Origin of the sequence: Diaphorobacter nitroreducens, assembly GCF_002214645.1 — a bacterium.
Lineage (GTDB): Bacteria > Pseudomonadota > Gammaproteobacteria > Burkholderiales > Burkholderiaceae_C > Diaphorobacter > Diaphorobacter nitroreducens.
On the sequence record NZ_CP016278.1, the window covers coordinates 2,540,186 to 2,597,856 of the forward strand.

The 57,671-nt window shown below is 59.4% G+C and carries 46 protein-coding genes, 3 pseudogenes and 1 other annotated feature (2 of these 50 running past the window's edge); of the genes and pseudogenes, 25 read left to right on the plus strand and 24 right to left on the minus strand.

What is annotated here, in order from left to right; genetic code table 11:
* The 8 genes and pseudogenes from BA022_RS19490 to BA022_RS11940 all read left to right on the plus strand — a co-directional run.
* Positions 1 to 2,148: the 3' portion of a hypothetical protein gene (locus tag BA022_RS19490; protein WP_228403579.1), read on the plus strand. 1,971 nt of this gene lie to the left of the window's left edge; only the last 2,148 of its 4,119 coding nucleotides appear in the window; the start codon falls outside the window, past its left edge; it ends in the stop codon at positions 2,146 to 2,148.
* Positions 2,148 to 4,331 carry a hypothetical protein gene (locus tag BA022_RS11915; RefSeq protein WP_088887614.1) on the plus strand — a complete coding sequence of 728 codons (2,184 nt, stop codon included), beginning with the start codon at positions 2,148 to 2,150 and terminating at the stop codon, positions 4,329 to 4,331. Before BA022_RS19490 ends, BA022_RS11915 begins: the two co-directional genes overlap by 1 nt.
* A gap of 440 nt (positions 4,332 to 4,771) precedes the next feature.
* Positions 4,772 to 5,161, plus strand: coding sequence for a toll/interleukin-1 receptor domain-containing protein (locus BA022_RS11920; RefSeq protein ID WP_228403581.1), 390 nt, complete (start codon positions 4,772 to 4,774; stop codon positions 5,159 to 5,161).
* A 490-nt stretch (positions 5,162 to 5,651) separates the two neighbouring features.
* Positions 5,652 to 7,535 (plus strand): formylglycine-generating enzyme family protein, encoded by a 1,884-nt coding sequence (locus BA022_RS19175; protein WP_148665172.1) that lies wholly within the window; start codon positions 5,652 to 5,654, stop codon positions 7,533 to 7,535.
* Between the two features lie 23 nt (positions 7,536 to 7,558).
* Positions 7,559 to 8,497: a viperin family antiviral radical SAM protein gene (locus tag BA022_RS11925; protein ID WP_088887615.1), complete on the plus strand. Its 939-nt coding sequence runs from the start codon at positions 7,559 to 7,561 to the stop codon at positions 8,495 to 8,497.
* 236 nt (positions 8,498 to 8,733) lie between these two features.
* Positions 8,734 to 9,039 (plus strand): annotated as a pseudogene (locus BA022_RS11930) (DNA/RNA non-specific endonuclease); the annotation flags it as partial.
* Positions 9,040 to 9,086: 47 nt separating this feature from the next.
* Positions 9,087 to 10,318, plus strand: a protein-coding gene (locus BA022_RS11935; RefSeq protein WP_418236086.1) for an IS3 family transposase whose coding sequence is annotated in 2 segments (ribosomal slippage) — positions 9,087 to 9,378 and positions 9,378 to 10,318 — 1,233 coding nt in all. Because the reading frame shifts where the segments join, the coding sequence is not laid out codon by codon here.
* Positions 9,365 to 9,481, plus strand: a sequence feature (AL1L pseudoknot). (Overlaps the previous gene by 117 nt.)
* Before the next feature lie 73 nt (positions 10,319 to 10,391).
* On the plus strand, positions 10,392 to 10,565 hold the full coding sequence (locus BA022_RS11940; RefSeq protein ID WP_148665173.1) for a hypothetical protein: 174 nt from the start codon (positions 10,392 to 10,394) through the stop codon (positions 10,563 to 10,565).
* 682 nt (positions 10,566 to 11,247) lie between these two features.
* On the opposite strand, the gene BA022_RS19180 is transcribed toward BA022_RS11940, so the two are convergent.
* Positions 11,248 to 12,273, minus strand: a complete 1,026-nt coding sequence (locus BA022_RS19180) for a hypothetical protein (RefSeq protein ID WP_148665174.1) — start codon at positions 12,271 to 12,273, stop codon at positions 11,248 to 11,250.
* Between the two features lie 190 nt (positions 12,274 to 12,463).
* On the opposite strand from BA022_RS19180, the gene BA022_RS11945 reads away from it, so the two are divergent.
* From BA022_RS11945 to BA022_RS11955, 3 genes and pseudogenes are all read left to right on the plus strand, one after another.
* Positions 12,464 to 12,811 carry an H-NS histone family protein gene (locus BA022_RS11945; RefSeq protein WP_088887618.1) on the plus strand — a complete coding sequence of 116 codons (348 nt, stop codon included), beginning with the start codon at positions 12,464 to 12,466 and terminating at the stop codon, positions 12,809 to 12,811.
* Between the two features lie 54 nt (positions 12,812 to 12,865).
* Positions 12,866 to 13,480: pseudogene (locus BA022_RS11950) on the plus strand (carboxymuconolactone decarboxylase family protein); the annotation flags it as partial.
* A gap of 375 nt (positions 13,481 to 13,855) precedes the next feature.
* A complete protein-coding gene (locus BA022_RS11955; RefSeq protein WP_088887620.1) occupies positions 13,856 to 14,776 on the plus strand; it encodes a hypothetical protein in 921 nt (306 codons plus the stop codon).
* A gap of 298 nt (positions 14,777 to 15,074) precedes the next feature.
* On the opposite strand, the gene BA022_RS11960 is transcribed toward BA022_RS11955, so the two are convergent.
* The 3 genes from BA022_RS11960 to BA022_RS11970 all read right to left on the minus strand — a co-directional run bounded on the left by BA022_RS11960 (position 15,075) and on the right by BA022_RS11970 (position 16,791).
* Positions 15,075 to 15,623, minus strand: a complete 549-nt coding sequence (locus BA022_RS11960; protein ID WP_088887621.1) for a DUF4926 domain-containing protein — start codon at positions 15,621 to 15,623, stop codon at positions 15,075 to 15,077.
* A gap of 86 nt (positions 15,624 to 15,709) precedes the next feature.
* On the minus strand, positions 15,710 to 15,958 hold the full coding sequence (locus BA022_RS11965; RefSeq protein ID WP_088887622.1) for a hypothetical protein: 249 nt from the start codon (positions 15,956 to 15,958) through the stop codon (positions 15,710 to 15,712).
* A 524-nt stretch (positions 15,959 to 16,482) separates the two neighbouring features.
* Positions 16,483 to 16,791 (minus strand): hypothetical protein, encoded by a 309-nt coding sequence (locus tag BA022_RS11970; RefSeq protein WP_088887623.1) that lies wholly within the window; start codon positions 16,789 to 16,791, stop codon positions 16,483 to 16,485.
* A gap of 89 nt (positions 16,792 to 16,880) precedes the next feature.
* Here BA022_RS11970 and BA022_RS11975 point away from each other — a divergent pair, with 89 nt between their 5' ends.
* From BA022_RS11975 to BA022_RS12000, 6 genes are all read left to right on the plus strand, one after another.
* On the plus strand, positions 16,881 to 17,804 hold the full coding sequence (locus tag BA022_RS11975; RefSeq protein ID WP_088887624.1) for a DUF72 domain-containing protein: 924 nt from the start codon (positions 16,881 to 16,883) through the stop codon (positions 17,802 to 17,804).
* Positions 17,805 to 18,078: 274 nt separating this feature from the next.
* Positions 18,079 to 18,894: a DNA/RNA non-specific endonuclease gene (locus BA022_RS11980; RefSeq protein ID WP_088887625.1), complete on the plus strand. Its 816-nt coding sequence runs from the start codon at positions 18,079 to 18,081 to the stop codon at positions 18,892 to 18,894.
* Positions 18,895 to 19,110: 216 nt separating this feature from the next.
* Entirely contained in the window at positions 19,111 to 19,539 is a 429-nt protein-coding gene (locus tag BA022_RS11985; protein ID WP_088887626.1) for a helix-turn-helix domain-containing protein, read from the plus strand.
* Between the two features lie 307 nt (positions 19,540 to 19,846).
* Positions 19,847 to 20,749, plus strand: a complete 903-nt coding sequence (locus BA022_RS11990) for a TnsA endonuclease N-terminal domain-containing protein (RefSeq protein WP_088887627.1) — start codon at positions 19,847 to 19,849, stop codon at positions 20,747 to 20,749.
* Positions 20,750 to 21,485: 736 nt separating this feature from the next.
* Entirely contained in the window at positions 21,486 to 23,003 is a 1,518-nt protein-coding gene (locus BA022_RS11995; RefSeq protein WP_228403583.1) for a hypothetical protein, read from the plus strand.
* Positions 22,996 to 24,282 (plus strand): ATP-binding protein, encoded by a 1,287-nt coding sequence (locus BA022_RS12000; RefSeq protein ID WP_228403585.1) that lies wholly within the window; start codon positions 22,996 to 22,998, stop codon positions 24,280 to 24,282. Before BA022_RS11995 ends, BA022_RS12000 begins: the two co-directional genes overlap by 8 nt.
* Here BA022_RS12000 and BA022_RS12005 read toward each other — a convergent pair.
* From BA022_RS12005 to BA022_RS12015, 3 genes are all read right to left on the minus strand, one after another.
* Positions 24,252 to 25,634, minus strand: a complete 1,383-nt coding sequence (locus BA022_RS12005) for a TniQ family protein (protein WP_088887629.1) — start codon at positions 25,632 to 25,634, stop codon at positions 24,252 to 24,254. The two genes, BA022_RS12000 and BA022_RS12005, sit on opposite strands and share 31 nt — an antisense overlap.
* A 19-nt stretch (positions 25,635 to 25,653) precedes the next feature.
* Positions 25,654 to 25,983 carry a helix-turn-helix transcriptional regulator gene (locus BA022_RS12010; RefSeq protein ID WP_088887630.1) on the minus strand — a complete coding sequence of 110 codons (330 nt, stop codon included), beginning with the start codon at positions 25,981 to 25,983 and terminating at the stop codon, positions 25,654 to 25,656.
* Between the two features lie 66 nt (positions 25,984 to 26,049).
* Positions 26,050 to 27,792 carry a TnsD family Tn7-like transposition protein gene (locus BA022_RS12015; RefSeq protein ID WP_088887631.1) on the minus strand — a complete coding sequence of 581 codons (1,743 nt, stop codon included), beginning with the start codon at positions 27,790 to 27,792 and terminating at the stop codon, positions 26,050 to 26,052.
* 294 nt (positions 27,793 to 28,086) lie between these two features.
* Here BA022_RS12015 and BA022_RS12020 point away from each other — a divergent pair, with 294 nt between their 5' ends.
* Positions 28,087 to 30,027, plus strand: coding sequence for a hypothetical protein (locus BA022_RS12020; RefSeq protein ID WP_088887632.1), 1,941 nt, complete (start codon positions 28,087 to 28,089; stop codon positions 30,025 to 30,027).
* Complete coding sequence (locus BA022_RS12025; RefSeq protein WP_148665176.1) at positions 30,024 to 31,793, plus strand: hypothetical protein; 1,770 nt, start codon at positions 30,024 to 30,026, stop codon at positions 31,791 to 31,793. The genes BA022_RS12020 and BA022_RS12025 overlap by 4 nt, the downstream gene beginning before the upstream one ends.
* 270 nt (positions 31,794 to 32,063) lie before the next feature.
* On the opposite strand, the gene BA022_RS12030 is transcribed toward BA022_RS12025, so the two are convergent.
* On the minus strand, positions 32,064 to 34,592 hold the full coding sequence (locus tag BA022_RS12030) for a tetratricopeptide repeat protein (protein ID WP_088887634.1): 2,529 nt from the start codon (positions 34,590 to 34,592) through the stop codon (positions 32,064 to 32,066).
* Between the two features lie 844 nt (positions 34,593 to 35,436).
* Positions 35,437 to 39,444 carry a LexA family protein gene (locus BA022_RS12035; RefSeq protein WP_088887635.1) on the minus strand — a complete coding sequence of 1,336 codons (4,008 nt, stop codon included), beginning with the start codon at positions 39,442 to 39,444 and terminating at the stop codon, positions 35,437 to 35,439.
* Positions 39,445 to 39,816: 372 nt separating this feature from the next.
* Here BA022_RS12035 and BA022_RS12040 point away from each other — a divergent pair, with 372 nt between their 5' ends.
* The gene (locus tag BA022_RS12040) at positions 39,817 to 40,440 is read left to right on the plus strand and encodes a tyrosine-type recombinase/integrase (RefSeq protein ID WP_088887636.1); all 624 of its coding nucleotides are present in this window, start codon (positions 39,817 to 39,819) and stop codon (positions 40,438 to 40,440) included.
* Between the two features lie 215 nt (positions 40,441 to 40,655).
* On the opposite strand, the gene BA022_RS12045 is transcribed toward BA022_RS12040, so the two are convergent.
* The 11 genes from BA022_RS12045 to BA022_RS12080 all read right to left on the minus strand — a co-directional run bounded on the left by BA022_RS12045 (position 40,656) and on the right by BA022_RS12080 (position 48,400).
* Positions 40,656 to 41,063, minus strand: a complete 408-nt coding sequence (locus BA022_RS12045; RefSeq protein WP_088887637.1) for a GNAT family N-acetyltransferase — start codon at positions 41,061 to 41,063, stop codon at positions 40,656 to 40,658.
* 23 nt (positions 41,064 to 41,086) lie between these two features.
* Positions 41,087 to 41,179 carry a DUF1010 domain-containing protein gene (locus BA022_RS19660; RefSeq protein WP_418236087.1) on the minus strand — a complete coding sequence of 31 codons (93 nt, stop codon included), beginning with the start codon at positions 41,177 to 41,179 and terminating at the stop codon, positions 41,087 to 41,089.
* Positions 41,169 to 41,447 carry a hypothetical protein gene (locus BA022_RS19185; protein ID WP_148665177.1) on the minus strand — a complete coding sequence of 93 codons (279 nt, stop codon included), beginning with the start codon at positions 41,445 to 41,447 and terminating at the stop codon, positions 41,169 to 41,171. Before BA022_RS19185 ends, BA022_RS19660 begins: the two co-directional genes overlap by 11 nt.
* A 259-nt stretch (positions 41,448 to 41,706) precedes the next feature.
* Positions 41,707 to 42,507, minus strand: coding sequence for a hypothetical protein (locus BA022_RS12050; protein WP_088887638.1), 801 nt, complete (start codon positions 42,505 to 42,507; stop codon positions 41,707 to 41,709).
* Positions 42,508 to 43,014: 507 nt separating this feature from the next.
* The gene (locus tag BA022_RS12055) at positions 43,015 to 43,554 is read right to left on the minus strand and encodes a hypothetical protein (protein WP_148665178.1); all 540 of its coding nucleotides are present in this window, start codon (positions 43,552 to 43,554) and stop codon (positions 43,015 to 43,017) included.
* Positions 43,555 to 43,566: 12 nt separating this feature from the next.
* Positions 43,567 to 43,989: a hypothetical protein gene (locus tag BA022_RS19190; RefSeq protein WP_148665179.1), complete on the minus strand. Its 423-nt coding sequence runs from the start codon at positions 43,987 to 43,989 to the stop codon at positions 43,567 to 43,569.
* Between the two features lie 521 nt (positions 43,990 to 44,510).
* Entirely contained in the window at positions 44,511 to 45,074 is a 564-nt protein-coding gene (locus BA022_RS19195; RefSeq protein ID WP_148665180.1) for a hypothetical protein, read from the minus strand.
* A gap of 118 nt (positions 45,075 to 45,192) precedes the next feature.
* Complete coding sequence (locus BA022_RS12060) at positions 45,193 to 45,840, minus strand: hypothetical protein (protein WP_088887640.1); 648 nt, start codon at positions 45,838 to 45,840, stop codon at positions 45,193 to 45,195.
* A 16-nt stretch (positions 45,841 to 45,856) separates the two neighbouring features.
* Positions 45,857 to 46,294: a DUF1010 domain-containing protein gene (locus tag BA022_RS12065; protein ID WP_335583070.1), complete on the minus strand. Its 438-nt coding sequence runs from the start codon at positions 46,292 to 46,294 to the stop codon at positions 45,857 to 45,859.
* Between the two features lie 699 nt (positions 46,295 to 46,993).
* A complete protein-coding gene (locus tag BA022_RS12075) occupies positions 46,994 to 47,890 on the minus strand; it encodes a hypothetical protein (protein WP_088887643.1) in 897 nt (298 codons plus the stop codon).
* A 75-nt stretch (positions 47,891 to 47,965) separates the two neighbouring features.
* Positions 47,966 to 48,400: a GFA family protein gene (locus tag BA022_RS12080; protein WP_088887644.1), complete on the minus strand. Its 435-nt coding sequence runs from the start codon at positions 48,398 to 48,400 to the stop codon at positions 47,966 to 47,968.
* Positions 48,401 to 48,954: 554 nt separating this feature from the next.
* On the opposite strand from BA022_RS12080, the pseudogene BA022_RS12085 reads away from it, so the two are divergent.
* Positions 48,955 to 49,962, plus strand: a pseudogene (locus BA022_RS12085) (integron integrase).
* Positions 49,963 to 50,477: 515 nt separating this feature from the next.
* Here the strand turns inward: BA022_RS12085 and glmS are convergent.
* A complete protein-coding gene (gene glmS, locus BA022_RS12090; protein ID WP_088887645.1) occupies positions 50,478 to 52,388 on the minus strand; it encodes a glutamine--fructose-6-phosphate transaminase (isomerizing) in 1,911 nt (636 codons plus the stop codon).
* 136 nt (positions 52,389 to 52,524) lie between these two features.
* Here glmS and BA022_RS12095 point away from each other — a divergent pair, with 136 nt between their 5' ends.
* The 3 genes from BA022_RS12095 to BA022_RS12105 all read left to right on the plus strand — a co-directional run bounded on the left by BA022_RS12095 (position 52,525) and on the right by BA022_RS12105 (position 54,481).
* The gene (locus tag BA022_RS12095) at positions 52,525 to 53,016 is read left to right on the plus strand and encodes an Lrp/AsnC family transcriptional regulator (RefSeq protein ID WP_088887646.1); all 492 of its coding nucleotides are present in this window, start codon (positions 52,525 to 52,527) and stop codon (positions 53,014 to 53,016) included.
* A 125-nt stretch (positions 53,017 to 53,141) separates the two neighbouring features.
* Positions 53,142 to 54,137, plus strand: a complete 996-nt coding sequence (locus BA022_RS12100; RefSeq protein ID WP_088887647.1) for a DnaJ C-terminal domain-containing protein — start codon at positions 53,142 to 53,144, stop codon at positions 54,135 to 54,137.
* A 2-nt stretch (positions 54,138 to 54,139) separates the two neighbouring features.
* Positions 54,140 to 54,481 carry a chaperone modulator CbpM gene (locus BA022_RS12105; protein WP_011804091.1) on the plus strand — a complete coding sequence of 114 codons (342 nt, stop codon included), beginning with the start codon at positions 54,140 to 54,142 and terminating at the stop codon, positions 54,479 to 54,481.
* 34 nt (positions 54,482 to 54,515) lie between these two features.
* Here the strand turns inward: BA022_RS12105 and BA022_RS12110 are convergent, their stop codons facing one another.
* The 3 genes from BA022_RS12110 to BA022_RS12120 form a co-directional block, all read right to left on the minus strand.
* Positions 54,516 to 55,286: a sensor histidine kinase gene (locus tag BA022_RS12110; protein WP_088887648.1), complete on the minus strand. Its 771-nt coding sequence runs from the start codon at positions 55,284 to 55,286 to the stop codon at positions 54,516 to 54,518.
* A gap of 4 nt (positions 55,287 to 55,290) precedes the next feature.
* Positions 55,291 to 56,721, minus strand: coding sequence for a bifunctional UDP-N-acetylglucosamine diphosphorylase/glucosamine-1-phosphate N-acetyltransferase GlmU (gene glmU, locus BA022_RS12115; RefSeq protein ID WP_088887649.1), 1,431 nt, complete (start codon positions 56,719 to 56,721; stop codon positions 55,291 to 55,293).
* Between the two features lie 191 nt (positions 56,722 to 56,912).
* Positions 56,913 to 57,281, minus strand: coding sequence for a DUF2917 domain-containing protein (locus BA022_RS12120; protein WP_228403587.1), 369 nt, complete (start codon positions 57,279 to 57,281; stop codon positions 56,913 to 56,915).
* Positions 57,282 to 57,505: 224 nt separating this feature from the next.
* Between BA022_RS12120 and BA022_RS12125 the strand changes: the two genes are divergently transcribed.
* A protein-coding gene (locus BA022_RS12125; protein WP_088887650.1) for a LysR substrate-binding domain-containing protein crosses the window boundary here: on the plus strand, positions 57,506 to 57,671 show its beginning. 845 nt of this gene lie beyond the right edge of the window; 166 of the gene's 1,011 nt are visible here — the first part of the coding sequence; its start codon is at positions 57,506 to 57,508; its stop codon lies off the right edge, out of view.

A 57,671-nucleotide genomic window follows, 5' to 3' on the forward strand; every position in this document is an offset into this window, starting at 1 on the left:
TCGCTGCGTGCTACCCCCGAAGAAGACATCGTTCACGCACTCGGCCGCACGAACGGCGTGTACTTGATGAGCGCCACCGGCGGCCTTCAGTCCGCGTCGTCTGGCGCCTTCAACACGCAGCACCTGAAGCGGTGCCTGGAATCCCGCGGCGGCCTGTTCGCCGAAATGGGAGAGGACGAGCTGGAGGTGGTGTCCGCTCATGCCGAGAAGCAGCTCAAACGGCGTGAGCGGAAAGTCGTCATCTTGGACGACCGCGACCCGGCACGAACTTTCGCCGTTTCTCGCAGCTTCAAGGGCCTGCTGCAGGTGTTCGAAGACGCAAGGCCGAAGAAGGATGAGCCCGGCTATGCGCAGATGAACAGCTACAAGCGCGACGAACTCACCGGCCTGGTGGCCAGCCTCGACAAGATGCTGTCCACGTCGATGCGCTCGGGCCTGGTCCTGTGCCAGACCACGCAGCACGTGCGCAAGTGCCTGATGCGCTTGGCCAACCAGCATACCGGGCTGGTGACCCAGAACGACACGACGGGTGAGCTCTTCACCATCCACCCGCGCGCGCTTCCCAGCTACCGTGATTTCGGGCCCACCGACGACATCACGGTCGTCCTGTACTCCGCCGCGCGCTTCCGCAAGCGTGACAAGACGAAGACGGGCGCGCTCGAGGAAGAGGATGACAAGGGCCTATTCAGCGAGGACCTCGAGAAGGCCCTGGACATCAGCAACAAGAAGCTGCTGCTGTGGACTGCCTACAAGTCAGCGTCGCGCGGCATCAACTTCCTGACCCGCCACCACGGCAAGAAGCAGGACTTTGAGCTGTTCTGCTTGCTGAACGACCCATACTACACCCGGCACACGCGCCCTGGGTCCGCAGGCTTCTCGATGGAGATGTTCCAGAGCTTCGCCCAGGTGATTCGGGACGAGAACGAGAACTGGGCGTCCATGTCGAAGGGCGACCTGCTGTTCGAGTACTCGCGCAACAAGTGGCGCCGGCTGCGCAAGGAGCACTTCATCGACATCACGCGAACCGTCTTTCAGGCGCTGGGGCGCGGCGAGCGCTCCAACGAGCAGATGCCGACGCAGCACCTGTACGTGAGCTCAGAAGCGGCACGCATGGTGCACCTGGGACTGCGGCATGCGCCGGAGCTGCGAAAGCGGGCGTCGCCCGCCCAGCGCGCGGTGCTGGAGCAGATTCGCGTGCACAACATCGAGACCGGCATCTTCCCCTCTGACGACAAGCGGCAGGCCGACCACCGGGACAGCCTCAAGAAGGCAGTCGCATTCCGGAAGTTCACCAGCCAGACGCCGGCGCGCTTCCGTTCCGACCCGGCAGCGCGCACGACCTGGGAGCGCATGTTCGATTCGCTGATGTTCAGCGACCCGCTGAAGTACCTGGAGAAGCTCGCAGCTGCCGGAATGCCCGCAGAGTACCGGGACGGCTGCTTCGTCGAGGTGCCAGCCATGGCAGACGCGTACACCGTCGACTTCGGTGCCGCGGGCATGGTGGAGCGGGTCATCACGGACGCTGCGGACGGTGCTGACGCCTACAACTGGATTGGCATGGTGGCGCCGGAAGGGCTCATCAGCCAGCTGTCGTCCAGCACGCAAGGCCTGCTGAAGGAGTGGCGCGGCTTCAAGCTCGCGGACAAGACCAAGCGCCTGCTGCCGCAGCCCTGGTTCGTGACTGAAATCATGAAGGGGTACGTCGCGGAGCTGGAGTTCGAGCAGTACATCGGAGCCCAGTTCAATGTGTGGCCGAAGAGCCTGCAGCTGGGTGGCGGCCCGGTCGAGTACCTGCCCCTTGCGGACCACCCGCTTTACGCGGAGCTCTACCAGCTGTTCGACTACTACCTCGTGCCGCAGCCCGGCGTGCTGGTGGCTGTGGACCTGAAGAACTGGGCGCGCAGCACCGACAGCTTCAAGAAGCAGCAGCTCCAGGAAGAAGCCGAGAAGAAGCACCAGCGCCTGCGCGATCTCCTTCCCGACCACAAAGTACATGCGCTGTACGTGAACCTCTTTGGCGCCCACAAGTTTGCGGTGACCAAGCCGCCGGCCGGAACCATTCGGTTCATGTCCCTGTACGTGCCGAACACCGGCACCGACCTGTGGATGCCAAACGCCAATCTCCGCGAAGCGGTTCTGGGGAAGTAATGCCGATTCGCCGTCTTGACCCCAACGAGGTTGCGCACGCCCGCCTGAGCGCGCTGCGGTTCACCGTGCCTGTCGCCGAGGCCGCCCGTGCACTTGCGAGGTGGCAGGCCACCCAGGGCAGCCTGCTGGTCCCGATTGCTATCCCGCTGCCAAGAGCGACGGAGGACTCGCCCAAGCGGGTGAGCTTCTTCCGGCACCGCGCGAAGCTCGTGCGAGTGCAGATTGCCAAGGAGCTGGGTCTTGACGGCGACGCAGCCCTGAAGCTGTCTTTCTCCATGTCCAGCAAGGACGCGTGGTACCTGGGACCGCGGCCGAGGCTCGACGCTCAGACGATGCTGGACGCCGTGGCAGGCAGCCCGGGCAAGTTCATCGAGCTGATGCTGCTGAAAGAGCTGATTGAATCGTCTGCCCTGGATGCGCAGGACACGTTCGTCGGTGGCGGGTTCGGACCCGGCGTGTATTTGGGAAGCGCCAGCCAGGCTTCGAAAAAATACCTGCAGCTGGCGGAGGCGGAGTACTCGGTCAACACGAAGCACGGACTCCTGCTTTGTGATGTCACCGCCAAGCGGTTTTCACGCAAAGCCACCGCGTCCGCCGAGACGGCGGCAGCTACCCGACTGGCCAGCGCCGGCGAGGGCTTCCTCGTTGGCGTGACCCGCATCGCTCCAGACGAATTCTTCGAGCAGGACGGTCGCAAGTCGCCGATGGAGGGGCTGAGCCTCGACACAGACAAGATTCGCCGGTCGCGCTTCTACTACCTGAACCTTCTGACCGAGTTCGCCATCCGGCTCTTCACCAAGGCTGGCGTCCCGTTCGCACGCGAGACCTTCGCCGCCACGCACTGCGTGGATGACGCCTACATCCCGCTAGAGCCGCTGGCCAGCCTGCAGCAGCCTCTGACCGTGGTGAACGCCACGGCTGAAGCGCTGGACGCCGACGCGCTGGCGCCGCTGGCGCGCTTCCCTGAGTACCTTCCGGGCTACCACATCGCCGGCGGCAAGAAGACTCACTTTCCTGCACCTGACCTGCAAGTGGCCGCCGCGGTTCCCGACGAGCTCCTGCCCAACGTCAACTACCTCTTCCTGAACGGCCAGGGTGACGAGGACCTGGGGAGCGTCCGGTTGGCCAAGGCACCGTCCACCGAGCTTCAGCCCGCGAAGACGTCAGCCGCCTATACGGCGCTGGCGAAAGGCGAAGGCAAGGCTGACCCCTACACGGAGGCCAAGTACCGGCACCTGCTCGCCCGTGACACCTTCGTGGTGGCGACACAAGGCCTTGACTACGGTCCCAAGGACCTGGCGTCCCTTCGGCCGGGCAAGGCTGACAACGCAGAAGGCCGACAGCTGCAGGAGGCCCTGAAGCGCTGCCTGGTGGAGCTGTCCCTGAAGGAAGTGCTCCTCGGTCGCAAGCCGGTCATGGTGCCTTCCATGCCGCCCGGTACGCCGGCGAGCCTCACGTTGCTGGCTACCCGTCGCACGCGCCTCCCCGGCCGCGCGGACCCTGAGCAAACCATTGCCGCGGTCGACGTGCGCGTGCTCGGCGACACCATCGAAGTTGTTCGCGTGCGCCGCACGCCCTGGGGCAACAGCGGCGCAGTGCTGGATCTGGTGTTCGAGTACGACTTCCTGCAGGAGCAAGGCAAGGACGCCGTCCGCGACGGCCAGTTCTGGGTGGTCGACCAAGCCACCAGGGAGCGCCTGACCGTCTGGGCTGGCGCCTTTGTTCCCAAAATCATCCTGAACGACGCCTACGAAGGCATCGAGCACGCCATTGCCGCTCAGGACGGCCACCTCGCCGAGCGGCGTGAGGAAGGAAGCAAGGCACGATTTCTGTCGAAGGGGCGCGAGTTCAACCTGCTCCCGTACTACATCTCCATGTTCAAACCCGAGCACGCAAAGCACGGCGAGCGGGTGGGCTTGCGCATGCCCGTGCAGGACTGCGGGACGTACGTGCGGGTGTTCGTACCCCCAGAGGGCGGTGTCAGCGGCTCGGGCGATGCGCTCTCCGGAATGCGAGACGTGATGCACTACGGTGCCGGTGGGGCGCTCACGATGGCCGGCCTCTTGGACCTGCCTCTGGTGCAGCTGTACCTGCACACCATGACCAACGGAGTCCTGGTCGGTGGCGACAATTCGAAGATGAGCGTGCTGGAGAAGCTCGCGAGGCTGGCGCTCGAGAACTAAGGGGAGCGTGTGGCGGCGGGGTACCCGGAGCGCCCCGTTGTTGCGCCCAGCCAACCTCGCAGAAAGCGCCAGGCGGAAATGTGAGATTTCGCGGCCGCCACCCGGCAAAGAATCCCGAATTCGACCCGCCTCCGACGCCAGCTTCTTGGCCGAAACTCCAGATTGCCCCGCCAATCGCGGAATTCCCGGTTCGCGAGCGCGGTCAGGGCAACGAAACCCAATCGCACCAACGGCTTCCGGTGGTTATGTTCTCTCACTGGCATTCCCCTGCCCGGTGGTTGGTTTAGTTCTCTCACTAATGCCGGTTCGACGCGGACACGCACCGGCAAGGCGCCGCAAGCCGTGCGCGGGAGCATACGTCTCACGGCGCCTTGCCGCTGCGTGCCGGTCAACTCCGACGTTAGACCTACAGTCCCCTACCGGCTTCTCGGAGGCATCTCTTGGCCTTGAAGGTATTCGTTAGCTACGCGAAGGAAGATAGGGGTCGCGCCCTGCAGTATTACGAGCTCCTCGCCCAAGAGGGAGCGGAGCCCTGGATGGACGTCAAAAAATTACTTCCCGGCCAAAACTGGGAGGCAGAAATTGAGCGTGCATTCAGTGAAGCCAATGTAGTTGTCTTGCTTCTGAGCAAGAGAAGCGTCGACAAACGAGGCTTTGTGCAGCGCGAGGCAAACGATGCCATCGAGCGTCTCAGATACAAGCAGCCAACCGACATATACGTCATCCCCCTATTGCTCGAACCCTGCGATGTTCCGGCTCACATCTCGGGCCGCCTGCAGTCTGCGAGCACGCCAATCGGCGGGATCACAAACACAGTCAGTTGGGTGTAGACCGTCACGCAAACGACCGCGACAACAGCCATGCCAATAAGGCGCTTTGCTTTCATACCTGGGTTCCAGCAGTTCCCACGCAGGCGCTCTGCCAAGTGGTGAGTAACAAACCAGCTGATCCTTGGTAGGTCCCAATGTAACTTGAATGAAACATCTTGAGTACCCAGCTCGGCGCCTTTTTCACTGGCTGGCATCTTTCCAGAAGATCACCGGACAGAAGTTTGTGGTTGACCTTGCCGTGGGCTCTGTGGTTAAGAGCATCTGGTTTCTGCAATTCAGACGAACTTGCTACAAGAGCTTCGTTTTGACGCTATGATCTCCGTAACGCGCATTGCGTGTGGTTCTGAGCAACCACGGCCGGGAAGTTGCCTCCCCGGTTGATCGGCTCAAAGGACCTACTTGGTCCTCCCTCTCCAAATCTTCACCGATAACCACCACCTGTGGCCTGAGGCAACACGGCGGCTCCGCCGTGGCTTGATTGGAGAGAAATATGTCCCCCGAAGAACTGCTTAGTTCGCAACGCACTGTTTACGTGCTGGCTGAAAAGCCTGGTATTGATCACACCACCGCCAAGCCTTATTGGTCTCTGAAGCTGGAGGGGCTGCATCCTGACCAGCTTAAATCCGCGGTAGCGCGGCTGCGTACGCAAAAGCGCAAAGTCGGCATGCCGAAATCAGAAGAGCGAACACTCAAGTCAACGGACCTGCAGCATTCCTTAGCCCGTGCACTAGGGGCCAAGTCTTATGACGACTGGCGGGAAAACGTGCACCCCACGATCATGACTCTGCTCTCAGAGCACGGCATGGTTGACCCGACCGATCTCGTCAAGTGGGCGCATCCACCTCGTTTGGTTGGTGCTCTGAAGGCGCGACAGGTCTCCGACCGAATTTTCAATGCTGGCCTTCCTATGCCGCGGAAGATCTTCACGGGCGCCGGGTCTCATCTGTTTGCACCCATCGGCTACGACCGTTTCGATATCCACCAGATTGCAGGACGTCGAATGATTGACGCTGTAGATTGGTACGAATTTGGTCGCGAATACTCAGACGATACTTTGGCGCGAGCAGTGAACATACGGGGATCGCATGACCCCGAATTCATCGATCTGACAGGTCGGTTCTTGATGCTCAACGCGATCAGTGAATACGTGGGCTGCATGTACAACATGCTTGGAGACAACCTGGTGATGCCAGCCGCAACACCGCCAGAGTTCACTCTCTATCAGACAACGGAAAAAGACATCGATCTCCAGCTGAAGATTTTTGAGCTGTTCCGCGAAGAGATCGAACTGACAGAAGCTGGTTGGGTAGATGTGATACCGGTTCCAGGAAACGAGAATTTGGTTTTTCTTAAAGGGGCAAATGGAGCCTTCGATTGGGTAGTCCGAGATCAGCGAGATATTGAGCTGACCTCAAACCCTCTTTACCCTTTCTTTGAGAAGCACGAGGTGCCCACGGCCATGGACATGAGCCAGATAGCAGCGCGGCGCTACTTCACGCGCGGCGACTGGCAAGAAAAGCTTGAACACGATGCAGAAAAGCGCCACTACGCTGATGGTGGAACTGCTGCCAACTGGCCTGGGTATGACAAGCTGATTGAGCGCGAGTTCTTGTCTCGTCCAGGATTTAAGGCTCCCAAAAGGAAGGCAGGGCCGGCCAACCATCGTTTCGTTTCACATCGGCTGAGGGACTACCGATTGATGGTTTCGGAACTGATCACGATCGATCAATACGCATCGTTCCTTGCAGAAACGGATTGGGGACGGAACCGATTGGAGAAAGCGCACGCGAGAAGATTGGACATCGAGCGAGACCTGATGTCGGTAAATTCCGGCGACTCGGGGGGGCTTCCAGTCAGTGTTACGTGGCTGGACGCCGTTGCGTATTGTCGCGACTTTGAGAGGCGACACGAACTCCCTGTCAGGCTGTTGGAGCCTGAAGAATGGGCTCAAATCGCTCCTGCACCGTCAGTGGATCGCAGTCGGGTAGATCCTGTTCGCAGCATTACCTGCAAGGCAGGTCAACGGCCCATTGACCCCGTTTATGAGCAGTTGGATTGGGCCGTGGTGGGAGGTGATGGGGAACTTGGAAAGAACTCCAGTGATTGCCATAGGCTAGACGGTACCTTCTCGTTTGGTCCAAACCTGCACTGGACCCACAACAGCGAGGGATTGCCCTTTCTCTCGGTAGCTGGCTTCTGTGAGTGGCTCTTGGGATATCAACAAGGCTCAGCGCCGTTCGCTGAGGCTGGTCGAGGCATTTTGGCAACAGGTTCTGGGGGCTTCGGCTCTCTCGAGCCGGCTCATTTGGCGATGCGACACGAAGGAGCGAAGGTCGGTTTCCGCCTTTGCTATGTCGCACTTCCCGACGCCTAACTACTCACCAAGGAGCACATCAAATGAAGAATCTCCATATGGGAGAGGCGTCCGCACGCCCACGTGTTCGCGAACTGGTCATTAACTGGCACATCACGGAGGCCTGCAATTTCTCCTGTCGCTATTGCTACGCGAAATGGGATGGCGCTGAAAAGGAGCTGATTCACGACTGGGGGCGAACCCAAAAGCTGCTGAATGAGATTGCCTCATTTTTTGCACCTAGCAACCTGTCGAATCCACTTCAGCAGGCACTCTCGTGGTCTGCTGTACGCCTGAACCTTGCAGGAGGCGAACCATTGCTGTATCCGGAGGCTGTGCTCCGTGTGCTTGCTGAAGCACACTCCCTTGGGATGAACACATCCATCATTACCAACGGGACACGTATTACAGAGGACTTCTTGGACCAGCTTGCACCACTGGTCTCGATGATCGGGGTCAGCATTGACGCTGCAAGTGATGCCACCAATGTTGGGATTGGCCGAGTCGACAGGCGTGGCTCCTTGTTGAACAACCAGGAACTGGCCAGATTGTTGGCCAAGGCAAGGACGATCAACCCAGGGTTACACGTCAAGTTGAACACCGTCGTCAATGCCCTGAATGCCGAAGGCGACATGGGTAACACCATCAACACTTTCCGCCCTGATCGCTGGAAGATTTTTCGTATGCTGCCGGTGGTCACCGGCGATCTGGCAGTTTCATCTGAAGTGTTTGAGGCGTTCATCGCCCGGCATGCGCGATACAAGGGTGTTATGTGCGTCGAAGACAACGACGTGATGAGCGAGTCTTACCTCATGCTCGATCCGCGGGGACGTTTCTTTCAGAACTCTAGGGGGCAGCAGGGCTATAGCTACAGCCAGCCAGTGGACGTTGTTGGTGCGACACAAGCGTTCACCGATTGGCGTTTTGCCGTCGGATCCTTTGCCTCACGGTATAGCCATTCGAGCAATGGAGCTGTCAGATGAAGCGATACAGCACATGCAAGGAGATTCAAAAGCTCGTTCGACGATTGCTCCACGAAGGATGGACGTATGAGCAAGGCAGACGCCATGGGCGCATACAGCTCAAACATTCATCTGGATTCGTTGCAGTCCCTGGAACCCCTAGCGATCGCAGATCGTTCGTGAACTTCGCAAAGGCTGTCCATCGCCTGCAAGCTGGTGGCGTTCCATAGTCGATTGGCGGGGCGTCAAGATCAACCACCCGCAAGTACGTATTGCGTGCAAGCGGGGATGTGTATGTGATCACGGGGCCAGTGTTTGAGCGAGGTGCCCCCACCATTGGTGACGGCCGGGTGCGTGTTCCCAGGTATCTGTTCAAACTGGTCTACGACGCCAGCACTGGCAAGTCATGAGCGCATTGGCAGGAGAACCGTGAAGGAGAGCGGGTATCGGCGCCTATCAGCTATGCGGAGTTGGTGCGACGTACGGGGTGGAGTTTCTTCCAGCTACCGCCCGATAGGCCCGCGGCTCAAGCTCAGTTTGTGAATTCTCTGACGCCTGCTTGAATCGCCCCGGGTTTTGAGGAGGCTCAACACTCTGAGAGGATTGAGCCATGAGCAAGCCGAACAAGTTCTCACCCGAGGTGCGTGAGCGGGCGGTGAGGATGGTGCAGGAGCACCGGGGGGAGTACCCGTCGCTGTGGGCGGCCATCGAGTCCATCGCGCCGAAGATTGGATGCGTGCCGCAGACGCTGTACGAATGGGTCAAACGCGTCGAGGTCGACACTGGCGTGCGTGAAGGCATCACGACCAGTGAGGCCCAGCGGATGAAGGAGCTGGAGCGCGAGGTCAAGGAGCTGCGCCGGGCCAACGAGATATTGAAGCTGGCCAGCGCGTTTTTCGCCCAGGCGGAGCTCGACCGCCGGCTCAAGTCCTGAAGGATTTCATCGACAAGCATCGCGATGCCTTCGGGGTCGAGCCGCTCTGCAAGGTCTTGCAGGTCGCCCCGTCGGCATATCGAAGGCATGCGGCGCTGCTGCGTGAGCCTCACAAACGCTGCATCCGGGCTCAGCGCGATGATGTGCTGGTCCCGGAGATTCAGCGCGTCTGGCAGGCCAACATGCAGGTCTACGGTGCCGACAAGGTGTGGCGGCAACTGACTCGCGAAGGCGTGACCGTGGCCCGCTGCACGGTCGAGCGATTGATGCGCCGCCTGGGCCTGCGCGGCGTGATGTGCGGCAAGGTCGTGCGCACCACGATTGGCGATGCCAGGGCGCCATGTCCGCTGGACCGAGTGAATCGGCAGTTCCATGCCGAGCGGCCGAACCAGTTGTGGGTCAGCGATTTCACGTACGTCTCGACCTGGCAGGGCTGGCTGTACGTGGCCTTCGTCATCGATGTGTTTGCCAGGCGCATCGTCGGCTGGCGAGTGAGCAGTTCGATGCGAACGGACTTCGTACTCGACGCGCTGGAGCAGGCTCTATATGCCCGGCAGCCGGAGCGCGATGGAAGCCTTGTTTGTCATTCGGACAGAGGGTCGCAGTACGTCAGCATTCGCTACACCGAACGACTGGCAGAAGCCGGCATCGAGCCGTCTGTGGGCAGCAAGGGCGACAGCTATGACAACGCCCTAGCCGAGACCATCAACGGCCTCTACAAGGCCGAGCTGATTCACCGCCGAGCGCCATGGAAAACCAAGGAGGCCGTGGAGTTCGCAACGCTCGAATGGGTGTCGTGGTTCAACCATCATCGCCTGCTCGAACCCATCGGGTATATCCCGCCTGCAGAGGCTGAGGCAAACTACTACCGGCAACTCGCCAGTCAGAACACCGAGGTGGTGGCCTGACTTAAACCAAACAGCCTCCGCGAATCCCGGGGCGATTCAGATCCGCCACGAGCGATTGCGCAAGAACCTGACCATGAAGGTCTTGGCCACGAAGGTTGGGATTTCAGAGCAAACCCTGCGCAAGCTAGAGGGAGGATCGTGCTCGCGTGTGGAAACGCTGATCCGGGTGGTTCGCGAAAATCTGTGGATGGCAAAAAAGCACAAGCTGCTGCAATGCATGGGACAGGTGCGTCTGCAAGGGGCTTAATGCACCGCCAAACCGGGCAATTGCCCTCGCACAGCGCCTGCTGAGCTTGAGCAATCCTCGAACGCAGGTGCCGTTTTAGTTTGGCATCGCTATGGTTCAGCCAGAACCGACTCGTGAAGAGCTTGCATAGCTCCGTTGCATGGCTCCCACAAGCCAGCACTCCTCCTCAGCTTTCAATTTAAGCTGGCGTAATCACACAAGAGCCTGCTACTAGGCGCAGTTGATTAGATCAAACGGTGGGCACCATGACTCGATGGGGCCAATAATCACAACACCTCCTGGACCACTGCCGCCAGTAGGGAAAGGATACGTAACCGGTGTCGGCGCGTCAGGCGGTAAGCCCACCCCTCCGACTGGCACACCTTCTCCGCTATATCCTCGCCCGGGATCAGGCCTCTTTTCGATTGGTGTCCAGGTGGTGGCGCCGGAGGTTGGCGTGAAGTACTTCACGCACTCGAGTCCATTGCATATGGTGACTGTGTCATTTGCTTGCCACATGGGTACACGTGGATTTACATAAACAGAAATAAAAAGCCGTGTGTCAATTGGATTCATCGGTGCTGCACATCCTCTACAAAGATATGAGCCGTAGTCAACCGCAAAACATAACAAAGCAATAAAAAATCCGATAGCACCCCATAATATAGACTTATTTTTTGCAAGCATTTTGCCCCCCATTTATTTACCTACTTAAATTCAACTGTATTTGAGCTGCTTTTTTCATACCCTCGCGCCGCTGATCCGGCGTGAATTTACTCACAATGTGGCTTAGATAGTTATTTAAACTCTCCCTTAACTCATTTGAAGTTTCTGGATTGTTTTGGACCGATGAAACCCAGAGTAGCTCATACGCATAGGAGGTACTCTCATTTGAAAGGCCACCTAAAATAGGGTCATCTCTACTAGCACCATACATGGATGCCAATGACTTGTAGGATCGGACGTCGCCTTCTTTGGCTGTTTGCTCCAAATATGTCACAGCCGCTTTATTCCAATTGGCTATTTCTTCTGAGCTTAATGGTATGTACTCGTTATTCGTCGGCCATCGGCCAAGTGGGCCAGCCTCGAAGAACATCATTTTTGCTTCTGCATGACCGCTCTCCGCTAGCTCTGCAAGAAGGTTCTTTCGAAGCGAAAAGGCTGAGTCGTCCAGCCCATTGCAATATTTAAGATAACTTTCATGAACATCTAAGAGACTGTTTGCCTCATCCACTGAACCGCGTGATCGTTGTTGGCCCGCAATTTGGCCCACTGTTCTACGGTTAGCACAATAACTAAGCCCACTAATCAACTCACCCTTTTCTGCGCTGGTATGAGTGCTCTTAGATTTATATCTAGAAACAATCTCATGCACGGGGAATTTCGGCACCTCCATACCACTCATCCATTCCCCAACATTGATTTCTTCAGTTGCGTTGGTCTGCATCTGCATAACAGACTCACGATTAGCATTGCTTGGTTGATCTGTGGACTGAACTCTATCCCAGGGAAATAATGCCCCTATTGATTTTTTTTGGGATGAGGCTACGGCCGCTCTATATTGGGCATCTTGATTTTCCGAAGCAAAATACATCACCACCCAACTAATGATGATGACCAACAACAAGACAAAGAGTCCTGCCAGAACGGAGCGCTTTTTATGCCGCATCTTCATCAAAGAATCTTCCTCCGTAGAAATTGTTAACCAAATATGAATAAACGTCAACAAGAATCATTCGTGTTTGCTTGCGCGAGGCAAGTGGAGCTTGCCGGACAGGCAGCGCGCAACAAACAGCCACTGATCGGAGCGCTCCCATTGCTAGTGAGGACCTATTGGATGGAAGATTTGATTTGCTGTGGCTGCAAGAGAAAAACATGGCGAAAGAGCGCAAGGAGGCAACTTTTACAATTCCGTCCTTATGACCACAGAAATCCGAGAGCTGGACCGCCAGATTGCCGAACTGCAAGCCCGCCGTGACAAGCTGGTGAAAGAACACAAAAGCCAAGCCATCCAGACCGCTCGCCAACTCGTTGAGCAGTTCGGCCTGACACCTGCTCAGGTAGGTCTTGGCTCCATCAGTCGCAAGCCGCTTCCTCCATCGACCAAACGGCCCACTACCTTCTACGATCCCAACCGTGGTCTCTCTTGGGATGGCTCCTTGACCAGCCGTGGACGCAAGCCTGCATGGATAGCGCAGGCCATTGCCGACAAAACGATTGAGTTCTTCCGGGTGAAGGTGCAGTCAGCGACTACCGAGAACGTTTGATCTCATCAGGATGAAAATAGAAGAGCCTCGGCTCATGCACACTGGCCAGCCTGAGCTTTTGCCGCCGACTTCCTACAGGTAGCTTGCGACATGACAAAGCTCAACGCCGCACTCAATCAGGGTTTGGCCGCGGGCATGACCGTGAGTGATGCCCGCGAAATCCTGGTGCAGCTTTATGCCTATGCAGGGTTTCCGCGCAGCCTCAACGCGCTAGGCGAACTCATGAAGGTTTTGGAGGCACGCAAGCAGCGCGGCGTTCAGGACGCGCCGGGCCGTGAGCCGAGCCGTGCAATACCCAAAGGCGACGCCCTGATGGCCGCAGGCACCGCCAACCAGACCAAGCTTTCGGGCGGGCCAGTGCAAGGGCCGCTGTTCGACTTCGCTCCTGTGGCGAACGAGTACCTGCGCAACCACCTATTCGGCGACATTTTCGAGCGCGATAACCTTGATTGGCAAAGCAGAGAAATCGCCACGGTGGGCATGTTGTCTGCATTGCCAGGCGCGGACTCTCAACTGCAGGCTCATATGCGCATCAGCATGAACGTAGGCCTGACAACTGGCCAATTGCGACAACTAGTACAGGTTCTCTCTACGCGCGTGGATGCCGACATCGCGGCCAGCGCGACCGGTGCCCTGGATCGTCACCTCGCGACTGTCCGGCGCAAGTGACGAGGAGTGCCACTCGTCAGTCAATGCATCGTATGCGCGCCCGCTTAAGCCACAGGCGTACAAGGCGGCCATCAGAGTTGGCGACCCCACCTACGCGCCAGACACGGAGTACGACGACTTAGTGGAGCTGCTGTTTGCAGAGGTGATCGCGGTGACCCTCTAGCGCAAGCGTTGCGGGAGACGCGCTGCGCTTGCATTCAGTCGGCCAGGTCGTTACATTTGAGGCCCAAGGCCTCGCCGCCGGAGCATTGAGCAGCTCATACCAGCGTCTCCCGTTTCTTCGTTCCGTACTACCAACCCCTCCCACGCAAATCTGCCTGGGCGTGGGCCTGTGTAATTTGCTCAACTGGTCCGCGCTGAATCAGGAGCTTTGCCATGGCTGTTGGTATTACTGGCCTCGCCCATTCCCTTCGCAAGAACTCTGCCGAGTCGACGGCGCCCATTCCATTGAGTCGCGGTCAGCAGCTGGTCTGCGCCGCCCTCGGGCACAAGTCCTTGGCGTCCTTCCAGGCTGCGCAGAACGCTGAACATGAGCCCCAGGCGCTCGATGCCGTCCCGCACGTGGTGGCAGACTACGGCCTGCTCATCGAACGAGCGGCAGAACTGAAGCTCGAACACTCGCATACCGAACTGCGCAAGCTGATGGCGGCAGCCTTCGCCGAGCGCCTGCCGCGTACTAAGCTGCACGGCAGCTCCGGCAACCTGGCTGCGGCGTTTCATGACATCGTCCAGTACGCTGTGTTCTCCGACGACCGCGTCAACGACGAGATGGCCAACGCCAATTACGATGGCGTCGATGAGGTTTACCTGGATAACGACCTCGAGCCGGACAAGGCGACCATCGAACAGCCGTACACCGAGACCATGCCGGTCCAGGTGACGCTCGGCCTCGACTTGGAGCGCCCGTACAGCGGACACCAAATCAAGTGCCAAGTAGCGGTGACGACGGTTCGCCTCGGCCGTCGCTGCTTTGAGTCGCCGGAAGTGGAGGTGTTGTCGGCAGCTCTCGACCGTGACTGGGGTAACGACGAAGGCTCCGCGCCGATGAAGTCCATGGCGGAGGCGCTGGCCGAAGAGCTGGAGATCTCGGTGCCCGAAGCTGAAGAGCTGGCTAACGCCGAACCGATGGAGCTGACCGGGCACTCCGGTGAAAGCTTCTCTGGCTATGAGTTCGACTTCACTCAGCACGCATCGCCAAAGCTGGCCGCCAAGCTGATGAATCAGCGGGGCTCGTTGCAGCTGCGTGTCGGCCCTTGGTTCTACGACGGCGTCCGCAACGCTGACTTCCCGAACTGAGCGGCGCCCGTGCCCGGGCAGGCAGGGGCAGTCTGGGCACTTTTCTGGCGTCCGGACTGTTGACGCATACAGCGCGGCCAGCCGGTGGAAAAGGTCGTCGAGATCATGGACACTACCTCGACAAATCGTGACCGTTGCAGGTATCGCCCGAACACCGGTATGCGCTAATGACGGGTCACACCGCGCCTAAAGCCGACCGACTGAGACCGCTGCAGAACTGACCGCCGGCATGTCAACTCCAGGCCGATCTCGGTCGCTCGACCATGGCGCTCTCAGTGACTGCTTTTGCAAGAAGCGGTCAAACAACCTGGAATGGCCTGGCTGGCAGCTCGCCCTTCCCCCCGGAACCGGCCGTTCGGCCTGGACTTCGTATTCGGACTGGTTGAGTGACCGTTATCGCGTCCCGCGACCGTCGCATGTCGAACCAACAGCGAAATCCAACTTCTCGACGTTGCGGCCCTGAAGCCGCAGGCCATTCAGCTCTCTTCCCTTTTTCAACAGCAGCAACGTGACGCACGGGCAGACTGGGTCCGACAAGAACCTTACCCACCTTCTTGACAGGCAGCCTCCTGATGCAGTCAGCAGGTAGCCGAGACTTCTTGCGACTTTCTTCGCTCTGAAGCATGTCCCGTCGTGCATCTTCACCCACGGCGGAAAGCGGTGCTGGAGCCAGATTCTCTAGTTGGAGCGTCTCGACGCAGACGGTATGCCCATCCTGCGTCAAGAACTCCACCTCATAATCAGCACCTTGCCCATGGACGTGAACCACCACACCCAATGCGCCTGAATCCAGCGCATGTTCGGGTAGAGGCCTTTTGAGGGCGACTGCGGTGTCCTCCTGCAGCATCTCCAATACCTCTGTCAGGTGTGCGCAGAGTTCTTCGACGGTTTCACCTTGGGTCTACGCACTTGGGATTCCTGGCACATTGCCCACTAGAAGTCCGTGTCCGGATCGCGTTCAATCTGAATGGACGGTACACCAAGGCCAGCGCTTTGCTGCTGCAGGAACTTTGCAATGTGGGGGTCGGAAGCCTGGATCGTCTGCACGCGGCCATCGACCAACCCGGTGAGGGGGATGCCGGCGCGTGCAGTCGATACGACAGCGTTGGCCACAGCTTCCCTGGCGAACTGAGTTACCTGATCAGCGTCCAATCCGCAAATAGTAGGCTTCGCGCGTTCCATGCGGGGAAGGCTACAGCCATTGAAGACCGGGGGCAAGGCCAAGGTCTTCAGGTGCACTAACGGAAGCCGCGTTGCTATTTGTCATGCGCTACCCATCGACTGGCGATTGGTTCAGATACCGGGAGCGATGAGTGTGTTCTTTTTTGTTTTGTTCAGATTCCGTGACATCGGAAAAAAACACTAGTGGCCACGGGTGTGGTGCGAGTGCGGCTCCGAGCCAGCCTCTCTTCAGGGATTGGGGATGAGCACCCGCAATCGCAGACGGTACAACAGTCACCGGAAAGTCTTCCGGCACCCCGAGATAGTTGGCACGGTCCATCGACATATCGACGCCCGGCTGGCTGATGCACCATACAACGGTAGCCGGGGCGGTGCAATCGAATCGCTTCAAAACGGCGCAGGTGACTCCACCAGCTCCACAGGCCCCGGCCCCCTCATGCGCTCTGCCAGGTGGCGTGCACATCAAGGTCGGGTAACTCCAGGGCGCGTTGATCGGCATGGCCTGTCCTCAGTGATCACCGCCCTCACACCAGTCGCACTTCAAAGTACGCCCCATCCCCTTCTCCCAGATCCCGGAACCCCGCCTGCTTGGCTGCCGCACTGGCCTTGCCCCAGGCCTTGAGCAACGTGAGATCACCAGGACACACCACCTCGGGCGGCGACTCTTCCAAGCTGTGCATGGTGTCCAGGGCTGCCGCCACCTGTTCGGGGCCACCTAGCTGCTTTTCCAGCGTTTGGGCGTACCGGGTTTCTGCGGCAATCCGCTCCTTGGCAGGGATCTCTTCGGGGTAGTCGCGTAGGGTGACGACATAGGTGGATTCGATGACTTGCATGGCGCTGCTTCTCCTGTGTTTGAATGCTGTATAAATATACAGCTTTTACCGCAAATGCGCATGTAGGATGAACCCAAGGAGGTCTCCCCATGGAGCACCCTTTCGCCCTCCACAGTCATGGCTTCAACCCCTTGGTCGGGACCGCATCCTGGTCGGAAAAGACCTTGCTTGATTGCGGCAAGTTCTATCCGCCCACGGCCAAGACACCCGAAGCGCGACTGCGCTTTTACGCCTCGCAGTTCAACCTGGTAGAGGTGGACACCAGCTACTACGCCATCCCTGCGGTCGCCACCGCCCAGCACTGGGCAGAACGCACTCCGCCAGGGTTTGTGTTCAATGTGAAGGCCTTCAGCCTGTTCACTGGACAGTGGACCAGCACCGATGTCTTGCCCAAAGACATCAAGGAGGCCTTGGGACCTGGGCGGCGCATGATCTACAAGGACATGGGGGTCGAGTTTCTGGAGGAACTGTGGAAGCGCTTTGTGGCCTGCCTGGTGCCCTTGCAGGTCAACGGCAAGCTGGGCCTGGTGCACTTCCAGTTCCCGCCGAAGGTAGTGCGCCACCCCGTCGCCATGGCCCATATCGAGCACTGTGTGGAGCATCTTCCCGGTCACACCTTGAGCATCGAGTTCCGGCATCCGAGTTGGTGGGAGAACGATGCGGTGACGGCAGACACCTTGGGCCAACTCAGGAGCCTAGGCCTGGTCCACACCATCGTGGATGGTCCACAGGGATCGCCGCACAGTGTTCCGGCGATCTGGGAGACCACCCACCCGGAGCATGCGCTGCTCAGGCTGCATGGGCGCAATGAAGTGGCGTACGGGATGCCTGCCAAGTCCGCAGCCGAGCGGTTTGACTATGCGTACACTTCCGCTGAGTTGCAGTGTCTGGCCCATAAGTACAGCCCGATTGCGCGCTCCGTGCGGTATCCGCATGCGGTGTTCAACAACTGCATGGAGGACAAGAGCCAGCTCAATGCGCGGGAGTTTTTGGCGGCCTTGAAGGCAAGCTGAAGGTCAGTAAGTGGTAGGCCAACTGCTTGACTCGGATTGAAGCAGTTGCGGGACTTCCCATGGTGGTGGAACTTTGCATTTGCGGGTGCTGCTGCCATGGGAAGTGTTAACTGAACCGCAGGGGCGGGCAGGCAGGAAGGGCTCCCTTTGGGAGCCCTTCCTGTTTGTGGCCCCCATCTCTGCTAGCAGCTGTACAACCCTGAGGGATCCGAGCATTCGGAGCAAAAGTGAGAGGTGATCGGTGCTCCAATCGGGCTCCGTTTTGTTCGACTCGATGTCTTGTACTGTGAATCGTTTGTTCTCTTGGCCAAGTCGCGTACGCCTGGCAGCTGTGCTGACCTTGTCTCTCGTCAGCGTTGCTCTCCCGAATCCTTCCTGGGCGCGGTTTCCGCAGTTCGACAGCGCGGCGCTCCTCACGCCCGAGCCCACCAGCTTTGCGCAGTGTCCGCAGTTCTTTGCGAATGGCACATCACCCGCCATCACGCCACGGCCGCAGCTGCGCGAGCTCTGCTATGAGGCATTTGCGGTGCTGCACTCTGGCACCACCAAAACACCGGTGTTCGTAGCCCAGAGGTTGAACCGCAGGCTCATCGAGGATGCTGACGAGAAGCGGGCGAAGCGGTTCTTTGCGGATGCGCGCTTGCCCAGTGGCGAGCGGGCGGAATTGGAGGACTACAAGAACTCAGGCTACTCCCGAGGGCATATGGCCCCTGCAGGAGATATGCCGACGCCTACAGCCATGGCGCAGAGCTTCAGTCTCGCGAACATGATTCCCCAGAATGCACAGCACAACGGGGGTGCCTGGAACAAGATCGAGCAGGACACGCGGCGCTATGTCAAGCGGGCCAAGGGGGATGTTTTCGTGATCACCGGACCGGTTTTCACGGATGCTGGGCCGCGCATTGGGGCCAATGGAGTGAAAGTACCAACCTACCTGTACAAGCTTGTGTATGACGCCACCACCCAGCGGGCCTGGGCGCACTGGCAGGAGAACCGCGAGGGGGAGACGGTAAGTCGGCCGATCAGCTATCAAGAGCTGGTGAAGCGCACGGGCGTGGAGTTTTTGCCAAGAAGTGCACTGCAGCATTGAGCCTGACTACGCGACGGGCGACCATCAGTACAGACTCCCCCGGCCCAGCGGGCATAGGTGACTCGCATTTTGACTGGAATACGAATCACAGAGGCGGCCAGAGTGTCGGCCTGCGCGCCGCGTCACACCAGCGTGACGCAATTACCAAGGTTCATTTTTTCCAGAAATTGCTGTCGACTTTTTCGTGGATCGAGGGTACTTTTACCGGTGGTTTTGATGGCCGCCTTTCGCCAGAACCATGAGACACCCTGCACCCATGACCTTTGGCAACACATCCACCACTTTTGGAGCGCTACTATTCAGTTGCGGGAAAGAGCCTTCGTGAGCCAGCGGCGACTGGCGACAGTAGTTGGTTTGCCGCCTTCAATGATCTCTGAAATAGAGAACGGTCGACGCCTTCCGCCACTTGAAAAATACGTGCTCAGCATCGGACATGCACTGAAGGCGTCGCCAAGCGAACAAACCGCCCTATCTGCTCTAGCGGCGCAGGAAAGACAGTCCTTGGGCCTGAAGGTAGGTAAGGCGACCCCTGAGCATGTGGCCTCGCTCTTGCGGGACATTGCTTATTTGAGTCATCAACTTTCGCCGGCGCAGGCGAGCAGCATCAGGGCAAAGCTCCTGGAAGGACACATAGCAATGAAATAAGAAACGGCAGGACCCCTTTTCAGAAGCCCCGCCGCCCGGGTGCTCAGACCTAAGTCTTCGCGAGTCGCACCGCTAGATTAGCAGATCTGACGCACGGGTGTTGGAAACGTTCGCTCCTCACAAGCGAATACCAGCATGTCAGATCTATGCAAACAATCACTTTTTGCAGCGCGTCCCTCACGCGCCGCCCGGCCACTTACTCCGCCCTGTACGCGCTACTTCGGCGAACGGGCCACTCAGTCTGTTTGACACAGGCAGCAACTCTGCTGCTGCCGCCCCTCCATCTCCATGGACTGGAGACTGGGCGATGAGGACCGAGAAGCACTTCACGCCCGGTCTCCTCGAACGCTTCCGCAGAGAAGGCCGGGGGACAGGCACCTACTCCGAGTACACGCCGTGGCACCGTGTGTCGCGGGGCGATCCATCCAGCAAGGGCCGGTCCCATCTCATCGTTTGGATGAATCGGCAGCGTGAGCTTCTCTCGGACCAGGAATGGGGAGGTCTGAATTTCGCCGGCTTAGTTCCAGGCCTGGTCGATCTTGCCGAGCAGTTTCCTATAAGCCAGGACTCCGCCTCGCATGATCTCTCTCGGTGGCAAATCGGCTGCGGCCTTACGCAATTCCCCGGAACATTGGAGATAGCCGGCAATCTGGGTATCAAGCACCCTGCACTGAAAGACGGCGACGAAACCCATGTCTGGACCAGCTCCACTGATTTGCTGCTCGTCATACGCACTCAACGCGGCGGGCTTGGGCTGCTCGCTGTCTCGTGCAAACCATCCAGCGCCCTCACGAAACGGGCCAAAGAGCTGCTCCGCCTGGAAAAAACCTATTGGAATCTCCGGGGCGTGGAGTGGCTGCTCATCACACCAGAACAGTACGAAAAGAGTGTTGGTCTTACCCTGCGCCGAAGCTCACCTTGGGGATTTGATGAGCCAGCAGAAATTTCAGAAATCCAGCTGGCTTGCAGGGTGGTGCGCTCTGCACCCTGGCATGCCTTCTCTGACATCGTCCAGCACCTGACTGATCTCTTGGGAGGAGCAACGCACCGCCATCAAGCGCAGCGGGCACTTTGGCAATCAATCTGGCGCGGTTTGCTACCTGTGGATTTGCGCCGCGGCTGGAGACCTCACCACCCCCTGAGCTTGATTTCGCAGGAAGAGTTCGTGTCCCTCAACCCAATTCTGGCGCGGAGGTCGGCATGCACCTGATGCACAACCAAGCGTTCAAGTTGACGACGGAGGCGCTGAGACTACCCGAAGGCATCTTTCGGATCATTGTGGATGATTCCTCCACAGACATCACCTACTGCGTCTTGATCAAGCAAGAGTCCCCGCGAACAAACGTACGAGGAGGCAGACCCCGCATCGAAGACCGAAAACTCAAGCGAAAAAAAAGAATCCCTCAGAAACCGCTAGTTGGTACCTTGTACGCAATTTGTCGGAAAGATCTCATTGAGCTCATGGAGTCACACGAAGCGATTTCCATTAGCCTTGAGCTTCCCGGTCTGTACTACACACCGATTGATCAACTAAGCGCAAAAAATGCTTTCGACAAGCGTTGCCGGGTTATGGAGCAGTTCCTTGACAGCGAGACTCTCAAGGAATCCATTCTGATTCACGGGAATTTGGGGCACTTAGTGCGCGAGGCGATTAAGCAACACAAAGTCAGCAAATCGTACGTATACAAACTCTGGTCCATTCTGTGCACTTTTGGACTCACGAGAAGAAGTCTCCGCACTCGTTTTGACAAGTGCGGTGCGCCCGGAGAACGACGCGACCTGTCGGCCAGCAGCACAAGAAAGAAGGCCGGCAGAAAGACATTTGCGCAGCGACTCTCCAAGCTAATTCACGGCTGCTGGGGTGAGCCTGTTCAGCCAGGAATGAGCACTGTCTGGCGGGCAAAAATCATGATGGCGGACAAAGGCATCGCAACGCCAAACCTTCGATGCCGGAGCGCCATAAACGCATCATCGCCAGCCAGTTCACCACGGCGATGCGCTATGACGACAATGGGAACATCGTCGCAATCGATCTTGAAAAAGGCCAGTACCCTAACTACCAACAGGTGAAGCGGGTTCTGACGGAAGATATCAAGGAGATCCACCGAATCCGCGAAAAGACCAGCAGCGGCCATTTCGAACGCGCGCTCCGCGGCTTGAAGGGCTACAGCTGGGAGGGTGCCGAGGGACCGGGGCTGATGTACGCCGTCGACTCCACCATCGGGGACGTGTACTTACGATCGTCCATTGATCCAAACTGGATCATCGGACGCCCGGTCGTGTATGTCATCGTGGACGTCTTCTCGACGGCTGTGGTGGGCTTCTATGTCTGTCTCACGGGGCCCAGCTGGGACACTGCACAAGTCGCTATTTTCAACACAGTAGCGTCGTCCAACCTGCTGAGCGACCTGTGGGGGTATGACATGCGGCAGTCTCTGTTTCCAGCCCCTACCCTTCCTGCAAGGCTGCTCTGCGATCGAGGTGAGTATCTGTCCAAGCGGGCCAAGGCCACGGGCATGAAACTGCTCACCACCCTCAGCTACACGGCGCCATTCCGCCCCGATCTGAAAGGCGTGGTGGAGGTTATGCACCGCATCATGAAGAACGTGCAGTACCACTTCATTCCGGGCGCGATGGATGCCCGACGCAAAGAGTACGACTTGCGCCGATCTAACCCAGCGGCAGCGACGATGTCCGTCCGTCAGTACATGCAGTTTCTCCACGAGTGCTTCTACATCTACAACCTGACTGCAGACCGAAGCAAGCGCTTGGATGCACACATGATCGCGCAAGGTGTGTTCCCCAGCCCAGCGGGGCTTTGGCGTTGGGGCCATGAGATGGGAATTGGCTTCTCTCGCGCGCAGTCGGATGCCGAATTAATCACACAGCTGCTCCCGACGGGGGATGCACGCGTCACTCGAAACGGTGTGGTCTTTCGCACGAATCGTTATAGCGCGCCGATCGTAGAAACTGAGCAATGGACAACTCGCGCACGATCAGTCCGGCGCAGTTGGGAAATCCCTGCCCAGTACTACCCAGGCTCCGTTTCACGCATCTGGACACCGTACGAAAGCGGTAAAGGCCTGATAGATCTCACCATCTCCGACCATTCCCGGGCCGATCCCGCGCTCACCCACGACGAGATGGTTGACGCATTTGCGTTCCAGAAGCTCAAGGCCGCAGACGTTGAACACCAACGTGTGCAAGAGGCGTTACTCGGCTATCACCGCATGGAACTCATCCGTAAACAGGCCACTGAGGAGACACGCGCTGCCCGTCAACGTGCACGTGGACTCACTCCCACGATCCGTGAAGCTCGTGCAATCGAAAACGAGTTCGCCGGTCAACTGGTGATAGGCGAAGTCCGAGGTACTGCCAAGGCACGAGCTGAGTCCAAAACCAACTATGACGCGATGATGTGTGATTTTTTCCAAGCAATGGATGCGGAGGTCATGCATGACTAAACGCGCGCCGGAAACTGTCGCAGTGCACGACCCTTACACAGGCAATTCACTCATCGCCCAGCTTGGACCAATACGTTCACGACCCGACGCACTCAAGGCATTGGTGGAGTTCCCAGTTCGTCCACCCAAAGACATCGCTTCTATTCCGCTCCACGTCCGCCTACACATGCTGATGAGTGTGCGCGATCTGCATGTACCCAGTTTGGAAGAGCTGCAGTTGTACGAAACGATGGACATGATGATCCGTCAGAACTACCACCACCTGCAACCCTCGTCATCAAGTACATGGAGCATGATCAGTGGCGAGGAGGCCCGCTTTAGGCCACCGGTAACGGCACCAAGCTACGGTGCAGCAGTTGTGGGTGTTTCCGGCTCTGGCAAGACACAAGCTATTCGCAGATGCCTCTCTACATTCCCTCAAACTATCCAGCACACTTCATTTTTCCGGATGGTCAATGGCTTGCAGCAAGTAGTTTGGCTCTCGCTGGATGTTCCTGCGGGGGGCAAAGCCACCGATCTGGCAGCGGCGCTGATGACGGCATGGAAGAAGGCGACAGACAGCACCCGCTTTGACAAGACGCTGGCTGGTGAATGGCGCAATGGGCCACAAATGCTGGACGAGTGGCGGCAAGTCGCATCCAGTCATTTTCTTGGCCTTCTGCACCTGGACGAGATTCAGAACCTGTTCAAGCTTCCTACTCTCAAGTCCAGAAGCAAAAGAAAGCTCGGTGAACCTCCGCCAGAGCTGCGCATCATTGACGATCAGTCCCTCAAGTGGATTTTGACGGCGTTGAACGAATGGCAGATACCGCTGCTGGTCTCTGGTACGCCGGACGGCTTCGGTGCGCTGACCAAGCGTTTGAGCAACACGGAACGCATCGTCACCTCTGGGTACCATGCCTTCAAGCATTTCTGGGGAGATCACGATGCGGCGTTCCGTCAGCACTTTCTGCCAAGACTCGGCCACTACCAGTACGTCGCTCGCCCAATAGCTATCACTGAAGAATTGGGTGATCTCGTCCTCGAAAAAACTGCCGGCGTTCAACGTTTGATCATTGCACTTTGGATTGCCGCGCACCGAGTGGCGTTCGAGCGCAATGACGACGATCTTCGTCTCGATGACTTCAAGGTGGCTGCAGATACCTATCTGGCTCCAGTGGCTCAGGCCGTTGCTGCGCTTCACAGCAATGACCCAGGACGGCTGTCAATGTACGAAGATCTATCTCCGGAGGATCACAGCTTTTGGGCTCAGTTCTGGAGCAACATTTCGCGGAACTGAGGGGTTGCCAGCACAGCCTCTTGCTCCAGTCTGACGGGGAGCCGGCCTTTCATTCGCCGGGTCCTTGTCTGGTTCCTGGTCTTCGGCGTCATCCTGTCAAGGGCAATAGCCATTTTGGGTCCGCACTGGCGCATCAGCGCATCAAAACGCGCTTCGGTCAAACCCGAGATTTCCCGGGATGAGAGGTAGGAGCGCTTGTTGAGGTAAAACGCCCTCAGAGCAGCTACTGCACCGATCTCCGATGTCACATCCCACTCAGGCAGGTTCGGCAAACCTATATTGCACAGAGTCTTGCGAACTACATAAACAGGTAGCTCAAGCATCCGGGCAACCTCTGCATGCCCTCCCCTTGCTGCTGCGTAATGTTCGAGGAGCTCATCCATGTCGGGAATGCTGCGTTTCGCCGATCTCTGACGCAATCCGGGCATCGCATCCCCACTACAGGCTCCCGATAGAGCATTGATGGCGTGGTCTGCGCTCTCAAACAGGACGGACAACACCAGCAAGTAGGCAATCACTGATGATGCGGATTTGCGAAGATAGAGCGCCCCATCCACCTGATGGAGATACGCGCCCATAGATTTTTTGACCACCTCGTGAAACACGGCGCTCAGCCACTGCTCAGGAAACAGTGCCTTAATGTGGTCGCTGATCAGCACCCCCTGCTTCGACGAAGCGTTGGCCTTGTAGCCCTGCGCGCTTCCCGTATCCCTGAGCAAAGGGGCAATGAGAGCGACGTCCAGAGGCTCCGCTCGATCGAACAGGGCAGCAGCCAGCTCAATAAATCGCTCGACATGCGGATTGCCAATGGCAGGCCTCACCCAATCTTCAGGGATCTGATCTGCGACCTCCATCGACATGGCCGGGGATGCAATGAAAGGATCCACTGATGTAGTGAAGTGCAAGGGCTTCATGTGCTTTGGACACCATATTTGGCCAGGTGTCTGCAGATCCCGGCGCCAGTAGCTCGCCCCATGAAAGCGAACATCTGCCTCAACGCATTCCTTGCAAAAGAACGCTGCCTGGCCTTTGCGCAGGCTGGCACTGTTATGAAGCAGAGACCTTCTTTCTTCGCTTCCATGGAGAAGGCCCGGAAAATAGGATGTGATCCCCCTGCGCAACGGAAGGGTCGTATGACGTTGTGCAAATTGCTCAGTAGTCATGCCGGCCATACGGCTGAGAAGTTCATGCGTTGTGACTTCACGGCGTGTCCGCCCTTCCTCGCCAAAATGCGCCGCCATCGCGTCGACCATATCCTTCGGCGAACGGTACCCATTGATCCGCATGATCCGCCCCAAGTAGCCCCGGTCCATCTCTTCTGGCAATGGCGCTGGCTGCACAAGCATGTTCATCAGCTGTCTCCGTATCAGATCAAGCGGGTTTGAGAATCGCCAGGGATCGAATCACGGCGGCCAATGCCTTGGCATGTGACGCCGACCCGTCCCAAGTGGTCTGAAGGGCCTCAATCAATTCCCGATTGCTGCGAACGGCATCGGCGCCAACGCCGCCTTCGAAGCGCTCCACAAAAAGGCACACCTCTTCAAACAGACGTGAGGCTCTGACGCCTTCCCCTTTGAGGATGCGGCTCACCTGAGATTGACTGGCCCCTACGTGGGCGGCGATGTCCGCTTGGGCTATTCCATGGGCCAAACAAATACGACGAGCGTTTGCTGCGCGTGCTTTGACTTCCGATTCAATCATGCACAAAGCATAACCTATTGCATATATGCATATCAAGCACGAAGCAAAATCGAAAATGGATGGGTCTTAGCGAAAAAGATCTTGGGACGGAAGATGGGCACTCAGAGCTGCCTTGATGGCTTCAAGAGTCCGCGGCAATCGGGGCAGTTGGGCCTGCTTTGCCCGCAGGTCAGGTATTTGCTGGCACAACTGCCAGAGGTGTATGCGCGATACGCCCTGCTCCTCCGTCAGGCGCAATGCTGCTTCACGAACCAGGACGCATAGTCGCTCATCTCGGGCTACCCAATCCACTGAGGGCGGTCGGGAGCGCTGGGATTCAGGAAGTGGATCCGGTTTGTGCGCGTCCAACCAGGCGCGGTCATTTCGATAGAGCCACGCATAGGTGCGTGGGTCCATGGTGCGCATCCACTTGACCCCGAGATCTCCTGAGGACTGCAACAGCTCAAGCCAAAGATTTCGAGCATGGGCCTTCGCTCTTTCGCTTCGCGCTTCAGACCAGTCTGCATGCAGCTTTGCTTCACTGAGCAGCAAACGGGTGATGGTTCCGACAGAGACTCCGGCTCGAGATGCCACTTGTTCTTTGTCAGCACCTTTGCGTAGCGCCCGAATGGCTTTAGCACGCACATCTGTGGACAGCTTCTGTGGTCGGCGTGAAATCGCTATCCCTGCCTTTGCAGCCCACATGAGCGCTGTTTGCGGGTCAACACCAACAAGGCTCGCTGCCTTGCGCACCGATTGCCCCTCTTCCTGAATGAGACGATGCAGGTGGACCATTTGCGGGTCAATGACGGGGAAGCCGGGTAGCACCGTGTTTGAGACGGTTGATTGGGTGTGCGCGCCCTTGGATTTCATTGCGAGTTCGAACCGTTGTGCAGTGCCGAACAGCCAGTGAATAAGGAGCAGGTGCCTGAGGGGATGGGTTCCCGAGCGAGGAGGTCTCAGCAACCGGCCCAATTGCGTCGCCATACCTTCCTCGTCTTGGGCGAGCGCCGCAAACTCCGGAATGCATCTGAGTGCCTCGCAGTAGCTGAGGAAGGCTGTCGCGATCTGTCCTGTGCGCAAGCTTGCGGCACCAGCAACCCATCCACGCGCCCGAAATTCTTCGCGGTAGACCTCGTACAGATCTCTCAACATTAGTGGCTTGAAGGCTCCCGACTGAACAAGATGTTCAATGAGCTCTGCGAGACTTAACAGCACAGAGCACGAAGCTGCTTCAGGGGACTGCGTGCTTGCGGAATGCAAGTCAGCCAAGCGCGGCAAGAGCCATTGGAAGCGCTCCACTCCATTGGCTTTAAGGGCTGATTGAAGCAACGGCTGCTGGTGTGCCGTACACATCCACACACCCGGGAGCTGGTGTTTCAAATGCCAATAGGCCCATCCAGTCTCCCGAAGATCTTGTTCCATACATTGCGGACAAGCCTTGAGGGGATGGTTGGCGCGAAATCGGCTTGTAAGGATGCCCAGGCGCAGCTTCAGATGGGCCACACTGGCACCGGACATACACGCGACAGCGTTTGCAGTCTCGTCTGGTGGGGCGAAAGCCGCGTAGAAATTGAGCAGTGTCCGCTCTCTCGCAATGGAATCGACCTCACCCAGCAGTGCATTCGTGCGCTGCGCGAAGGCACCAAGACTGTTGGGTAGATCATGGTGGACACCGGCACGTGCGCTGCCGAACATCAGTTGGCAGGTCTGCGCAGCTGTGATATGCCCCCAAAGCTGGTGATGACGGCTAACCAGGCTGAAGAATGTCTCGTCAGGCAGCCAGGACAGGAGCTGGTACTCGGGAAAGAGCTTGTCCGTTTCTGGCATCGCGGTAGGCTATGCCGAAGGAGGTCGCGGTGCAAGGTGTCTTGTCTTGCCGGGTTGCGAATCATCGCTGCTGGTCACCGAGGTTCAAGTATCGGCTCGGAGTCTGCAATGCAGCGGTTGCTGACCTTCGCTTGAGTGTGCGCGCTGACGGCTCTGTAGCGGATTCCTGCCCTTCGGCCCAGCTCAAACGATGAGCGATGTTTCAGAAGTCGGTTTGGCTCGAGGAGAATTCACTTCTTGCGCGGTGCGGTAACCTAACGGGCTCCCATCGCCACTACCTCGCGACCCGTACCCATGCTCACAACGCAACAGCCCGTGACCGTAGGACAACTTGCGCGCCAACTGCAGGCAGCCGATCGCGGAGAGCTCGAAATCGAGATCCCCGCCGGAGCGCAGCTCGATCTCTCTACCACTCCCGGTGCGTCGGTCGATGGCGACAAGTTGCGTTTCGCTCGCCTTGAGGACCGGAACTCGGTAGCGGCGTTGGAGGTCTTCGCTGGGTTGGGCGATCCTCCCTTTGACGAGCAGGTGGTGTGGGCTGCAGCCTATGACCTGTGGCGGTGCGAGATTGGCAACGCCGATATGGCTAGCGGAAGGTTTCTGGCTGCCGTCCACCCGTGGGTCAGTGTCCTGCGCCTGGCGACGACCCGAATTACTCGCCCGGCCGACGTCTTCGACGCCCTGCACCTCGTTGAGGCCACCCTGCCTTACCTTGAAGCGGTCGAACTACCCGATGTGGTGGCGCTTTGCGACGCCGAGCAGCCGCACACGGTGAACGACCTCGCTGGCGGGGCCTTCTATCACGCGCTGTCGCGTTGGTTCAGCAGCAAGCCAGCGGCCGCACGCGACATGGTCGAGATGCTGCTGGCACAGCAGTGCAAAACGCGTGGCAACCTGCTGGGCGCGGCCTGGATGGCGTGGTTCGCATCGGACCCGCAGGCCTCGGTCTCACGCCTCTTGGACGCAGACATACGCTTCGACTTGACCGAGCTTCACGAGGTCACCTGCTGGATCGCCGGCCGCATGCTTGCAGAACCCACCCTGTCGGCCGAGCTGGCGCCGGCGCTAGAAGCACGCATCCTGCTCCGGATTACCAACGAGGATGTCGTTCAGCGCCAGGCCGGACTGCGCGCCGCCGGCGCAGTCCTCCACCTGCGACGCACCTTCGATGAAGCCTTGCGTGCACGCATCGCCGCAGGCGACCAAGACGCGGTCGGGTGCTTAGCGCAGGCATTGTCACGCAACCACGGGGACTTGCTGCAGGAAGGCATCTTCTTCGAGTGGCTCCCGCTGTGTGTTGGGCTAGGCGATGGATTCGACTGGGCATTGGACGGGCTGGACTACAGTCTCTCTCAGCTATTGCGCCCCGAGTCGGCACACGTCGAACCAGTGATCGAGTTCCTCGAAGCCTGGGTCCGAGCCCATCTTGGCTCGACGGTAGGCAAGCGCGAGTTCGCGGACCGCTTCGATGCGTGCACGCAGGCTCTGCGGTCCCATCCCCCGTTGCTGGCCCGCGTGTTCACCAGCTGGATGCTCGCTGATGGCCAGGCTACTGCGAATGCTGCGGCGCACATGGTCTCAGATATTCGATCCGATGGCCGTATGGCTATCGAGTTTGATCGAGCGGTGCTCGACACTGCCACGGAGGCCGACCTGTTGTATGTGGTCAGGCGGATGCTTGGCTTCCTGATTGAGCCCAAGCAGATGATCACGTTAGCTTTGTCCTTGCTGGATTTGCGCAACGCAAAGGAGCGCGTATTGCCCTTTCTTCGGTGGGTTCTCTACGAAGAAATCGGCTATGACTACCCAGGAACAACGAGCGACGCATTAAAGCAACGGGCCGCACAGGAAAAGGACGCTGACGTGAAAGAACAGCTGGGCAGCATCGCAGCGCAGTTGGAGGCTGACATGTCTGCGCTGGAGGCGCTACCGCGCCTGCGCGAACTCAAAGTTCCAATGGCCCTGCGTCGAGATCTCGCTAAAGCCCGTGCCAAGGCGATGCAGAGTTCTATTCGCGAGACGCAAAAGCAATCAGTCTTTGCGCAACTCGTCACGCAGGTGCACATCAAGGCCGGCGAGACTAGCTTTCAACACTATGGCGAATCGTGGACCGAGCCCATGCACTTTGCATCTCACTCCGTGTCGTTCGAGATGCCTCGGCGCGAGGTCCTCGATCCCGTTGGCAATGCCTACCGGAGACTGCAACTGCGTACAACCAAGCGGGATCTCACGTGAATGCCGGTAACCCAATGCGCCTGGCGCTCTCGCACTACCTACGGACGCTGCGAGAACGCGACGAGTTCGACCGGCTGCTGCCCGAGTTGTTGACACAGATGGGCTATGTACCACTGGTCAAGCCCAAGGCTGGGGTGCGCCAGTTCGGTGTCGACTTCCCGGCGGCAGGCCGATCTCTGACGGATGGCGTCGATGAGTTGCTGCTGTTCGTCATTAAACAGGGGGACATTGGCCGACGCACCTGGACAGGTGATCCCAACGCCGTGCGTGAGAGCATGGACGAGATCATCGATGTCTGGCTCGCCAGCCATGTACCGCCCGAGTACAAAGACCACCGCAAAGTGATCGTGGTTGCAACCACAGGCGACCTTGGCCAGGAAGTGCAGCCTAACTGGGTGGGCTTTGCCACACGCCATCCCCAGCTCCACTTCGAGTTTTGGGGCGCGGACGAGGTATCCGACTTGGTCGAGGCGCACCTGCTGAACGAACACCTCTTTGACGGTCAGGACCGAGCCGACCTGCGCAAGGCGCTGGTGATGGGCGCCGACAGCGACTACCGTTTTGAGCACCTCTGCAAACTCATGCTTCGCCAACTGGGCATCGCGCCCGATGGCCAGTTGGATGAGAAAGGAGCACAGCAAACCGTCCCGGCACTACTCAAGGCACTGCGCCGGGTACATCTGGCTGCATTGGTTTGCTCGCACTGGGCCGACGGCGAGAGCGAGCGCCGCCAGGCGCTCTGGGTGATGGAGCGCACGCTGCTGTGGTGCTTCCATCGTGTCGTCCTGCAATCGCTGCAAGAGCGGCAGGACGTCCGTGAGGTGATACGAGATATCTGGGGCTCCTACCTGCAAGCGGCCAGCCGCTACTACGACGCCGTGGCTGCACACATCCGCTTAAAGGACGGCCTGTCGGGGTATACGCGAGAAGGCGCTGAGTATTCGGTGCTGCTGCTCGAACAGGTTGGCCTCCTCGCTTCAATCGGACTCTCGGCTGCCTTGGTGGAGCCGGGCCAGGATGACGCGTGGCGGGCGCGCTCCAGCGAATTCGCGACTGCGCTTGCCGCCATGCTGCGTAACCACGAAGCGGCAGCCTCTCCGCGACTGGATGCACAAGTGATCGACATTTGTCTGGCTCTGGTGCTGTTCATCCAAACGGGGCAGCACGACCTAGCGCGCTGGTGGACTGCCGAGATCACGGGGCGCCTGAATTTCGTGTTCAGGATCGGCCGTATGTTCCCGGTGGGCTCCGACTCCCTCGACGATCTGGTCGAGCTTGAGGTGCATGGCACCGACGAGTTCAAAGGCCTTATGCGCCGCCACTCGTGGCTACTGGCCACCATGGGGTCCTGGTGTGCGATGCAGGGCCAGGACAACGTATACCAGGGTCTCGCCGAGAGCCATGCCAAGGAATATCCTGATTTAGGCAGTCAGCTCTGGCATCCAACGGCCGACTGGGCATCAAGCTGGTATTTTGGGCCAGCGCACCAGGAAAGCGGTAGCACCGAAGCTCCCTATACCTTGCCAGCATCGGCGCAAACTCTGCGCGACCGCATAGCGCAATTCAACGCGACTGGCCGCCTTCGATGGGAGGAAAACTCGCCGGCCTTGGCAATGGGCTTGTGGCCGTTGGACTTCATCGCGTGCCGGCATTTCAGAACACCCGTGCCAGCATCGATGTGGTACTACTTAGACTGCAAACCGCCGAACGGCGATGAAGAGGTCACAGTGCCTCCCACGCTGTCTCTTTCAGTTCCCGTGCGTTGAAACACGCCGGGCCCTATTCGACCTCACCCGTCGCGCAAGCAGTGCCCAAGCCCTACAGGATCTTCGGCATGAGGTTCAATCGCGCGTGAATCCTCTTCACATCCAGAACGTACAGAAGAAGGGCTGCTCCAGACAGGACGTCTATCAGGTCATCTGCAGCCTGTACTCTTCCGGTTTCGCTGGTGCTTTGATGGTTGCTCAAACTAGGTTCCTTGAAAAATAAACCTGCAACCGAGGCCGACTCGGCGATCACGAAGGTGCCCGGGCGGCCTACAGCAGGGTATAGGTTTGGTACGCCCCATAGCAGAACGGCTGTTGCCTCAGGTTATCCATCTGCGTCAGTAAATCCGGCGAGATCGTCGTGCCCGCAGGGAATGCCCGAAGCAGCAAAGCCGAAAGCTCTTCGACGGGGAGTTCGACCAACTTGGCAAGCGCCGTGCTCGCGGCCTGCGATGGATGAACGTCGCGCAGACCCGGGGCGAAGAGCGAGGTGAATACCAGGTTGAATCGGTCCAGGATTGCCCACGACGCGGCCAGGACTTCCGAGCGGCCGTTCAGGAGAAAAACGACGGGAAACCCCATCAATTCGTGCGCACGAAACTGCTGCTGATGGTTACGGTTGACGAGCCCCCCGCTGTGGCAGGTGCCCAGAACCGCGAGGCGATGCGGCCACCGGAAGGTCGCACCCTGGAGATGCATCAGGCTCATGACGCTCCTTGTGCCATGCCCTGCCATGTCAGCCATGAACGGATCCTTGTACAGGCCGACAGAGACGCCGTGATGGGACAGGACAAGTGTATCGGTCGACGCCATCCGCTCCTCGAACACATCCCATTCCGGGTTCTCCAGCACGGTCCCGACCCTACCGACTCCTCGGAAGAATCCCTCGACGTCCGCCCGGTCATATCGAAGGTCAGATTCGCTTTCGACGATGCCCAGACAGGCATCGGGCGCACCGGCTACGCGCTGGGCCGGATATAGCGCGATGCAGGTGCGCACGTCGAACCCACCGGCAGCCATGCGGGCGCGAATCCCGGGATGTCCCACCATCACCAGATTGATCGGCGTCAAGTCCATCCCATCAGGAAGGAAGATGACGCCCTTGCAGCTGGCCTCCGCCAGTTCGTCCAACACGGGGGCGAGTGCGTGTAACAGCGCCGTCTGGTAATCGCAGACGGCCCGGCCGAGCGCCTTCGTGGCGGCCTTGCCCGGGTCCTGGCGATGCTGTGCCAAGGCCCCGTAGAACGCAAGAGTCTGTGCCTCCGGCAAGGTGCACAGGACATACCGGTCCCCAAGCAGCAGCAACAGCTTGTGGTCGGCGGTAAGCAGGTTCACAAGTAGTGCGTAGCCTTCGTCAAGCCTCTGCAGAATGACCGCTGCGCTGCGGTCGGATGTGGCGTTCTGAAAGGGTCGGCCGACGCCGTGCCGGGCGCTCGCCCTGTCCGCGTACTCGGCGATGTCGCGCCAGGGATCGGGTTTCGCAATCGCAGACATGGGATCGTCGTACTTCTCGTGATAACCGAACAGGTGCGGCGACCCGTGGTGTGCGAGGTGGCTGACCAAGCGCTCGAGTTCGTCCCGCTCTTGCGGGGCGAGCTCCGAGGCCAGCGCCCCCGCCCATTTCAGGAAGTGCAGCCAGTCCGACACGCGGTTGGCGCGCGTGGCGGCAATCACGCCGACCACGTCCGTGGCGCGGCCGGCGACGGGAAGGTCGGAGAGGAGCCGCTCCATTCGTCGGATATAGCGATCGCGAAATCCGCGGCGGTAATGCAGCTTCTCGACTAGGGCAACCCCTGCCTCCAGATGTACTGCGGCGCGCTGCAGGCAAGCAACCGCCTCGACGGGATCGCCCATGGCGATGGCATTCCGCGAAGCAATCAACTCCAACTCCAGACGATGCTCGGAATCAACGTCTTCGAGCGACGACATCAGCGCGCGTGCATCAGACAACCGCTCTCTGGCAGGACCGGGCTCGCCCAGCTCGCGAAGGCATGCCGACAGGTTCATGAGCACCACGGGCCGCGCGGCATCGCGTGGTATCAGCGTCGCGAGGATATCCTCATAGGCGGTCCGGGCTGCGGCATGGTTTCCGGTTTGGAACAGCGCCGTCGCGCGATTGACGGCCAGATGCGCGGGTACGGGCGTTTCCAGTTCGGCGTACTTTTGCATCAGCGTGGGCCAGACCTCTTCGGCGTAAGCGTGGTCCTCCTCCTGAAGGCAGATCGCATGAAGCGCGCCGATGGTGTCCGCATACGGCTGCAGCAAGCTGTGATCGCGGGCCAGCTCTTCCGCCTGTGCCAGGGATTGGTAGGCCGGCTGGAATGCACCGAAATCGGCAAAAAGGTTCGCCGCGGCAATTAAGGTCTTGATAGCCTTTTCGATTTGTCCTAGTTGCTCATACAACCGAACCACCTCGTAGAGAACGTGCGGCACGTGGTCGGCCTTGGCGTTGCCCGGCAACAGGCGGCTGACATTCTCTGCCGCAGACAGCGCCGCCAGGTCAATGCCGCCCGTGCTCGTCAAGTCGACGAGCTGTTCGAGGTATCGCCTGACGCGCTCGGTGTCTCCGGATAAGCAGCTTGCGCACACCGCAGTGTTCAAGGCGTAGGCAAAGGTCACTGGACGGTTTTCGCTCGAGAGCACTTCGACGGCGATATACGCACAGGCCCTCGCATCCTCGGATTCGGCCACGGTCTGCTGGAGCGCATCGTCGAGCATGTCCAGTTCGAAATCCGAGTCGGGATCAGCAATGAGAGCCCGAAAGTGGCGTTCGAAGGTCGCGGGATTGAAATCGATCATCGGCGGTGAGCAGTGGCAGAGTACCGGGCAATCTCCAGCTCGGCGTGGAAAATTGCGCGTTGATTGTCTTCCCTTCTGCGACCGGCGACAGCAAGCATGAGCGCAAGCTTCGCCGAACAGCGGATGGTCGTTTGATGCAATTTTCGCCGTGCAGACATGAGTCGCCATAGGCAGCGAGGGCGTCCAGCCGTTGGAGCTGCTGAACTTACCCAGTGCTGCAGAATTTATAAGAAGACTAGCCTAAAGCGATGACTAAAAGGCAACTCAATTGGCGGCCTTGAAGTTCTTCCGGTCGATGCTGGCATCAATCGCGATCTTCCTGGACCGCTTTAAGTATGTCGTCCTTCCATATAAGGTTCTCCGGCTCCAACAGCCGCTCACGGGCGCTGCTGCCGTTCACGCCCGCCATTTGAGTGACTCAGATCAGCCTGAAGCTGCCGAAGTGCGGTCAAGTCAGCTCCGCAGCGGGAGCGGCCGGTTGCGTACGGCCAGCGTACTCACGGTCTGCGCCGTCAACCCGACATTCAGTTCAGCGGCCGGCGTTGGTCGTAGTGGCAGCTTTGCGACGTACTGCCGACGGGGTTTCCCTGGCCGACCCTATACGGCCGGCGGTCCTAAAATTTGAATACCCTGGAGCGTCAAGGCGCGCGGCGAGCCCGTCGGCTGAGCCCCCTCGAGGGCCCGTTCTGCATGATCCGCAAATCGCGATCATGGCCGTGACGTCACCCAGCAAGTCCAGGGTGACGTCAGCCGCTCTGCGAATACAGGCCCCAGATACTGGTAAGGGACGAGCGACAAATCGCTGGAGCACCGCCCAGCTCACGCCGAGCGCGAACCCGTGGTGCTATTCAAAGCGCTCATTGCGCGCCTTGTGCGCCTCAAGCTCCCGCCTCGTCTCCCGGTCAATTGTGAGCAACACACGGCTTCTCCAACTAGCGACGGCATTGGCATTTTCCGGACCCAGTGCGTCCGTCAACTGATCCAACAACGGTAGTCGCTGCCGGATTGCCTCTGCCCGAGAGCCACTCCATCCAGAGGGTTCGACAAGTTCTACGAGCTCGGCACCGACAGCTACAGGATCGGGTGAGTTTTGCAGCAGCGTCATAACACGCTCGGACCACTTCGGCGTCTGGCCGCTCTCCGCAACCGCGAACGCAGGCAACAAGGACGCGACCCGAGTCCATCTCTGCGGTGATCCGGCGCGACACCAGTCCATGAGCGCATCGATCGAAATCTCGGTTAACGCGCTAGATCTACGGCCCCCGGCAAGCTCGTGGCGACGCATGTAGCGGTTGTCAGAGCCATCCTCATCACCGACCAGCGCATCCAAGGCGGGGTGTGGTTGAACCTTGAATAAGGCCGCAATCGTTTCGGTGAGGTCATAGCGTGAGAGCGCGTGGTCCTCGAACTTTTGGCGCAACTTTGAGAGTAGGGTGCGTGCCGTCGATTCCCCCTCAGGTCCGCAAAGAAACTTCTTGATCACTCCGGAAAGCTCATGATCTAGCCGACCACGGTGGCTAGCTAGGTAGGCGTTCGCTATCAATGTGTGAGCAACTGCTGTCACGCAGGGGCCGATCGGATGGTCATTTCCATGGATGTGCATGTATAGAACATCGATGGCGACACTCAGGCCATCCGGCTTGATACTCAATTTCTGCAGCAGTCGGGCAAGAAGGTCGTCCGACAAGTGTTCAGTTGCGCGGCCGATCGCAAGATGCTGAAACGCCCACGCGGTAATGGCTGGGTTGTCCATGGACGCAAGCAAGCGACTGCATCCTGACTCATCGAGAGGGGCGCTCAACTGAAGTACTGGAACCCAAGGCGCAAGAGCTGCACGGCCCATTGCCTCGTCGAGGCAGCTCTCGAAGGTGTCTCGATCCCGGTAATGCATCGCATGTAAAAAACCCCGAAGGACCTGAACATTACGCTGCTCATCAGGCGTGTCTTCAAAGGCCTTTGTCATTTCCGCCCAGCATGCGCTCAACGATTCCACAGCGTCGGCCAAGCCTCGCCCAAAGCTCCAATGTCGACCTTGCTGATTCGTCACAAGCAGAGGTAGTAGGACATCGAAGGCTGCTGGGTCATTGCCGACGAGCTCTCCGAGCTCCTTTGCGCGCACTTCGGCAAGCTCGTAGCCAGAGACGTCGTCCTCCCCGTCTGCGTAGTCCAGTCCGGCGGCATAGTTGGCCAGCACCGTCGCCTTCACACGGGCGACGAGCGTCTTGGGACGTGATCGCTCCTCCAGCTTCTTAAGCCGTTGGAGCGCTTCGGCGCGAAGCGACTTTTTGTCGAACTGGATGGTTTGCCGGATGGCCAGCCATCCACGTTCCCAGCCCGAATCAATCAGCCGCTCAGAGACAGACTCCAGCACGTCGGCCATGCCGGCAAATGACCAGAGCGCCCGAAAGCGCTTGGCCAGAAGATCTCGCGCCTCAGAGACCCACGGCCCGCTTCCCGTGGCCACTTCTGCGGCGAGATTGATAAAGGTAGCGAACCAATCGTGGATCGCTTTCCCTCGCGGGTGGTAGCCATAGTCGCGCACGCGAGCGCCGAACTCGAACTCGTAGCTTGACGAGAAATGATGCGCCTCCATGCAGGAGTCGAGTGCTTCCAAGCCAATTTTTCCCAGCACTGCGTCACCAGACTCCAGTGCTCCTCGAATCCAATTGGCGCGTTGCTCAGTTGTAGCGTGTGTGCCAGATAGGTAGAGCGTGAAGAGGGATTTGATGACGGATCGCGTGGGATCCATGCGCTCATCCTCAGCCTCAGTGCTCGCAAAAGCGACAAGGACGCTCAGGCATTCGTTGAAGTGCTCTGCCTCGTAGGCAATGGATCGGACCAGACGAACAAGGCTGGTGCGTGAGGGTGCTTTCGCTGACAGCAGCTGTGCGGCTGCAGGACCCTCGACGGCTCGCTTGATAGCGGACAGCGTTTCTGCAGGAGAAACTGGTGCAATGTTGGACAGAACTTCGAGCAGGAAAGGAGACAGGCCCGCTAAGTCCCCCAGTAGACCGTCCTCTGCCAGCCAGCTGCTGGCAATTCTCTTGGCAGATGGTGAGGTGTGCAGGTAGCCGAGCCGCCGAGAGAAAGAGCGCAGCAATCGACCTTGTGGCGCCACCAGCTTCGCGTGCAGTAGTGCGTGTGGAATGGACTCAAGTGCTTGAGCCGCAAGTGGGTTCGCGATCGCATGAGGAAGAATGGCCCGCCACTTGCCTCGGCGCTGTGCCAAGCCACGTTGCTGGAGGTCATTCACATGCCGGTAGAGCGTCAGAGGCGAGAGCCCAGCGAGTGCGGATAGCGCGCTGAGCTCGCCTTCCAGGTCTTCGCCATCGAACGAGTAGACGAGGGAGCATGCCTCGGCTGCGACCTTCAGTTCGCGATGCACTTCCTTGCCGAGCCAGAATAGGCGATCGAACAAGGCACGATCGGTCAGTCCAGCGAGCGAGTCATTGGAGCCCATCGTGTTAGCCAATGCGATTGCGACGCGGGAGTTGCCATCCGCGAATTCGGTGATGGTCTGGGCATTGACCTGCGAGATATGCGGAAACTGCTGCTCGATTACTTTCGCGATGAGGTCTGGGGACGCGGCGTCAAGTTGAAAGACGCTGGTCTCAAGAGGCAAGTCCTCGCGAATGTCGTATTCGATCGTCAACAGGCTCACGCGATCAGATATCTTGCAGCGCGCAGTGAGCTGACTGTGAAGGTCAGAGCCACAGTTGTCGACAACCAGAACCGCCCTACGGCGCGAGGCGAGCAGTTCGTCGAGTAGTGCCAAGGGGGTTGGGTTTGAGCCTTCCCCTGTGTCCGTATAGATCGCATGGCTCTGGGGGAGCGCCTCGGGGGCTGCCTCTTCTTCGAAGAGCGCCTGCGCAAAGCGCGTCTTGCCAACGCCGGATAGACCTGTCAAGCGAATCGAGGTCCCCCCAGTTCTCAGCATTGACCTGATCTTGCGGAGGCCGTCGGTCAAGGTGAGACCGTTCTCCCGATCGTGTGGGTCAAACAACCGATGTTTCTCATCGGGGAGGAAGGGCTGCGCCTTGCCATCGCGCGTGTTCGACCATTGGCCATAAGGACGCCAACCCTGAAGGGCACGCCCCAACTGGCTTAGGACCCATGCGACAACGCCAGGATGCCGATTGGTCCAGTCGGCCAATCTCCGTGCGTCGTAATAGTCGACAAAGGCGGTCGCGGCTTCGGCTTCGCCGGCCACTGCGGCTTTCATTGCTCCGACGCGCCGCTGGTATTCGGCATCTGCCACGGTGTCGGATGTCGCGATGATGTAAGCGCCGTTTCGTTGGACCAACTCCCGGATCGAGGATCGCAGAACACCCCCGGGGCACATCTCTTTCTGGATCTCGCTCAGTCCCATCTTGGTCGCTTTGACCTGGAAGCCGACAACGCTTCGCTCGAAGTGAGACTTTTTGGCGTCCTGGTCGGAGAGCTGAACCCTGACGTCGATGCCCCCATCAGGGGCACGCTGGTCACCGCCCCATGTCACCGGTATCGGCGGAAGTTCGGCGTCAGCCAAGCGGGCGATGCAAAGACGCGCAACGAGGCCTCGAAGATCAGTATCGGAGAGATCCCCGACATCTCGGGGGGCGATTTCGAAAAGTTGCTGTGCGCTTTGAGGTGTCGGCTTGCTTTTCTTGGGGCGAGCTCCTCTAGATCGCCCGCGGGTCACTTCGAGGTCGCCGCTATCTTCCAGTGCGCGCACGTGTTTTTGCGCCGCACTACGCGACGCGAACCCGCAGGCTGTAGCAATCTCATCAAGCGTGGGTGGGCGACCATCCGCCTCTACTCTGGCCTGGATGAATGCCAAGACTTGACGTCTGCGGTCGTCAGATTTTTTCATGGAGAACAAATGTACTCTTGACAGAGAACATTTATCAACATTCCTCAAAGGGCTTGCGGATCTCGACCAGGGCTCGAGGTGTGTTCGACCGGCAACTGACTGATGTCAGAAGAGCGGCGGCCATACTTGGACAGCCATAACCCGTCCTGATCGAAGCAGCCGTCCAGACCACTGCCCTCGAATGACTCGATTCAGCCTTTTCCTGACGTTCGCTCGGCGGCCCCGAACGACCGGTGATGGCCGAGATGTTGAGTTCATGGCTATGCCATGAAGCTGACAGTCATAGGGCTGTGGCAGCCGAGCATCACTAGTCGCTCTGGCGAGTCGAAGCCAGCGCATCCTGTGTGCCCCTCAACTCGATGGGAGACCATCATGGCATCCACAGGTAATACCGCTCATCGCGAGCCGTGGAACAAGGGCAAGATCGTCGGGCAGAAGGCTCCGTTCAAGCTGAAGGATATCTGGGCGCTGCGCGTAAGGCTTCAGATGGAAGGCCGGGTGCGCGAGCTTGCTCTCTTCAACTTGGGCATCGATAGCAAGCTGCGAGGATGCGACCTCGTCGCCCTCAAGGTTCGGGATGTATGCCACGGCGACCAGGTGGCATCGCGCGCGGTTGTCATGCAGCACAAGACTCAGCGTCCAGTGCAGTTCGAGATCACGCAGGCTGCCCGTGACGCCTTGCAAGCCTGGATCAAGCTGGCTGGGCTGAAATCAGAGGACTTCCTGTTTCCAAGCAGGCTGCACGAATCGCCACATCTCGGAACACGGCAGTACGCCCGAATCCTCGGTCACTGGGTTGACGAGCTAGGCCCGGACCGCATGGAGTACGGGACGCACTCGATGCGCAGGACAAAGGCGACACTGATCTACCGCCGCACAAAGAACCTGCGCGCTGTCCAGTTGTTGCTCGGCCACTCGAAGTTGGAGTCAACAGTGAGGTACCTGGGTATCGAAGTAGACGATGCCCTTGAGATCTCAGAACAGACGGAGATTTGAAGTTGTCGCTGGCGGCCACCCTGGAAGCTGCGGCAGGGTGGCCGTCCTCAACGGCCGCAATGTGGCGCTGGGCCAAACTGATACTTTCGGCCATAAGCTGCCAGCGACGGCAGGGGGAAGCGGTCGCTCAACGTTTGACATGAGGGGTGACCGACCGGCGCAGCCGGTTGGGCATCCCCTCGATGGAATGGTTAGGCGTCTTCAGGGCGCCAAGCTCAGTGCTCATTGCCTGCGTACACCCACATCGGTTCGGTTCTTCCTGCACGCTCGAACCCCATCGATCTGTAAAACTCGACGGCATCCCCATCGGCAGTGAGCATCTTCTGATGGAAGCCTTCATATCTCTCCATCAGTGCGCCCATCATCGCCCTGCCAACGCCTTGGCGCTGGAACTCGGGATGCACCAGCATGTGCGGGAAGTAAACCACGAGGTGACCGTCGGATATTGCGTTGCCCAGGCCGACCAGCCGCCCGGCGATGCGCGCCGTGACCAGTGCATGTGAGTTCCGGAGCGCGGCGAGAAGCTGCTGCGGTTTCTCCGCAGATGACCAAGCATTCGCCTTGTAAAGCGCGAGTACCTCCTCGTCGCTCAGCGAGTCATTCAGGGACACAGCTACAGACATCAGCTTCGCCTCGGGTCGGACGCCTAACGCCGAAAGTGAGCCGCCCGCCTTAGGCGGTTCGGCTTGACTGCACAGTTAGACCCAGACGCCAAAACGGGAAGCCTGTTAGCGCCCATTGCTCGGGTTCACATTGATTGCTGACATCAGAAGATATACCGCAGAAGTTGCGACGATGAAAGGTGGGGCAACGAAACCGATGAAGAAAAATGCAGCTGGAACACAAAGCAACAGCGCAATACCCGTCTTCTTCAATATCTTCCACACCTCAATCCCGTAAGCGATCGCCCTCGGATCCTTCGATTTTTTGCAAACGCAGGCAAGTATCAGAAGGAGCAGCAAGTAAAGTGGGCCAGCGAACATCGCTTCAGAACGACCGGAGGCCATGGGGTTCCCGGCACTTCCAACGTTCGCCAAGCCCGCGTAGCCCCAAAAAAGACTGCCGCCAATGCTGCGCCGAAGACGGACGAGGACATTCGAAGGGCGATTGACATGAGCGCTAACGTAGAAGTGACCGGCGGACAGTAGGCTGGCGACAGCCAGCCGATAGGACGTCCGCGTCGACTGCCATGTTAGACGTCACTTCGCGCGGCCAGGCAGCTTTCGGAACTGATCGTCCCGCAAGCGAGGGCAGGCCTCCACCTTGCTACTTCGAAAAGGACCATTTGGAACTCTCCACTTCTTCGTTACCACCAAACTGAATATGCAGCTGAGGGGTCAAGCCGGTAGAACCCGCGGGGATGCGGAAAAACTGATATGACCAACTACGCGACTTCAGGCATGACTCCTTCGCTTCTGGCTGGCAAGTGTCAGGCGCTCCAAACGCGTTTAGAACCGCTTCCCTGCTTGCCCCGACCAGTGGCCTCGGCTCGGGCACGGTGCGCACCCAACGAGCTGAAGCAGTAGTTGACGACCTGATCGCCCGAAGCTCAGACCCAAATTGTTCAAGGAACTCCAACTGCTCGCCGCGCTTAACCATCGCGTCGATGTCGATACCAAGTGCTCTTCCGCCCCATCGCTCTGGCCAGCAAGACCTTGAGTGGCCCAAGCCTAAGCCGGCTCGCATTAGTACGCCGCCCGGCGTGTGGAAAGCCGTCACGGAGTAGAAGACCTCTCCATTTGACAGGTTAGCGTACCTGATGGACTGCTGCTGAACAGGAAAGACAAGGCCTGCTCTCTCGGAAAAGCCGCCGACGTTCTTCGCTGCGGTAACCGTGGCGGAATTTGGGGCCATCCACACGACCGCTTCCTTCTTGCACAAGTTTGCGAACTGGCGCCGGCCAACAATCTCGTCCGCGAAAGGCAGGGTTGCAATTGCGACAAAGCTCAGAACCGCGACCAGGGCCGCAACGAGCGGCGGTTTGAATTTGGAAGCCAAGAACCTCGCCGACGCCATCGAGATGAGCAACCATGCGCCGCCAATGGCTAGAACGATGAGTCCAATCATGCGTCTAAGACGTCTACCGTAAAGGTGACCGTCCTGTTAGACATCACTCGCCCTCCGCAATGCACCGCTTACCCAACTTGTCCCACGAATCGTTGTCGGTCCGCAGCCAAGCGCGCTTCCTGAGCGACGCTTTCGATGGACGCTCAGGCTTCGCCATAGCCTTGTGCGGCAGAGTAGCGAACACAGGCGGCCGATCTACATTGCATCCGTCTAGCACCGTGTCGCGCTCGAACGAGCAGCCTCTTAGGACAAGGTTGCCCTTGGAATCCGATTCCGCGTGTCCATTCGCCGAATACAGCGCGCGCCACTCCGCGCCCCATTCCCGACCACCCCTACGCACCTCAAGCAACACGAAGTCACTGCCTCGGCACTCAAGCCATAGGCCATCCCATCCGGCTTCAGCAGATCCGGCGATCAGGAGTGCGCAGATGACCAGAGTACGTTGCATGTGATGTCTAACACCTGAGTTAAGCCGCGCCGCGAAGCGGCGTCGGCTTGGACGAATTGTTAGCGCTCATGCCGCTCACCGACCGCCCAAACCTGCACGCCCGGAACCCGCTCCAGCTTAGGTTGACGCCCGGCGTTGAACCCGGGGCACATAAAGAACACGTACTTATGTTCTGCGCCGGTTGCAGCGACTTTAGCCAAGTCCTTGTTGAGCTTCTGATTGTTTGACGTACTGACAGCGGCGAATACTTCGCATGCCAGCTCCCCGGCCAAACCGGACTCTATGTCCGACCCGCCGATGTTGCCCAGATTGAGCGTGAAAGGCGCCAGATGCGGATGAAGTTCGAACAGCGTGACTACAGCGCGCGCTGATGCGATGTACGTAAATGTTTGATTTAGCTGCTCGATGAGATTGAGCGGAGTTTCGGAATTGAGAGGATTGCAGCCAATGGGGCGGAATTTCATTTCCCAAAGCGTGCGGAGCGCGTCGGCTGGATCATGAAGCTCAATGACTTGGGCAAGCGCCCGCTCCGCAGAGCTAGCAACGGCATGCTCAAGCGCAATCGCTTCTTCTACGGTGGCTATGGATCGCTGCTTCATGAGCGCTAACGTTTAAGGTAAGGGGCGCCGCTTTAGCGGCGTCCCAGCGGAACGAAGTGGAGCGCTCTTGACCGCAGGGTTAGGGTTTTTTAGTTGCCGGATAAGAAGCCAAACGCCTATACCAAGGAACACTATTGAACCAGCGATCCAAACAGAAGTGGAGAGCCAGTAGCTTTGTGGGTCGTCAGCCAAATTTACAGTTGTTGGCCCCCACTTCGACAATGTTAGGGCTTTACCTGTGACGATTCCCTCAAGAGAAATGCCCAGGATGAAACAAGCAAGGCCACAGAACCCAACCAAGAAAATAGATAACGAAAGACGATTTTTGAGACGGAAGCCAAGAAGCAGCAGCATGGAAAGGAGGAGCGCGGGAATACCTACCCAGAAGGCCGTCAACATCAAGAGCTTGGAAAGGGATAGCAGTAGTGCGTCCATAAACCCTAACGCCCTGAGTTCAGCGGCCGCCGAAGGCGGTCCGCTGGAAGGACGGGTTAGCCGCGCATGACGACAAGTGGCGATAACAGCAGGACCCCAAGGACAAACCCTCCAACCAATGTTGATGCAAAGCCTATGCGTGCTGAGCGACTACCGACGTGCATAAGCACCGCATAGGCACCCGCGAGCACGACAGAAGCCATGAGGAAGAATTGTGCGCCTGCCCACGAAACACTTACCGCTCCACCGCCACCGTACCCAGCGAACTTGAGCCACTGCCATAGGCCACGCGCAGCAATTTCGAGCACCGCTCCCCATTGGGCTATGGCCGGGAGCAAGATTAGGACAGCTGCAGGGCGGAGGGCGAATGCACGGGCTTGCATGAGCGGCTAACGCCCGCGTTAACAGGCGGCTGCCAGCGAAGCTGGTAGACGTCCTGTTGAACAACCAGTTAGGCTGGCGGCAGATGCTCTAGTGATTGATATTGCTGCAAGCTGATGCATTTTATTGAAGTGCTCGCTTCATTTTTTGGATTCGTTGTGTTCTATTGATGACCTGATCGCTTTGAGTCTGTCTTCTACTTCTTTCCTAAGGGCAGGGCTCTCAATGACAATTGAATTTGTTGAATTCCATGGCTGGCACATATATGTTACCCAGGCTTGAGACCCTCGCCATTGCGAAAGAAACTGCGGCTTTATGTAGTCAGCTTGATGCTGGATCATTGAAATTCCGTATTGAGACTCTAGTGCTGCAATGAGTTCAGAAGTTCTTGGGCAACGCGCTTGCGTTTCCGTCCATAAGTCAACTTCAATGCGAAACAGCTTTTGATTGAAGTACTCGTAAGTGACTTCTTTGATAGTTAAGCTGCCCAGTGTCTTGGGTTCGTTAGGCATCGAGTAAGCATCAGAGATTTCTCTAGATGTCATGCCTAAGCTTGGTTGCCACTTCTCTAGCTGTTTCATTCCAGGAAGTGGCGGCGATCCGATGGTTGCACCTCGAAAACCGATGTTGGCATTGGATTGCGTCTGCTGTGTGGCACATCCGGCCAAAGCTATTGATGCAGCAAGTAGAGCGAGCGCTTTCACGATGTTTCTCTATAGGTGATTGATCGATGGGAGCCATCGATTTTGGGGACTAGCCAGACGAAGAGCCTAACGCCTGAATTAAGCCGCGCCGCGAAGCGGCGTCGGCTTGAATGAATTGTTAGCTGCCACGCGATATGCGCCAATTGAAAAAGCTGTAGATGGTTCCTTTGCCGGAAATTACAGCACGGCAAACTGACTCAATCTCTTGTATCGCAGCTGCAAGTTTTGGATTGATTGGGTCATCTTCTTCTAGGCCCTCCCAAAAGATTGCCTCGTACTTTTCAACTCGCGCTCTATGCGATTCCCACGCGCTGTCAGACGGGAAGCTATTGCGTGGCCAAAGACGGGCGAGCATGTTGGCAGACATCTGGATAGAGTTGACGATCTCTCTCAAATCTTCGAATGCCTTTGCCTTGTCTTTCCCGATCTGTGCCATGAATCTATAGCGCATTGCATGGAGTTTGCTAAATGTATCCTTGTATAGGTTGTACCGGACAAAGACGATAGAAGCGTTCCTTCTTGCATCGTAATCGGCGTCACTTTCAGTCTCGCCTCGTTCTATGTCCTTAAGCTCATGTCCGAAGCTGGCGGGGTGTCTTATGTGGCGAATTGCATCCGCAGCCTCGTAGAACAGCGCTAAAGCATCTTCGGCTAGCTCTATCTGACGCTTTCCGGTGTGCTCCCTACGCCAGGAGTCGATGCCATAGATCGCAACCCAGATAGCTATCAGCAGGGATACTTGCTGTAAGAGATCAAGCCAGCTCATGAGTCTCCCTTGGCAGCTAACGGCCCAGGTAAGCGGCCCGCCGTAGGCGGGTCCGCTTGAGCGCAGAGTTAGACCCGAAGGCCAAGAGGGAGCGCCTGGACTTGAAGACGGGCGCAGCCCATGAAAAAGCGCTGCGCCACGGAAGCGGCGCATTGCTACAATAATGATAGCTACTAGCGCTTGACTGGCAAGCGCTAGAGGCCAAAAATGCTTGAAACCGGCGCAACACATGCAGGCGAAGCCCGGCGAGCGGCCTAAACCCCCAAGGAGAAACCTTTGAGAGAGGCGAACCGCTGGAATAAATGCTGGCCTGCATGGAGCGGAATATGAAGGGGCTAACGAACAAAGTAAGCGGCTGGCCGTAGGCCAGTCCGCTTAACTGCCGGGTTAGCCTGCATGCCGAGCGCCCATACGTTTCCTGCGCGCAGCAAATGCGGCCGCGATGAGCACGCATGCAAACCACCAACAAAACAACGGCTGCCCCCAAACACCGAACCACGAGTACAAAAGCGAGCTGATAAGCGCGCCCTTGCCAGCAAAAGGCGGATGCTGAGGCTGAACAACCAACACAACGCCGAATATCGCTATGGCCACTGCAAGGATTGAGCAGACGAGCTCTGCGTTTCTTGCACCCGGAACAAACCCACGTTCCATTGATGTCCGCGAGAGGGGCTTAACTGAAGTTGAATTGCGCCGATTGCGAAAACTTTCCCAAATGATGAAAGCTGCAAGCGGACCGAGCGTGAGAAAAAGGAACGAGGCCTCTACCATTTGAGTGATGGCTAACGAACAAGGTAAGCGGGCTGCCGAAGGCAGATCCGCTTGACCGCCGGGTTAGGGCGCGACATGGGATTCAACCCAAATGGTTTCTCCAGGGTGGTGTTCAGCGATTGTTTCAAGTGCACCCTCAATGACTGATGCTGGCTGACCGGATAGTGGGTAAATAAACCGTGAAAGATTGGCGCCCGTTCGGCTTGAGTATTCGGCTTCACCTATGGCGTCTGAGCCGCACCAAACGGGAGATGAGTTTGACTTTGCCAAGTCGAGTGCTTCTGCCAAGCCTTTTGTAGTGATTGCGAGGAAAACCATATTCCTAACGTCCGAATTCAGCGGCGGGCGAAGCCAGTCCGCTGGAATGAATTGTTATGCATTTTTAATTATTTGGCACAAGCAAACCATTTGAATACTTGTAGCCTTTAACTTCGAGACCAACCCCTTCTTGAATGAACTGATCCGGTTTTGCGTGACCATTAAACCAGTGCAAAACATAGTTATAGTAATCATCAACGTTGCGCTGGTCAATTCCAAACATTTCAGGATGGGAAATACGAGATTCAATTTGGTATTTTTCGGAAAGCTGTAAAGAACCTTTTCTATACATTGAGTTGATCGCTTCCATGCAGCGGTTGTAGCTGTGCACACCATCGGCATGACGAAGAAATGTCAATACATGAGAGTATTTTCCGGATCTTATGGGTTCGATAATCTCGATTTCTTCTGATCCCGTAATTGCCTTTATCTGAATGCCTGCAGTGTTTGTTGTCCCTAAGACGGTTGCTGGTTCGTCTACGTTTTTACTGCTATTTTTTCTTATAAAAATAAGATCAAATCTGTTTTGTGGTGAATAAAAATTCGGATATTGACTTTTGGTTGTTATAAATCCAGTGCCGATTACCTTAAATTGATCTATATAGTCATCCTTGCACTGAGATCTATTTGTGCACCATGAGAAAGCGCTCTTACCTATGGTTCTTATATTTTCATTAAAAATGTTAACCGCGTATGCCTCGAATATAAATCCAGCAAAAGAATGGATGGGGAGTTTTGTTTGAAATACTAATTGATTATTTTCGTTATAAAAGAAGTGCCCTGTTTCAAGACCATCGGCGATTAGCTTTTGATGGTATCGGCTGTACAAAATTTGTTTTTGCAAATTTTCATTTACTGCTGGGTGGCGTGGATCAAGAAGGGCAAGTGGCCCTGAAAACAGGAGCTCGAGCGAAATATCGGTGGATCTTTCTTGCTCTGAAATAATTATCTTTTGTGTCACTATTGATCTTCCGCAAGTAACGCATAACACCTGAGTTAAGCCGCGCCGCGAAGCGGCGTCGGCTTGGACGAATTGTTAGGCCTGAGCCGGAGCAGGCTTGCCGCCCGGGACGGGTTGCCGTTCGATTCGCTCAATGGACGGATCAAGACACGCCCAGGCCGGCGCGCTATTGGCCCAGATGTTCATGCCTGGTCGGATCGAGGACGGATCCTCCAAGGTGCCTGCGCGGACAACGCGGAATTCGGGCCGTGCGCTGGAGCGGGCAAACAGGTGCGTGCCGCATGACGGGCAGAACTGCCGGGTCACGGAGTTGCCACTATCGGCGACGGTCGTGTGCTCAGACAGCGTGCCCGTGTGGGAAAGCCCCGCAGCCGGCACCAGCATGTTCACCGTCCCGTTGGCCGCAAGGTGCTGGCAATCCCGGCACCAGCACACACGCACGGCAAGAGGCTCGGCCGCCAAGGTGTAACCAACGGCTCCGCAGAGGCACTGTCCAGTTCTTTCAGTCATTGCACACTCCTTGTCGTGTTTCTCAGGCCTAACGCCCTGAGTTCAGCGGCCGCCGAAGGCGGTCCGCTGGAAGGACGGGTTAGCCGCGCATGACGACAAGTGGCGATAACAGCAGGACCCCAAGGACAAACCCTCCAACCAATGTTGATGCAAAGCCTATGCGTGCTGAGCGACTACCGACGTGCATAAGCACCGCATAGGCACCCGCGAGCACGACAGAAGCCATGAGGAAGAATTGTGCGCCTGCCCACGAAACACTTACCGCTCCACCGCCACCGTACCCAGCGAACTTGAGCCACTGCCATAGGCCACGCGCAGCAATTTCGAGCACCGCTCCCCATTGGGCTATGGCCGGGAGCAAGATTAGGACAGCTGCAGGGCGGAGGGCGAATGCACGGGCTTGCATGAGCGGCTAACGTAATGTAGACCGCACCAAGCCGCAGGCCATATCTGGCGCTTGCGGTCTAAATTGGCACGAAATGAACGCAGAAAGGGGCTTGTAGCCTGGCTTGACGGTGTGTATGCTGTATGAAAATACAGTACTAAATTCAGTCATGAAACCCGCCGCCCCTCCTGTGTTGCGCGCCACACGGTTGCTGGACCAAGTCCGTGAGCGAATTCGTTACAAACACTATAGCCTGCGCACCGAGCAGGCCTACGTGCAGTGGGTGCGCGTGTTTGTGAAATGGCACGGCTTGCGGCATCCATGAGACATGGGGCAGCTGGAAATCGAAAGTTTTCTAGCCATGTTGGCTAACGAGCGGCGGGTGGCGGCTGCCACGCACAACCAGGCGTTGAGCGCACTGCTATTCCTCTACCGCGAGGTGTTGGGCATGGACCTGCCATGGCTCGATGGCGTGCAGCGCCCGCGCACGCCCAAGCGCATTCCCTCGGTTTTGACGGTGGCCGAGGTGGCGGCTCTGCTATCGGCGTTGCCGGCCGATATGGCCTTGCTGGCCCGCCTGCTGTACGGCACCGGCATGCGGCTGATGGAAGGCCTGCGCTTGAGGGTCAAGGACCTGGATTTTGATCGTGGGGTGGTCGTGGTACGCCAAGCCAAGGGCGACAAGGATCGGGTCGTAATGCTGCCGCGCAGCTTGGCAGCCGAGCTGCACCAACAGGTGCTTGCTGCGCGCGCGCGGTGGGAGCAAGACCGGCAAGCGCAGCGCGGTGGCGTGGACGTTCCGCATGCACTGGAGACAAAATATCCCGGCATGGGACAACGTTGGGGATGGTTCTGGGTGTTCCCCGCTTCATCCCTGTCTGTGGACCCGCGCACAGGTGTGTGGCAACGCCATCACCTCTACGAGGAGCGATTACAGCGCGCACTGAAGAAGGCCGTTGCACAGGCGGGCATTTGCAAACCCGTTTCGGTGCACACCTTGCGCCACAGCTTCGCCACACACTTGTTGCAGTCGGGCACCGACATTCGCACGGTGCAGGAGTTGCTGGGGCACTCGGACGTGAGCACGACGATGATCTATACCCATGTCCTTAAAGTCGCAGCCGGAGGCACCTCCAGCCCGTTGGACTCCTTGGCGTTGAACATGCAGCATGGCTGAATGACGGCTTTGAAGCTTCTAGCTGGATGGCGGCTCAGGGTCGAGAGGACCCGTTCACACACGTTGGAAGCCGCCATTCCCGGAAGTCTCACAAGTCTCCTCCCGCCAAGTGACCGGTTCAAGTGGTAGACCGGTCTCTTGCGGTACTGACCGATGAAATCTCTGCTGTGGCACTTTGAACATGGCACGACGCCGAAGTCGAGCGGCAGCAACCAGCCTCTTGCAGTCATCGGAGCGTTTAGGGGCTGCTCGGACCGCAAGAACTTCTGGGAAAACCGAAGAAAAAGAGCGCTCACCTTGAGCGCTCTTTTTTGTATAGCAAAAAGTCCAATCCAGACCTAGGCGACATTCGCATGTATTGGTCTTCTTCACCCGTTGAATTCGAGTTTACGACTTTACAGTTACAAATGACCGCCCCGCAAACCCGCATGAATGCTAGAGGCCTGTTTACGACTTTATTTGCGAGTTTACGACTTTAATTGCCCGGATTAGTCGCGCCGCCGGTGTGCTTGGCCTTACTCCACCGTGACGCTCTTGGCCAGGTTACGGGGCTTGTCCACATCCGTTCCGCGCGCGCAGGCCGTGTGGTAGGCCAGCAGTTGCAGCGGCACCACGTGCAGCAGCGGCGACAGGGCGCCGTAGTGCTCTGGCATGCGGATGACGTGCAGACCTTCGCTGCTGTCGATATGGGTATCGGCATCAGCCAACACGTAGAGTACGCCGCCACGGGCGCGCACTTCTTCCATGTTGCTCTTGAGCTTCTCCAGCAGCGCGTCGTTGGGCGCCACGGTCACCACCGGCATGCTGCTGGTGACGAGGGCCAACGGGCCGTGCTTGAGTTCACCCGCGGGGTACGCCTCGGCGTGGATGTAGCTGATCTCCTTGAGCTTGAGGGCACCCTCCAGTGCAATGGGGTAGTGCAGTCCGCGGCCCAGGAACAGGGCGTTCTCCTTCTTCGCGAAGTCCTCGGACCAGCTGATGATCTGCGGCTCCAGCGCCAGCACGGCCTGCAGTGCGGCGGGCAGGTGGCGCATGGCTTTCAGGTAGTTGCCCTCGGCCTCCTCGGTCAGGCGCCCGCGCGACTGCGCCAGCGCCAGGGTCAACAGGAACAGTCCCGCCAGCTGCGCGGTGAAGGCTTTGGTCGACGCCACGCCAATCTCCACGCCGGCGCGGGTGACGTAGGCCAGCTCGCACTCGCGCACCATGGCGCTGGTGGCCACGTTGCAGATGGTGAGCGTGTGGCGCATGCCCAGGCTCTGCGCATGGCGCAGCGCGGCCAGGGTGTCGGCGGTTTCGCCGGATTGGCTGATGGTCACCACCAGCGTGCGCGGGTTGGGCACGCTGGTGCGGTAGCGGTATTCGCTGGCCACTTCCACCTGGGTGGGAATGCCCGCGATGCCCTCCAGCCAGTACTTGGCGGTGCAGCCGCTGTAGTAGCTGGTCCCGCAGGCGAGGATGAGCACGGAGTCGATCTCCTTGAACACACGCCAGGCTGCCGCGCCCTGCTGTCCGGGCTGGCCCACGCCGTCGAACAGCTCGGGCACGATGCCCTGCAGGCCGTGCAACGTGTCGGCAATGGCGCGCGGCTGCTCGAAAATTTCCTTTTGCATGTAGTGGCGATAGGGCCCCAGCTCCACCGCACCACTGTGTGCGTGCACGGTGCGCACGGGGCGGCTGCCGGCGTCCAGCGGCTGGCCATCGGCCGTGGTGATCCAGTAACGGCCCAGTTGCAGGTCCACCAGGTCGCCCTCTTCCAGGTACACGATCTGGTCGGTCACACCAGCCAGGGCCATGGCATCACTGGCCAGGAAGTGCTCTCCCTCACCGACACCCAGCACCAGGGGCGAGCCCGCGCGCGCACCCACCACGCGGTGCGGCTCGTCCTTGTGGATCACGGCGATGGCGAATGCGCCGTGCAGCCGCGCAGTCGCCGCGCGCACGGCCTGGAACAGGTCGCCGTCGTACAGGCTGTCCACCAGATGCGCGATGACTTCGGTATCGGTCTGGCTGGAGAACACGTAGCCGCGCGCCTGCAACTCGGCGCGCAACTCCTCGTGGTTCTCGATGATGCCGTTGTGCACCAAGGCCACGCGGCCGGGGCGCTCTGCCTGCGCCGGCGCGGCACCGGGTCCGTGGCTGAAGTGGGGATGGGCGTTGTGCACGGCGGGGGCGCCGTGCGTGGCCCAGCGGGTGTGGGCGATGCCCGTGGCGCCTTGGAGGTGTTCATGGCTCACCTGCGCCAGCAATTCGGCCACGCGGGCAGTGCTGCGCGCACGGCGCAGGCCACCCGCGGGCATTTCGCCCAGGCTCGCCTCGTGCACGGCGACGCCGCAGGAGTCATAGCCGCGGTACTCCAGCCGCTGCAGGCCTTGCACCAGGATGGGAACGATATTGCGGGTGGATACCGCGCCGACGATGCCGCACATAAATACTGCTCCGATGAAAGAATGGGCGAGATGCTAGGCGGCCTCTGCAGAAATTTTTGATCTGATTTTCATGACATATGAACAAAAATTTCTTCCGTCATAATCCAAGAAATATTTCTTCATAAAACACACTTTGATGGAATCCGATTCCTCGCTGGATGCCGTGGATTTGCAATTGCTGGACCTGCTGCAGCGCGACGCCTCCCTCAGCAACCAAGCTCTGGCAGAACAAGTGCATGTCTCCCCACCCACCTGCCTGCGCCGCGTGCGGCGGCTGCACACCCTGGGCCTGATCGAGCGGCAGGTGGCGCTGTTGCAGCCCGACCGCCTGGCCGCGCTGCAGGGCCACGGGCTGGCTGCGATCGTCGAGGTTGCACTGGACCGCCAGGGTGCCGAGCACCTGGACGCGTTCGAGGCCCGCGCCGTCGCCGAAGACGAGGTCCAGCAATGCTGGCGTGTCTCGCCGGGGCCGGACTTCGTGCTCATCGTGCACACGCGCGACATGCCGGGCTACCTGGCCCTGTCGCAGCGGCTATTCACGCAGGACGCCAATGTGCGCAACGTGAAGGCGTTCTTCTCGGTCCACCGTGCAAAATTTGAAACAAAAGTACCTCTATCGCTTATCTAGTAAGCGCCAACAGCTATTTAATTTATAGCAATCCTGCACGACCTCTTGACCTTCCGGGACATCGACTCCACTCTGTGAACCTCAAGGCCGCGCCCACTGCGGGCCGGCCATGCATGGAGGGACGCATGGAGTTCAAGGACTACTACCAGATCCTCGGCGTGTCACGCGACGCCACTGCCGCCGACATCAAGAAGGCCTACCGCAAGCTCGCGCGCCGGTACCACCCCGACGTGAGCAAGGAGGCCGATGCCGCGGCCCGCATGGCCGAGGTGAATGAGGCCAATACCGTGTTATCGGACCCGGAGAAGCGCGCCGCCTACGACGCGCTCGGCCGCGAGGCACCGCACCGCGCGGGGCAGGACTTCCGCCCGCCGCCGAACTGGGACGCAGGGTTCGAATTCACCGGCACGCCCGGCGCCGAGGGCATGGACGCGGCGCAGTTCAGCGACTTTTTCGAGCAGCTCTTCGGCCGCGCAGCCCGCGCCCAGCGCAGCCGGCACGCGGGCCCGTCGGCCCATGATGGAAGCGGCAGAACCTCACCACAGCGCGGGCGCGACCACCACGCCAGCATCGAGCTGGACCTGCGCGATGCCTACCTGGGCGCCGAGCGCACGCTGACGCTGCGCGGCGCGCGGCTGGACGACAGCGGCCACCTGGTCAATGAAGAACGCCAGCTGCAGGTGAACATCCCCAAGGGGGTGCGGGAGGGCCAACTCATCCGCCTGGGCGGCCAGGGCGGCCCGGGCCTGGGCGGCGCGCCCGCGGGCGACCTGTTCCTGGAGGTGCATTTCAAGCCCGACGCACGCTGGCGCGCCGAAGACCGCGACGTGTACCAGTCCGTCACCCTCGCGCCCTGGGAGGCCGAACTGGGCGGCCCCGTCGAGGTGCAGACACCCGGCGGCGCCACCGTGGAAGTGACCGTGCCGCCGCGCTGGAAACCCGGCCGCAAGCTGCGCCTGAAGGAGCGCGGCATTCCCGCCGCCACGCCCGGCGACCTGTACCTGGAACTGCACGTGGCCCTGCCCCCCGCCACCAACGAGGCCCAGCAGCAGGCCTACCGCGCGCTCGCGCAGGCCTTCCCGCAATTCCAGCCCCGCAAGCCCTCTACGCAAGGAGCCTGAGCATGCCCACGCCCCCATTTGTTGATCATGCCCTGGCCGAGCTGCTGGACGAGCAGCCCCGCCTCACGCTGGAAGACCTGGCGCGCACCTGCTGCATGGGCCCCGACTGGGTTGTGGAGCGTCTGGAGGCCGGCTTGCTGCAAGGCGAGCAGGCCGGCGGGCACTGGCGGTTCAGCAGCGCGAGCGTGGTGCGCGCGCGGCGGCTGGCACGCCTGGAATCCACTTTTGACGCCGACCCCGAGCTGGCCGCACTGACGGCAGACCTGATCGAGGAAGTGACCGCGCTGCGCCAGCGCCTGCGCGAGCTGCAGACGCGCCTGGGCCTGCCTGCGGCGATGCCTTGAGCGCGGCGGCGGGAAGTGCGGCAAGCGCAGGCCGCTACCGCGCCGCAGCCGGCCACTCCAGCGCCACCGTGCAGCCCGCACCGGGCGCCGCGGTGGCCTGGATGTGGGCGCCATGGCGCTGCGCGATCGCCTGGCACAGCGCGAGACCCGCGCCCACGCCCTCGAATTCGGCTTCGCGGTGCATGCGCTGGAACACGCCAAAGAGCTGCTGCGCGCGCGTGCCATCAAAGCCCACGCCGTTGTCCCGCACGGTGATGCGCACACCGCCCTGCGCCGCAGGTTCAGCCTGCACCTGCACATGGGGCTGCGCCACGCCGCGCGAGAACTTCACCGCATTGCCCAGCAGTTGCACCAGCAACTGGGCCAGCAGCTCGGCATCGGCCTGCACGACGGGCAGATCCGGCGCAATGTTCCATGCCGCGCCTTCGGCCGCCGCACCCAAAGCCTGCCGAGCCTCCTGCACAGCCGCGGTCAGCGCAACGGCCCGGGGCCGCAGCGCAGCGCTGCGTGCGCGGGCGATGGCCTGCAGCCCGTCGATCATCTGCGCCATGCGGCGCGCGGACTGCTCCATCGTGGCCAGGAAACCCAGCGCCTCGTCCACCTGCGGCGGCTGCTCCTGCAGTACCTCGCGCACCAGCGCGCCATAAGAGGTGACGTGGCGCAGCGGCGCGCGCAGGTCGTGCGACACACCCCGTAGAAAGTCCTCCTGCGCCGCCGCCATATCGCTGATCTGCTGGCGCGCCTGGGCCAGTTCGCTGCGCAGTTGCGCCAGCGTGTCCGCCGGTGGAATGCCCTCGCCGGTCATGGCCTCAACCCTTGGCCTGTTTGGCGGGGCGCTTCCAGTTCGCGATGCTCACCTGCCGGCCACGCGCCACGCTCAACCCCCCGGGTGGCGTGTCCTTGGTGATGGTGGAGCCGCCACCCACCGTGCCGCCCGCCCCAATGGTGACGGGCGCCACCAGCACGCAGTTGCTGCCGATGTGCACGTCGGCCTCGATCACCGTACGGTGCTTGTTGGCACCGTCGTAATTGGCGGTGATGCTGCCGGCGCCGTAGTTCACGCGCTCGCCCACGCTGGCGTCGCCCAGGTAGGCCAGGTGGTTGGCCTTGGCGCCGTCGGCCAGCGTGCTGTTCTTCACCTCCACGAAGTTGCCAATGTGCACCTCGCGCCCCAATTGCGCGCCGGGGCGCAAGCGCGCGAAGGGACCAATCAGTGCGCCTTCGCCCACATGGGCGCCGGCCTTCTCGCCATCGATGTGGGTAAAGGGGTGGACCACAGCGCCCGCGGCGATGGTGGCGTTGCTGATGTGGCAATAGGCGCCGATGCGCGCACCCTCGCCCAGTTCCACGCGGCCGGTGAAGATGCAGCCCACGTCGATCTCCACATCCTGCGCACAGAGGATTTCGCCGCGCGCGCCGCTGCGCGCATCGTCGCGCAGGTCAAAGCGCGCGGGGTCGGCCAGGCGAACGCCCTGCTCCATGAGTGCCGCGGCCTGGGCGCGCTGGTGCGCGCGCTCCAGCTCGGCCAGTTGCGCGGGGCTGTTCACGCCCGCCACCTGCAGCGCATCGCCAATGCAGTGGGCCGCCACGGGCACGCCGTCCGCCACGGCCATGGACACGATGTCGGTCAGGTAGTACTCGCCCTGCGCGTTGTCGTTGGTCAGACGCGCCAGCCAGCCCGCCAGGCGCTGCGCGGGCACGGCCATGATGCCGCTGTAGACCTCGTCGATGGCGCGCTCGGCATCGTTTGCATCCTTGTGCTCCACGATGCGCTGCACCGTTCCGCCCTCGCCGCGCACGATGCGGCCGTACCCTGTGGGATCGGGCAGGCGCACGGTGAGCAGCGCAAGGCGTTCGCCCGCCCCGGCCTCGACCAGCGCGCGCAGCGTCGCGGCCTGGGTCAACGGCACGTCGCCCGACAACACCACCACCGTGCCATCGCCCGCCAGCGCGGGCGTGGCCTGCTGCACCGCGTGGCCCGTGCCCAGCTGCGGCTCCTGGCGCACGAATTTCAAGTCAAAAGTGCCTCCAGTGCCCGCCAATCCTGCGCAAGCAGCTTCTACTTCTGTAGCGCCATGGCCCGTTACCACCACCACGCGGCGCGCCTGCAGGCTGGCGGCCTGGCCCAGCACATGGTGCAGCAGGGGCCGGCCGGCCAGGCGTTGCAAGACCTTGGGAATGCGGCTTTTCATGCGCGTGCCCTTGCCCGCGGCCATGATGATGATGTCCAGTGCTGTCATGAAGGTGTGGAGAGTGGAAGGTCGTCGTGTCCTGCCAGCCCAGGCCGGCAGCCCTCCGCCATTATCCCGCCGCCCATGCGCTCCCCCTCTGCGGCGCGGCTGCACCACCGCCCCTGATTGCTCCTAAAAAAATAGCTGCTAGCGCCCGTCATTCGGGCGCTAGCAGCCAGTTTGATGCGATAGCCGGACGATCAGGCGCGGCAGACATCGCCCCGGGGGGCGGCGTGCTGCGGTGACGGTGCGCGCACCGCGGCGGCGCTGCGCCACTGGAACTGCAGCGGCTCGCGGCCCATCGGCTCGACCACGGCGTGCTGGCCGGAGGCCACGCACACGCTCTGGCCCGCGTGCAGCATGAGGTCCCCCGAATCCTCGCGCCAGCCATGGGGGCCGTCGCTCAAGGTCACCCAGGCCAGGCCGCTGACCACGCGCAACTGCATCGGCGCGCGCGGGTGCAGGCTGCGCGCCGCGCCCTGGGGAATGGTGCACAGTTCCGTTCCGGCAACGCCGGCGGGAACGCTGGAGGCTTGCGAATGCAGAACTTGCGAGGTGGTCACGGTCATCTCCTGGTAAACCCTTTGAAGTGACGTCAGTGTGCGACTGCGACCCGGGCACCGTCCAATGAAAACGGAGGGCCTCATCGATTACGGAACGGCATCAATCACCGTATCACCCCCATGCCCCTGGGGACGGCAAACGCCAGCGGTGCAACCGCTGCCTGAGCAGCCTGCTGCGCGATCGATGAAAAAGCGCTAGCATTTTGATTCCCAATGGTCATCAATCTGCCATGAACTCCCCCCTCTTGCCCGCCAGCGCTCCTCCCATCGCGCATCTGCGCACCCGGCCCGTGGCCGTAGGCCATTGGCGCGCATTTCTGGCCGTGGCGCGGCATTTGAACTTCCGCGCCGCAGCCGAGGAACTGGCCCTGACCCAGTCGGCGGTGAGCCGCCAGA

What these genes read in the sequence shown, in the direction of transcription:
- BA022_RS11915 (WP_088887614.1), top strand. Translation starts at nt 2,148, where the DNA reads ATGCCGATTCGCCGTCTTGACCCCAACGAGGTTGCGCACGCCCGCCTG.
- BA022_RS19175 (WP_148665172.1), top strand. Translation starts at nt 5,652, where the DNA reads ATGTCCCCCGAAGAACTGCTTAGTTCGCAACGCACTGTTTACGTGCTG.
- BA022_RS11925 (WP_088887615.1), top strand. Translation starts at nt 7,559, where the DNA reads ATGAAGAATCTCCATATGGGAGAGGCGTCCGCACGCCCACGTGTTCGC.
- BA022_RS11940 (WP_148665173.1), top strand. Translation starts at nt 10,392, where the DNA reads ATGAAGGTCTTGGCCACGAAGGTTGGGATTTCAGAGCAAACCCTGCGC.
- BA022_RS11945 (WP_088887618.1), top strand. Translation starts at nt 12,464, where the DNA reads ATGACCACAGAAATCCGAGAGCTGGACCGCCAGATTGCCGAACTGCAA.
- BA022_RS11955 (WP_088887620.1), top strand. Translation starts at nt 13,856, where the DNA reads ATGGCTGTTGGTATTACTGGCCTCGCCCATTCCCTTCGCAAGAACTCT.
- BA022_RS11960 (WP_088887621.1), bottom strand. Translation starts at nt 15,623, where the DNA reads ATGCTGCAGGAGGACACCGCAGTCGCCCTCAAAAGGCCTCTACCCGAA.
- BA022_RS11965 (WP_088887622.1), bottom strand. Translation starts at nt 15,958, where the DNA reads ATGGAACGCGCGAAGCCTACTATTTGCGGATTGGACGCTGATCAGGTA.
- BA022_RS11970 (WP_088887623.1), bottom strand. Translation starts at nt 16,791, where the DNA reads ATGCAAGTCATCGAATCCACCTATGTCGTCACCCTACGCGACTACCCC.
- BA022_RS11975 (WP_088887624.1), top strand. Translation starts at nt 16,881, where the DNA reads ATGGAGCACCCTTTCGCCCTCCACAGTCATGGCTTCAACCCCTTGGTC.
- BA022_RS11980 (WP_088887625.1), top strand. Translation starts at nt 18,079, where the DNA reads ATGTCTTGTACTGTGAATCGTTTGTTCTCTTGGCCAAGTCGCGTACGC.
- BA022_RS11985 (WP_088887626.1), top strand. Translation starts at nt 19,111, where the DNA reads ATGGCCGCCTTTCGCCAGAACCATGAGACACCCTGCACCCATGACCTT.
- BA022_RS11990 (WP_088887627.1), top strand. Translation starts at nt 19,847, where the DNA reads ATGAGGACCGAGAAGCACTTCACGCCCGGTCTCCTCGAACGCTTCCGC.
- BA022_RS11995 (WP_228403583.1), top strand. Translation starts at nt 21,486, where the DNA reads ATGCCGGAGCGCCATAAACGCATCATCGCCAGCCAGTTCACCACGGCG.
- BA022_RS12000 (WP_228403585.1), top strand. Translation starts at nt 22,996, where the DNA reads ATGACTAAACGCGCGCCGGAAACTGTCGCAGTGCACGACCCTTACACA.
- BA022_RS12005 (WP_088887629.1), bottom strand. Translation starts at nt 25,634, where the DNA reads ATGAACATGCTTGTGCAGCCAGCGCCATTGCCAGAAGAGATGGACCGG.
- BA022_RS12010 (WP_088887630.1), bottom strand. Translation starts at nt 25,983, where the DNA reads ATGATTGAATCGGAAGTCAAAGCACGCGCAGCAAACGCTCGTCGTATT.
- BA022_RS12015 (WP_088887631.1), bottom strand. Translation starts at nt 27,792, where the DNA reads ATGCCAGAAACGGACAAGCTCTTTCCCGAGTACCAGCTCCTGTCCTGG.
- BA022_RS12020 (WP_088887632.1), top strand. Translation starts at nt 28,087, where the DNA reads ATGCTCACAACGCAACAGCCCGTGACCGTAGGACAACTTGCGCGCCAA.
- BA022_RS12030 (WP_088887634.1), bottom strand. Translation starts at nt 34,592, where the DNA reads ATGATCGATTTCAATCCCGCGACCTTCGAACGCCACTTTCGGGCTCTC.
- BA022_RS12035 (WP_088887635.1), bottom strand. Translation starts at nt 39,444, where the DNA reads ATGAAAAAATCTGACGACCGCAGACGTCAAGTCTTGGCATTCATCCAG.
- BA022_RS12040 (WP_088887636.1), top strand. Translation starts at nt 39,817, where the DNA reads ATGGCATCCACAGGTAATACCGCTCATCGCGAGCCGTGGAACAAGGGC.
- BA022_RS12045 (WP_088887637.1), bottom strand. Translation starts at nt 41,063, where the DNA reads ATGTCTGTAGCTGTGTCCCTGAATGACTCGCTGAGCGACGAGGAGGTA.
- BA022_RS19660 (WP_418236087.1), bottom strand. Translation starts at nt 41,179, where the DNA reads ATGGGCGCTAACAGGCTTCCCGTTTTGGCGTCTGGGTCTAACTGTGCA.
- BA022_RS19185 (WP_148665177.1), bottom strand. Translation starts at nt 41,447, where the DNA reads ATGGCCTCCGGTCGTTCTGAAGCGATGTTCGCTGGCCCACTTTACTTG.
- BA022_RS12050 (WP_088887638.1), bottom strand. Translation starts at nt 42,507, where the DNA reads ATGATTGGACTCATCGTTCTAGCCATTGGCGGCGCATGGTTGCTCATC.
- BA022_RS12055 (WP_148665178.1), bottom strand. Translation starts at nt 43,554, where the DNA reads ATGAAGCAGCGATCCATAGCCACCGTAGAAGAAGCGATTGCGCTTGAG.
- BA022_RS19190 (WP_148665179.1), bottom strand. Translation starts at nt 43,989, where the DNA reads ATGGACGCACTACTGCTATCCCTTTCCAAGCTCTTGATGTTGACGGCC.
- BA022_RS12060 (WP_088887640.1), bottom strand. Translation starts at nt 45,840, where the DNA reads ATGAGCTGGCTTGATCTCTTACAGCAAGTATCCCTGCTGATAGCTATC.
- BA022_RS12065 (WP_335583070.1), bottom strand. Translation starts at nt 46,294, where the DNA reads ATGCGTGCTCATCGCGGCCGCATTTGCTGCGCGCAGGAAACGTATGGG.
- BA022_RS12080 (WP_088887644.1), bottom strand. Translation starts at nt 48,400, where the DNA reads ATGACTGAAAGAACTGGACAGTGCCTCTGCGGAGCCGTTGGTTACACC.
- glmS (WP_088887645.1), bottom strand. Translation starts at nt 52,388, where the DNA reads ATGTGCGGCATCGTCGGCGCGGTATCCACCCGCAATATCGTTCCCATC.
- BA022_RS12095 (WP_088887646.1), top strand. Translation starts at nt 52,525, where the DNA reads ATGGAATCCGATTCCTCGCTGGATGCCGTGGATTTGCAATTGCTGGAC.
- BA022_RS12100 (WP_088887647.1), top strand. Translation starts at nt 53,142, where the DNA reads ATGGAGTTCAAGGACTACTACCAGATCCTCGGCGTGTCACGCGACGCC.
- BA022_RS12105 (WP_011804091.1), top strand. Translation starts at nt 54,140, where the DNA reads ATGCCCACGCCCCCATTTGTTGATCATGCCCTGGCCGAGCTGCTGGAC.
- BA022_RS12110 (WP_088887648.1), bottom strand. Translation starts at nt 55,286, where the DNA reads ATGACCGGCGAGGGCATTCCACCGGCGGACACGCTGGCGCAACTGCGC.
- glmU (WP_088887649.1), bottom strand. Translation starts at nt 56,721, where the DNA reads ATGACAGCACTGGACATCATCATCATGGCCGCGGGCAAGGGCACGCGC.
- BA022_RS12120 (WP_228403587.1), bottom strand. Translation starts at nt 57,281, where the DNA reads ATGACCGTGACCACCTCGCAAGTTCTGCATTCGCAAGCCTCCAGCGTT.